We start from the raw sequence: 56,838 nt of genomic DNA on the forward strand, positions 1-56,838 counted from the left end.
GTCGGGGGCGCCGAGCTTCGGAGTGCCGGGTGATCTCTGAGGCCAAGGCGGCCGCCCGCGACCACCTGGACCGGGACTGGGAGACGGTGCGCGGCATCAGCACCAGGCTGCACGCCGATCCCGAGCCGGCCTGGCAGGAGTTCCGCGCCCACCGGATGCTCACCGAGCTGCTCGCCGAGCGCGGGTTCGCCGTCGACGACCGGGCCGGCGGGCTGGACACCGCGTTCCACGCCTGCACCGGCACCGGCCCGCTGCATGTCGCGTTCATCGCCGAATACGATGCGCTGCCCGGGCTCGGCCACGCCTGCGGACACAACCTGATCGCGGCATCCTCGGTCGGTGCGGCGCTGATGGTGCAGCAGGCCGACGTCCGGCAGGCGCTGACGGTGCACGTCATCGGCACCCCGGCCGAGGAGGGCGGCGGCGGCAAGATCCACCTGCTCGACGCCGGTGAGTTCGACGGTCTGGATGCCGCGCTGATGATGCATCCGGGTCCGGTGGACGCGCCGCGGGCCGAACCGCTGGCCGTCGCGCACTGGCGCGTCGCCTACCGCGGGGTGAGCGCGCACGCCGGCGCCTACCCGCATCTGGGGGTGAACGCCGCCGATGCCTTCACCGTCGCCCAGGTGGCCATCGGCCTGCTGCGCCAGCAGTTGCCGCCGACGACCCGGGTACACGGCGTGGTCACCGAGGCCGGATCGGCGCCCAACGCGATCCCGGATGCCGCCGCCGGCCGCTGGTACGTGCGGGCCCGCACGCTGGCCGAGCTGACCGGCATCGAAGGCCGGATCCGGAAGTGCTTCGAGGCCGGCGCCCTGGGCACCGGCTGCGAGTTGGAGATCGAACTGGAGTCTCCGCCGTACGCGGAGTTCCACACCGACGAGGAGATGCTGGATCTGTTCATCGCCAACGCCGCGGCGCTCGGCCGGGACATGAACGCCGAGCCGGCCGAGGGCGCCGCGGCGATGCGGCAGGCGTCGACCGACATGGGCAATGTGTCTCAGCGGGTGCGCGCCATCCACCCCTATCTGGGGATCGGGTCGCTGCCCGCGGTGAACCACCAGCGGGAGTTCGCCGATGCCGCGGTGGGTCCCGCAGCCGAGGCCGCGCTGCGCGACGGTGCCACCGCACTGGCGTGGACGGCGGTGGATCTGGCCGACCGGTAGAATGAGCTGCGCATCGCCCTTGCGCGGGAGAGTTTCGTGGCCGCCAGTCACGGACGCCGAAGGAGCAACACCTCTCCGTCAACCTCTCAGGCCCCCGGACCGCGCACGGCCACGATGCCTCTGGAAAGCGGTGCCCCGCGCACCCGCCCATGGGGAAAGGCCCGAGTCGGGCTGAATCTCTCAGGCACCCCGACAGAGGGAGAGGACGCGCTTCGCGGCGCCCACCCTCGAACTGGGGAGACATTGTGTCTGCTGATGTGTCGTCCACCTCGTCCGGTTTCGTCGCCCGCCATATCGGGCCCGATACCGTCGCGGTCGCCAAGATGCTCGATGTCATCGGTGTCGGTTCGCTCGACGAACTGGCCGCCAAGGCGCTGCCGACGGGCATCCTCGACGAGCTGACCGCCGACGGGTTGGCCCCCGGCCTGGAGAGCCTGCCCGCACCGGCCACCGAGGAGGAGGCGCTCGCCGAACTGCTGGCGCTGGCGGACTCCAACACCGTCGCGGTGTCGATGATCGGGCAGGGCTACTTCGACACGCTGACCCCGCCGGTGCTCAAGCGCAACATCCTGGAGAACCCGGCCTGGTACACCGCCTACACGCCGTACCAGCCCGAGATCAGCCAGGGCCGGCTCGAGGCGCTGCTCAATTTCCAGACCATGGTCAGCGACCTGACCGGTCTCGACGTCGCCAACGCCTCGATGCTCGACGAGGGCACCGCGGCCGCAGAGGCGATGACCCTGATGCACCGGGCCGTCAAGGGCCCGTCCAACCGGCTGGCCGTCGATGTCGACGTGTACGCGCAGACCGCCGCGGTGATCAACACCCGCGCAGAGCCGCTCAACATCGAGGTCGTCACCGCCGACCTGCGCCAAGGCCTGCCCGAGGGTGACTTCTTCGGTGTCATCGTGCAGTCCCCGGGTGCCAGCGGGCGTATCGACGACTGGTCGGCCCTGGTCACCGAGGCCCACGAGCGCGGCGCGCTGGTCGCCGTCGGCGCCGATCTGCTGGCCGCCACCCTGATCACGCCGCCCGGTGACTTCGGTGCCGACGTCGCCTTCGGCACCACCCAACGCTTCGGTGTGCCGATGGGATTCGGCGGACCGCACGCCGGATACCTGGCCGTGCACACCAAGCACGCCCGGCAGCTGCCGGGCCGGCTGGTCGGTGTCTCGTTGGATGCTGACGGCACCCCGGCCTACCGGCTGAGCCTGCAGACCCGTGAGCAGCACATCCGCCGCGACAAGGCGACCAGCAATATCTGTACCGCGCAGGTGCTGCTGGCGGTCATCGCCGCCATGTATGCCAGCTACCACGGCGCCGACGGGCTGGCGGCCATCGCCGGCCGGGTGCACGGGCACGCCCGCAAGATCGGAGCCGCCCTGGGTGATTCGCTGGTGCACGCCAACTACTTCGACACCGTGCTGGCGCGGGTGCCGGGTCGGGCCGACGAGGTCGTGGCCGCCGCCAAGGCCGCCGGGATCAACCTGTGGCGCGTCGATGCCGACCATGTTTCGGTGGCCTGCGACGAGGCCACCACCGATGCGCATGTCGCCGCCGTGCTGGATGCCTTCGGTGTCGGTGCCGTCGAGCCCGTCGGTGCCGATATCGCCACTCGCACATCGGAATTCCTGACCCACCCGGCATTCCACCTGTACCGCACCGAGACTTCGATGATGCGTTACCTGCGGTCGTTGGCGGACAAGGACATCGCACTCGACCGCAGCATGATCCCGCTCGGGTCGTGCACCATGAAACTCAACGCCGCCGCCGAGATGGAGCCGATCACCTGGTCCGAGTTCGCCAAGCAGCATCCGTTCGCGCCGGCCGGCGACACCCCGGGCCTGCGCCGGCTGATCGCCGACCTGCAGGACTGGCTGACCGGCATCACCGGTTATGACGAGATCTCGCTGCAGCCCAACGCCGGATCCCAGGGCGAGTACGCCGGACTGCTGGCCATCGAGGCCTATCACCGCGCGAACGGCCAGCCGGACCGCGATGTCTGCCTGATCCCGTCGAGCGCGCACGGCACCAATGCCGCCTCCGCGGCGCTGGTCGGGATGCGCGTGGTGGTGGTGAAGTGCCGGGCCAACGGTGACGTCGACCTGGATGACCTGCGCGCCAAGGTTTCCGAGCACGCCGAGCGGCTGGCCGCACTGATGATCACCTACCCGTCCACGCACGGGGTGTACGAGCACGACGTCGCCGACATCTGCGCCGCCGTGCACGACGCCGGTGGTCAGGTCTACGTCGACGGTGCCAACCTGAACGCCCTGGTCGGCTTGGCCCGGCCGGGCCGGTTCGGTGGCGACGTCAGCCATCTGAACCTGCACAAGACGTTCTGCATCCCGCACGGTGGCGGCGGCCCCGGTGTCGGACCGGTGGCGGTGCGCAGCCACCTGGCCCCGTACCTGCCCGGCCACCCAATGGCCGCCGAACTCGGCAACGACTACACGGTGTCCGCAGCGCCGTACGGATCGGCCTCGATCCTGCCGATCACCTGGATGTACATCCGGATGATGGGTGGCCGCGGACTGCGGGCGGCATCACTGACGGCCATTGCTTCGGCCAACTATGTGGCACGCCGGCTCGACGAGTACTTCCCGGTGCTCTACACCGGCGAGAACGGCATGGTGGCCCACGAGTGCATCCTGGATCTGCGCGGCATCACCAAGGCCACCGGCGTCACCGTCGACGATGTGGCGAAACGATTGGCGGACTTCGGTTTCCATGCTCCGACGATGAGCTTCCCGGTGGCGGGCACGCTGATGGTCGAGCCCACCGAGAGTGAGAGCCTGGCCGAGGTCGATGCGTTCTGCGACGCCATGATCGCGATCCGCGCGGAGATCGATCGGGTCGGGTCGGGGGAGTGGCCGGCGGACGACAACCCGCTGCGCGGCGCCCCGCACACCGCCGAGTCGCTGCTGGTGGCCGACTGGACGCACCCGTACACCCGCGAGCAGGCCGCCTACCCGCTGGGCAAGGGTTTCCGGCCCAAGGTGTGGCCGCCGGTGCGCCGGATCGACGCCGCCTACGGTGACCGGAACCTGGTGTGCTCCTGCCCGCCGGTCGAGGCGTTCGCCTAGTCAGCGGTCGGCGGCGTCGAATCGTGCTCGCGCCGCGGCGATATCGCCCTGGTGTCGCTCGGTCCAGTCCACCAGCGTCTGCACCGTCTGGTGCAGGGTGCGGCCCAGGTCGGTCAGCTCGTAGTCGACGCGCGGCGGTACTGTCGCGTGCACCGTGCGCCGGACCAGGCCGTCGCGCTCCAGTTGGCGCAGTGTCACGGTCAGCATGCGCTGGCTGACACCGTCGATCATCCGTTTGAGCTCGGTGAACCGCATCGACCCGTCGTCGAGCAGGGCGATGATGAGCAGCGACCATTTGTCGGCGATGCGGTCGAGGATCTGACGGACCTCGCAGTCCTCGCGTCGATCCCATTGGAACGCATCGGGGCAGCAGTCGGTTACCTGCGGGGTACCGACTGACTTCAAAGTGCCTTCTTCCGCCATCGCACCATGGTGCCTGATGATGTGGTCAGTTACCAATAGGAACCGAGGGTGGGCAGATGGACACGAGCACCACACGCATCATGACGCGAACCCGATCGGCACTGCTGCTGGCGGCGCTGTGCGGGGCCTCGTTCCTGGAGGGCATCGACATCGCGATGTTCAACATCGCCTTGCCGACCATCCGGGCGGCACTCGATCTGCCGACCCTCGAACTGCAGTGGATCGTCAGCGGTTACGTCATCGGCTACGGCGGATTCATGCTGCTCGGCGGGCGCACCGCCGACGTCTACGGCCGGCGGCGGGTGTTCCTGACCGCGCTGGTGATCTTCATCGGGGTGTCGGCGCTGGGCGGTATCGCCCCCAATGGCGCGACGATCATCGCCGTCCGGGTGATCACCGGCATCGCCGCCGCATTCCTGATGCCCGCCGGTCTGGCGATCATCACCACCAGCATTCCCGAAGGGTCGCAACGTGACCGGGCCGTGCTCATCTACGCCGGTATCGGCGCGGCCGGCTTCTCCCTCGGACTGGTCGCCGGGGGAGTACTCACCACGTTCGGCTGGCGTTGGGTGTTCTTCGCCCCCGTCGTGCTGGCGCTGGCGGTGCTGACGCTCGCGATACCCCTCATCCCGCGCGACCGCCCCACCGAGCGGCGTTCTCTGGACCTGCCCGGCGCGGTCCTGATCACGGGTGCGGTGATGCTGACCGTCACCGCCATCGAGCACGCCGTGCACGGCGCCGCGCTCGTCTCGGGCTCGCTCGGGGTCATCGCGGTGGTGCTGCTGGCCGGATTCGTCGCCCGGCAGCGCAGCGCCGCCGACCCGCTGGTGCCGCCGGACCTGCTGCGCCGCGGCGCACAGGTGAACGCCTATATCGGCGCGGGATGCCTGGCCGCCGGCTTCATGGGATTCCAGTTCATCGTCGTGCTCTACCTGCAGGAGCTGCGCGGTTGGTCGGCGCTGGCCACGGCGATGGCCCTGCTGGTCGTCGCGATCGACGCGATCCTGGCACCGACGCTCACCCCGATCCTGGTGCGCCGCTTCGGGTTATGGCGTGTCATCGCGGCCGGGATGACGTTCTCGGCACTGTCGTTCGTGCTGTTCCTCGGGGTCGAGCGGGATTGGGTGTACCTGTCCATGCTGCCCAGCTTCCTGGCCCTGGGCATCGCCTTCACCCTGGCATACGGGCCGCTGACGATCGCCGCGACCGACGGGGTCGAGGAGTCGGCGCAGGGGCTGACCAGCGGTCTGCTCTACACCACCTTCCAGTTCGGTGCCGCGATCGGGCTGGCGGCCACCACTGCGGTCCAGGTCGCCGCGGAGGCGGCCGGGGCCGAACAGCTCGACTCGTACCGCGCCGCGCTGTGGGCGCCGGTGGTCCTCGGCGTGCTCGGCATCGTGGTCACGCTGCCGCGCGCCCGGCGCGCCCCGGCCGAATGCGTTGCCGCGGCCGCGTAGCTTTGGCGGCATGCAATGGCTGGGTCTGGACGTGTTCCGTCGGCCGGCCACGGTGGCGGTCCGACGATTCAACGGCAGGCTCTGGACATCGCGCGGGGTAACCCGTGCCGACGTGCCTGCCGAGCGGATCAGCCTGGCCACCTACAACATCTGGTGTGACCCCTGGCATGCCGAGCAGCGCTACCGCACCATCGCCGACGAGTTGTCGCACCACGCTCCGGACATCATGGTGTTCCAGGAGGTCACCGAGACGGCCCGCCGGGTCCTGCTTGAGCAGCCGTGGATCCGGGAGCGCTACCTCAGTGCGGCGGTGACCGGCGGATACGTCGGCAACTACGGGATGCTGTTGCTGACCAGGCTGCCGGTTGGTGAGGTCACCTACGGCGGGTTACCGACCGAGCGGTCCCGCGGCTACCTCACGGCGTGCTACCGGATCGGCGGCCATCCGTTGACAGTGGTCGGCATCCACCTCGAAAGCGGCAAGGCGGCAGATCAATTGCGGGATCAGCAGCTGGGCGAGATCGTCGGGTCGGTGCGCGACGCCGATGCGGTGTTCCTGGGCGACTTCAACCTCCGCGACGCCGAGAACGGCATCATCCCGGCGGATTTCCGGGATGTCTGGCCGATCCTGAGGCCCGATGAACCGGGTTACACGGAGGACACCACGATCAATCTGATGCGCTACGACATGGACGACAAACACCGGCATGTGCGGTTCGACCGGGTCCTGCTCAAGGGCGAACGCTGGGCCCCGGAGTCCATCGAACTGCTTGGCCGCGAAGCCATCGCCCCCGAGCTCCCACGGGTGTTCCCGTCGGATCACTTCGGGGTGCGCGCCACACTGGTCCGGAGCTGACTCAGCCGAGGAATTCCGACACGGCATCGGCCAGCGCGGGATCGGTCGCACTCGGCACGCTGCGGTACGCACCGCCGCTGGCCTCGGCCACCTGCTCCCACGTCTGTCGGTCCGGGTCGTCACCGATGTTGATGACGTTGACGGCCACCGGGCGCTGCTGGTCCACCGCGCCCTGGATGTAAGAGATCAGTCCCGGTCCGTCCAGGCTGCGGTCGGTGTGCGGGCCCGCCGTGATGACGAGCACCGAATTCGGCTGATCGGCACGGAAGTTCGACACCGCGTCGCCGTACACCAGGCGCAGGGTGGTGAACGATACCGCGCCGCCGGCCGAACCGGACTGTGCCTGCAGGCTCGAGCCCAGCGCCGCCGAGCGGGGGCGGCCGCCGACGTCATCGCTCAGCGGACCGGTGGTGATCGCCGAGCTACCGGCCACCCCGTCGAAGGTCCACAACCCGACCGCCGCCGACGGCGGCAGCATCTGCACGCGTTCGGCGAGCGCGCCGGTCACATCGGACAACCCGGGGATCGACTCGCCCAGCATGAGGGTCACCGTGCCGTCCTGGACCGGTGCGGTCAGCCGGTCGGCCAGCGCAGCGCGCTCGGCGGGATCGCCGAGATTCAGCGGCTGTCCCAGCGCCGGGAAATCGGTCACCGGGCTCTCCGGGTTGGAAGCTCCCTCGGCACGGAAGCCGGCCTCGGCCAGCTTCGCCAGCTGTTCGGGTTTCCGCATGAAGCGGTCGAATTCGCTGGCAGCGGTGACCTGTTCCTTGGACAGCCAGTCACCGCTGAGCAGGACCGCCGGGAAATCGGCGATGGCGGCCGGACCGGGCGGCGTCCAGCTTGTCAGCTTGGTCGCGGCATCATCGATCCCCGCGGCGCGCTGTACCAGTCGCTGCTCGGTGGTGGCCACTGCGTGCACCGGCGCGGCGGCCGGGTCGGCGGCGTTGAGTAACGCATCCAGCGCCGTGGAGGCCTGGGCGTCGGAGAGTTCGGGTGCCGCGCCCATCAGTCGTTGCGCTGCGCCGGCACCCGCGGTGGCCGGCGACCCGGCCGGAGCCGATGCGGCGGCAACGGCCTCGGCGGCCAGCACCCCGGCGTCACTGTTTCCGGCCATCGGCAAGGCCAGCCGCAGTCCGCCCCAGCCCGGCAGATTCAGCCCGTCCAGCCCGGCCGGATTGCTCTGCAGGTTCGGTAATGCCGACCAGTTCTGCTGCGCCAGTGCGGATTTCAGCTCGGGACGAATGGCCAGCACGACGGGCGAGCTGACCAGCGATCGGCTGTCGATGACGGCCTCGCCGCCGGCCGTGGCTTCCAGTCGGGCCTCCGAGGAGGAACTCGCAGGCAGCCACATCGCCGGTTGTTCACCGAGGTCGCCCGGCCATGCGCCGGTGAACCCGTTGATCACGGCGTCGGCATCGGCGGACTGCACGGCGACCTTGACACACCGGTCACCGACGCGCGGGTTGGTCCCGACGTAGTCCTGCGCCTGGGTGCTGACCAGATCGGCGATCGCGGGATCGGCGACGACGGCCACGGTGACCTCGCCCTCCACGCAGCGGTCGGCCGAGGCCTGGCTGCGATCGGACAGTGCGTTACCGAAGAACTGCCAGGCGATGACCCCGCCGACGACGGCCACGACGGTCACCAGCGCGATGATCACCCCGCGGCTGACGGTGCGCCGTCCGGTCGTCACCGCGCGGTGTGAACCGGTCCACTCGCCGCTGTCGTAGGTGCGCTGCCGGCCGGTGACCGAGAACGCCTGGGTCGGGGAGTCCTCGTCGGCGACGGCGGGGAAACCGCGCGGCGCCGGGTCGGGCTCGTCATAATCGTCGCTCGGCCGGTACCCGTAATCGTCTGTCCCGTAGCCGAATTCGGGCTCCGGCTGTTCAGGGCGCCCATGGGACCCGGACGGCGGTGCGGTATCGGGTTCGTACGGCCGCGGTTCGTCGCGGCCGCCGAATACCCCGAATTCCTCTTCCGGCTGGTCATCGGGATCGGGAATGCTGTGCCTGCCCATCCCTACCCTCTCAAACAGTCGTGTCGAATGCCCCGCCGAAGTCTAGTCACTGGCTCGCGTGCACAGCCTTGAACTCGCGGCGGCGCCGGTGCAGGATCGGCTCGGTGTAGCCGCTGGGCTGTTGGGCCCCGGCCAGGATGAGTTCCTGGGCGGCCTGGAACGCGATGCTGGCCTCGGGGTCGGTGGCCATCGGCAGGTAGTCGGGGTCGGCGGCGTTCTGTTCGTCGACGACGGCGGCCATCCGGCGCAGGCTGGCCTTGATGTCACCTTCGGTGATGACGCCGTGGTGCAGCCAGTTGGCCAGCAGCTGGCTGGAGATCCGCAGGGTGGCACGATCTTCCATGAGCGCGACATTGTGGATGTCGGGCACCTTGGAACAGCCCACACCGGCGTCGACCCAGCGCACCACATAACCCAGGATCGACTGGCAGTTGTTGTCGACCTCTTCGTGGATCTCATCGGTCGACCAGGCCAGCTCACCGGCCAGCGGGATGGTCAGCAGCTCGTCGATGCTCCAGCGGGTCTTGCCTTCGAGTTCTTTCTGCACGGCGGCGACGTCGACCTGGTGGTAGTGCATGGCGTGCAGGGTGGCCGCGGTCGGGGAGGGCACCCAGGCGGTGGTGGCCCCGGCTTTGGGTTGGCCGATCTTCTGGGCGACCATGTCGGCCATCAGGTCGGTCATGGCCCACATGCCCTTGCCGATCTGCGCCTTGCCGGCCAGGCCGGTGGCCAGTCCGGTGTCGACGTTGGCGTTCTCGTAGGCGGTGATCCAGGGCTGGGTTTTCATCGCGCCCTTGCGGATCATCGGGCCGGCTTCCATGGAGGTGTGGATCTCGTCGCCGGTGCGGTCCAGGAAGCCGGTGTTGATGAACACCACCCGATCGGCGGCCGCCTTGATACACGCCTTCAGGTTCAGCGTCGTGCGCCGTTCTTCGTCCATGATGCCGACCTTCAACGTCGCCGCCGGGAGGCCGAGGACGTCTTCGACGCGGGAGAAGAGTTCGCAGGTGAACGCGACCTCGTCGGGGCCGTGCATCTTGGGTTTGACGATGTACACCGACCCGGTGCGCGAGTTCTTGTGCGGACCGTTGCCCTCGTCATCGGAAAGACCGTGCATGGCGATCAGGCCGGTGAACAGGGCGTCCTGAATGCCCTCGGGGATCTCGTTGCCGTCGGCGTCGGTGATCGCGTCGTTGGTCATCAGGTGCCCGACGTTGCGCACGAACAGCAGGCTGCGCCCGGGCAGGGTGAGCTCGCCCTCGCCGTCCGGGGCGCTGAAGACGCGGTCGGGGTTGAGCACGCGGGTGAAGGACTTGCCGCCCTTGGACACCTCTTCGGCGAGGTCGCCGCGGTTGAGTCCCAGCCAGTTGCGGTAGCCGAGCACCTTGTCCTCGGCGTCGACGGCCGCGACCGAGTCCTCGAAGTCCATGATCGTGGTGATCGCGGATTCCAGGACGACGTCTTTGATGCCGGCCGCATCGGTCGACCCGATCGGCGAGGACGGGTCGATCAGGATCTCGATGTGCAGGCCGTTGTGCTCCAGTAGCACCGACCAGGCGTCGGCGCCGAGCTCGCCGGTGTAGCCGACGAAGGCGCTCGGATCGGCCAGTGCGGGCACCAGGGCGCCGTCCTCGATCTTGATCTCGGTGATATCGGCCCAGGAACCCGACGCGAGCGGCACGGCCTCGTCCAGGAAGTTGCGGGCGTAGGCGATGACCTTGTCACCGCGGATCTTGTTGTAGGAGGAGCCGGCTTCGGCGCCGCCCTCGTCGGAGATGACGTCGGTGCCGTACAGCGCGTCATACAGCGAACCCCAGCGGGCGTTGGCGGCGTTGAGCGCGAAGCGGGCGTTGAGGATCGGGACCACCAGCTGCGGACCGGCGGTGGAGGTGATCTCGGCATCGACCCCGGAGGTGGTGACGGCGAAGTCGGCCGGTTCGGGGATCAGGTAGCCGATATCGGTGAGGAACTGCTTGTAGCCGGGGGCGTCGAACTCGCCGATGACCCGGGCGCGGTGCCACTTGTCGATCTGGGCCTGCAGGTCATCACGGCGGGCCAGCAGGTCCTGGTTTTGCGGGGTGAGGTCGGTGATGACCTTGTCCACGCCGGCCCAGAAGCTGTCGGGGTCCACACCGGTGCCCGGCAGCGCCTCATCGGTGATGAAGTCGTGCAGCACCTTGGCCACCCGCAGGTTTCCGACAGTCACGCGCTCGGTCATGATTCCTCCTCAGCAGTCGGTCAAGTTTACCCGTGGGTAACTACCGTCGATCCCGCGCCTGCCCTGGTCAGTCGGTCGCAGTGGCCCAGCAACGCTGCCCGTAGTGGCGCAGCACGCTCGGTGATGCCCTGCTGTGCCTTGACGTACTCGGCGCGGCCGGCCGCGGTTTCGATGGCAATCGCTGAAAAACCATAGTCGGTCAGGTCGTATGGGCTGGCACACATATCGAGGGCGCGGGCATCGGCGGCCAGATCCAGGCAGTCCATCAGCAGCTCCGAGGGCACCAGCGCCCCCAGCTTGTAGGCCCACTTGTACAAGTCCATCGCGGCGTGCACGCAGCCCGGCTGCTCGGTCGCGACCTGGCCTTCCCTGGTGAGGCGTTCGGCGTTGCGATCGGCGGCGGGCGGGGTGAAGAACCGGAACGCGTCGAAATGGCTGCACCGCAGCGGCATCGAATCGACCACCGCATCGGTGCCCGACGACCCGAGACGCAGCGGCACCCGACCGTGCCGGACTTCGTCGGACCGATACACCATGGCCCACTCGTGCAGCCCGAAACAGTTGAACCGGGCGGGCCGGCCGGCGGTGCGGCGCAGCAGTCCGGCGATGAACTCCACCGTGTCGCGGCGCGCGGCGAGCAGATCGGGGGAGACCGCGACATGACCGTCGGCGTCTGTTCCGTACCCGGCGCGGGTCAGGAACCGGTGCGCCGCACTGCCGGCGAGTGCCACCCCGAAGCCGGGATGCCAGCGGCGCAGCTGTCGCGGCCGCAGGCTGTAGTAGGTGAACAGGAAGTCCCACACCGGGTGCGGGGCTCCCCGGCGTGCCCGGTCCTGATGCGGCGCCAGGAACTCATCGGCCCGGCGTTGGTGGGCCGCCTCGCGGGCCGCCCAGTCGTGCTCGGCGAGTACCTCGGCCATCACACCCGGTGCGTTCCGTCGCGCACGGTTCCGACCAGGTCCTCGACCAGGTCCTCCAGGGTCACCATGGCGGTGACGTAGCCGCCGTTGGTGACCAGCGCCAGGTGGCTCTTGTTGCGGCGCAACCGGGTCAGCGCATCGGGCAGCGGCAGCGTGGACGGCACCTCGATCAGCGGCCGGATCATCGACGCATCGAGTACCGCGGTGTCCTCGGCCAGCAGCGCCAGCACATCCTTGATGTGCAGATAGCCGATGTAGAAGCCGCCTCCGTCGGTGATCGGGAAGCGGGAGTAGCCGGTCTCCGACAGCGCCTCCTCGACCGCGGCCACCGTCGGTCCCGAGCCCGCCGCGGTGACCGGCACGGCGCGGATCTGGTCCAATGGGATCGCCAGATCGGCGACGGTACGGTCGCGGATCTGCAGGGCGCGGGTCAGCCGGGTGTGCTCCTCGCGGTCCAGCAGCCCCTCGGACAGCGACTCGGCGATCATGTCCGACAGTTCGACGGTGGACACGGTGACGTCGAGTTCGTCCTTGGGCTCGACGCGCAGCGCACGCAGCGTGGTGTTGGCCGCCCAGTTGTAGAACGCGATGAACGGCTTGGCGGCCCGGATGTAGAGCAGATACGGCGGCACCAGCAGCATCGCCGTGCTCTCCGGGCCGGCGATGGCGATGTTCTTGGGCACCATCTCACCGAGCAGCACGTGCAGTGTCACCACGATCGCCAGCGCGATGACGAAGGACACGGTGTGCAACATCGCGTCGCCGATACCCAGCAGGGCGGCCGGTTTCTCCAGCAGATGCGCCACCGCGGGCTCACCGACCCGGCCGAGCAGAATCGAGCACACCGTGATGCCCAGCTGGGCACCGGCGAGCATCAGCGACAGGTTCTCGCCGGCCCGCATGACGGTGACGGCACGTTTTTTGCCCTGCTCGGCCAGCGCCTCCAACCGGTCGCGGCGGGCCGAGATGAGCGCGAACTCGGAGCCGACGAAAAAGGCGTTCAGGCCCAGCAACAGGACGGTCAGGCCGACCGCGAACAGATCACCGCCCACCGCTCGCCTCCTCATCAGCCTGGACCAGCTCCAGCTGGTCGATGCGGCGGCCGTCCATCTTCAGCACGCGGGCCTGCCAGCGCACCGCCGGATCGCCGGGTCGGTCGGGGTCGAACTCGTGCAGCTCCACCGTCTCGCCGACATCGGGGATATGCCCCAGCTTCTCCAGCACCAGGCCGCCGATGGTCTCGTAGTCACCCTCGGGGGCCCGGAACGGGGTCTCGGAATCCACCTCGTCGATGCGCAGCAGCCCCGACACCTGCCAGCCGGTGCGGCTCTGCACGACATCGGGGGTGGCGTCGTCGTGCTCGTCGCGGACGTCGCCGACGATCTCCTCGATCAGATCCTCGAACGTCACCATGCCCGCGGTGCCGCCGTATTCGTCGACGACCATCGCGGTCTGGATGCCGTTACCGCGGATCTGGGTCATCACCGCGTCACCGTCGAGAGTGGACGGCACGGTCGGCACCGGCACCGCCAGCCGGGACAGTTTGGTGCGTGCCCGCAGTTCGGCCGGGACCTCGAACACCTGCTTGACGTGCACCATCCCGACCGTCTGGTCCAGGTCGCCGTCGACGATCGGGAACCGCGAATGCCCGGTCCGGATGGCCGCGGTCATCAGATCCGCGACGGTGTCCTCGATCTCCAGGGACTCGATCTTCGACCGCGGTGTCATCAGCTCCTCGGCCGAGCGGTCACCGAACTGCAGCGAGCGGTCGACCAGCACGGCGGTGTCGGCGTCCAGCGATCCGCTGCGCGCCGAGGTGCGCACCAGCGATACCAGCTCCTGCGGGGACCGTGCCGAGCGCAGTTCCTCGGCGGGTTCGATGCCCATCCGGCGCAGGATCCAGTTGGCGGTTCCGTTGGTGGCCTTGATCACCGGGGTGAACAGCTTGGAGAAGTACCACTGCGGGGCGGCGGCGAACCGAGCCGTCGGCAGCGGTTTGGACACGGCGAGATTCTTGGGCACCAACTCGCCGAAGATCATCGACACGGAGGTGGCGATCAACAGGGCCAGCGCCAACGCCAGCGGGCCGACCCAGCTCTCGGGCACCCGGATCGCGGTCAGCGGCGCGTACAGCAGCCGGGCCACCACCGGTTCGGCCAGATAGCCGGTGGCCAGTGTGGTGATCGAGATGCCGAGTTGGGCACCGGAGAGCTGAAAGGACAGTGTGCGGTGCGCCTTGAGGACGAACTGATCGCGCTGCCCGCCGCTGCGGGCATTGGACTCGACGATGCTGCGTTCCAGCGCCGTCAGCGAGAACTCGGCGGCCACGAAGATCGCGGTGCCCGCGGTCAGCAGGACGAACGCGAGAAGGCTCAACAGCGTCATGGTGAGGTTCATCGCCACCTCACCGCAGTGTCGCCGGGCCGCCAGCCCGGCCGACTAGAGGAGGGTTCGGCGTCACTCGGTTCGGCGGTGGGGGTGGCCGCGATGCCAGCCGTAATCCCATGACCCGATGACGAACCGTGGGACTCCACGGGTGCCTGTGGCACGGGATTCCTTTCTGTCAGCAGCCGAATGGGCTACATGCTAGCGGCTCGCCATCGACGGGTGACGCCGTGCCGATATCACCAACCGGTCGGCAGCGGGTGGCCCTCGGCGAATCCGGCCGCCGACTGGACACCGAGCACCACCTTCTCGTGCAGTTCGGGCAGGGTCGTCGCGCCGACGTAGGTGCAGGTGCTGCGCACGCCGGAGGTGATGTGGTCCAGCAGGTCCTCGACCCCGCCGCGGGCCGGGTCCACCGCCATCCGGGAGCTGGAGATACCCTCCTCGAACAGCGCCTTGCGGGCCCGGTCGAACGCGCCGTCCCCGGCAGTGCGGGCCGCGACCGCACGTTTGGAGGCCATCCCGTAGCTCTCCTTGTACGGCCGGCCGTCCCGGTCGCGCAGCAGGTCGCCGGGGGATTCGTAGGTTCCGGCGAACCACGAGCCGATCATCACGTTCGAGGCACCGGCGGCCAGGGCCAGTGCCACGTCGCGCGGATGCCGCACACCTCCGTCGGCCCATACATGGCCACCGAGTTGTGATGCCGCCGAAGCACATTCGACAACCGCCGAGAACTGCGGGCGTCCGACGCCGGTCATCATCCGGGTGGTGCACATGGCGCCGGGGCCGACACCGACCTTGACGATGGACGCGCCGGCGTTGATCAGATCGCGGGTGCCACCGGCGGAGACGACGTTGCCCGCGGCCAGCGGCAGCCCCAGATCGAGTGCGGCGACCGCGGCGACGGCATCCAGCATCTTGGCCTGATGGCCGTGGGCGGTGTCGATGACGATCAGGTCCGCACCGGCTTCGGCCAGGCCGCGGGCCTTGGCGCCGACGTCACCGTTGATGCCTACCGCAGCGGCGATCCGCAACCGTCCCGCCGCGTCGACGGCGGGCGAGTAGATGCCGGCGCGCACCGAGCCGGTGCGGGTCAGCACCCCGGCCAGTTCACCGGCCGCGTCGGTCAGCACCGCCACCCCGACGGGGGCGTGTTCCAGCAGGTCGAACACCTTGCGCGGGTCGGTGCCCGCCGGTGCGGTGACAAAGTCGGTGATGGCGATATCGCGGACCCGGGCGAAACGGTCGACCCCGGCGCAGGCCGCCTCGGTGACCACTCCGATCGGGCGGCCCTCGAAGACGACGACGGCCGCACCGTGGGCGCGCTTGTGGATCAGCGCCAGCGCATCGGTCACCGAATCGTCGGGGGCCAGCTGGACGGGGGTGTCGGCGACCAGATCGCGGCTCTTGACGAAGTCGATGGTGTGCTGCACCGCCGACAGCGGCAGGTCCTGCGGCAGCACCACGAGGCCGCCGCGGCGGGCGATCGTCTCGGCCATCCGGCGTCCGGCCACCGCGGTCATGTTGGCGACCACCACCGGGATGGTGGTGCCCGAGCCGTCGACGGTCGACAGGTCGACATCGAACCGCGATGCCGCCTCGGACCGTCCCGGCACGATGAAGACGTCGTTGTAGGTCAGGTCATACGGCGGGGCGTGGCCATCGAGAAACTGCATACCCCGAGTCTAGTGCGCTCGGTTTCTCCCGCGAGCAGACACAAAACTGCTGAAAATCGGCCAAAAAGTGCAGTTTTGCGTTCCCCCGCAAGCGGGAGGTGCCCCAGCTCGCCGGGAAAAATCTAGGCCTCGACCTCGGAACGGTCCCCGCTCCACAGGGTGTGGAACTTCTTGCCCTCGGGTGCGTCGGTGCGGCCGTAGGTGTGCGCGCCGAAGAAGTCGCGCAGCCCCTGGGTCAGCGCGGCGGGCAGCCGCTCGGTGCGCAGCGCGTCGTAGTAGGACAGCGAGGAGGAGAATCCGGGCACCGGGATGCCCAGCTGGGTGGCGGTCACCACCACACGGCGCCAGCCGTCGACACCGGCCTCGACCGCATCGCGGAAGTACGGTGCGGCGAGCAAGGTCGGCAGCTCGGCGTTGTCGTCGAAGGCCTCGGTGATCCGATTGAGGAACTTGGCCCGGATGATGCAGCCGCCGCGCCAGATCCTTGCCATATCACCGGGGGTGATGTCCCAGCCGTGCTCGTCGGAGCCGGCCTGGATCTGGTTGAAGCCCTGGGCGTAGGCGATGATCTTCGACGCGTACAGCGCCTTGCGCACATCTTCGATGAAGGTGGCTGCATCGCTTGGCTTTTCACCCAGCTCGCCGGAGGCCAGGCCGGTGGTCGCCTTGCGCTGGGTGACCGACCCCGACAGTGCGCGGGCGAAGACGGCCTCGGCGATACCGGTCACCGGCACACCGAGATCCAGGGCCGACTTGACCGTCCAGCGGCCGGTGCCCTTCTGCTCGGCCTCGTCGACGATGACGTCGACCAGCGGCTTACCGGTCTTGGCGTCGGTCTGCTTGAGCACCTCGGCGGTGATCTCGATCAGGTAGCTGTCCAGGTCGCCGGAGTTCCACTCGGCGAAGATGTCGGCGATCGCCGGCGCGGACAGACCCAGCCCGTCGCGCAGCAGCTGGTAGGCCTCGCCGATGAGCTGCATATCGGAGTACTCGATGCCGTTGTGCACCATCTTGACGAAGTGGCCGGCGCCGTCGGGGCCGATGTGGGTGCAGCACGGTACGCCGTCGACGTGTGCGGAGATCTCCTCCAGCAGCGGGCCCAGCGACACATAGGACTCGGCGGGGCCGCCGGGCATGATCGACGGGCCGTTGAGCGCACCCTCTTCACCACCGGAGATGCCGGCGCCGACAAAGTGCAGGCCGCGCTCGCGGATCGCCTTCTCGCGGCGGATGGTGTCGGTGTAGAGGGCGTTGCCACCATCGATGATGATGTCGCCTTCCTCCATGGCGTCGGCGAGTTCGTTGATGACGGCGTCGGTGGGATCGCCGGCCTTGACCATGATCAGCACCCGGCGCGGCTTCTCCAGCGCGTCCAGGAACTCGGCGATGGTCTCGGAGCGCACGAAGTTGCCGTCGGAGCCGTGTTCGGCCAGCAGCGCATCGGTCTTGGCCACCGAACGGTTGTGCAACGCAACGGTGTAACCGTGCCGGGCGAAGTTCCGCGCGATATTGGATCCCATGACCGCGAGGCCCGTGACTCCGATCTGTGCCTTACCGGTATTGCCCGAGTTGGTCATGCAGAAGCCTTTCGCGTTGGGGTCACTTCGCAGGTCGGATCTATCGCTGACTAGATCGCCGCCGAGGCGGCGTGTTATCCGCTAACTGCCGAACAGTCGGCGCAGTTCGGTCAGCCACGGCAACGCCAGCGCGACGGTGGGGACGATCAGGATCGCGGCCGCGGCAATGTAGGCCGCCACGGCCAGAGCAAGACTATTGCCCTTGCCGCAGAGACGCTCGACGCGGACCACCGTGGTGGGTCCGCCGGCGGCCAGCGCACCGGACGGGGTACGCCCGCCGGCGCACGCGACAAGCGCGCGGGCCAGCGGTGTCGGCCCGGCCACCCGTACCGCGGCATCGTCGGCGAGCAGCTCGATCAGCAGTTTCACCGCGTCGAGTGCGTTGCCGCTGCGGACGAATCGCGGGAACGCCGCGTGCACGGCGGTGAACATCTCCAGCACCAGATCGTGGCGGGCGCGTAGGTGGGCCCGCTCGTGGGTCAGGATGGCCGAGATCTCGTTCTCCGACAGCGAGGTCAGGGTGCCTTCGCTGACCACCACACGGCTGCGGACACCGGGCAGGCAGTAGGCCATCGGTTGTGCGACATCGAGGATGCGCAGCCCGGCGGGGCGCCGGGCCGGGGTGCTGACCTGATCGCGGGACTTGCCGACCAGGTCGACCACCATGCGGTGGTGGGCACGTCGACGCCGGGTGGCGACACCGACCTGGACGACGGCGACGATCAGGCGGGCGCCGATCAGCAGCGTCAGGGCGAAGACCACGACGTAGAGCGTCCACAGCGGCCAACCGAGCACCGCGATCTCACTGGTCAGGGTGGCGGTCGGGCGGCCATCGGGTCCGGGTACGAACAGTCGGCTGGCGATCGCGATGCCTGCGGAGAAGGCGGACAGCACGGCCGCCAGGGCGATGGCCTGCCACAGCACGATCGCCGCGCGTGGTGCTCGTAACGGCCAGGAGGCGCGCGCGAGGAGCGCGGGTACCGGACCGACGAGCATCAGCGCGACGACGGAGAAGGCCAGCGCGGACACGCCGTTAGTGTCCCTCAGTCGGTACCGGAATTACCAGTCGGTGCGCCAGTTCCGTGCTTGGCTTCCAATTCCGCCAGCGCACGGCGCAGTGCGGCGGCCTCGCCGGCGCCCACGCGTTCGACAAAATGCACCAGGGCCGCTTCGCGGCTACCGGAGTCGGCGGCCTGGTCCAGCGCATCGACCATCAGTCCGGCCACCAGCTCGTCGCGGCCGTGTGTCGGGGCGTAGCGATGGGCGCGGTCGTCACGGTGCTGGACGACCAGATTCTTCTTCGCCAGGCGCTGGAGCACCGTCATGATCGTGGTGTAGGCGAGGTCGCGGCGTGCGGCCAGCGCCTCATGGACCTGGCGCACCGTTTGCGGTTCGCGCGAGGTCCAGAGGTGTTCCATCACTTCGCGCTCGAGTTCCCCGAGTCGCGTCAACTTGGCCATGTTCCGTTCACTCTCCTGAGCAATGACAACAAGGGTACTACGCGGTTACTACCGTGCGTCGTATCCGATCTCCGCGCCAGGTCGTGTGCCTGGCGGCGGTCCCTCCCGTGCCGGTCAATAGGCCATTCCCATGTTCCTGTGAACCCAGTCACAGGTACTGGCCCGATTGGCGGCCGTGACTATAGTAAGGCTAACCTAACCGAAGAAGGAGGTGCTGATGACGGTCGTGGTCGACGATCCACTGATCGCACGCATGTCGATTCGACGGGCGCTGCCGCTGCATGAGTCCAGCCGCCGACTGCGTGAGCTGTATCCGGAGTGCCCGCGGGTGTACGGCGTGGCCGTGATGGGCGATCTGTCCCGGCGGCGCTGGTGGCCGCTGATCGAGGTGCTCACCACGGACCGGCTGCGCATCATGTTCGACGCCGCGGTGGCCGAGACCGACAGTCGGGCCGCGGTGGCCCAGCAGTTGGCGGCCACCCTGTCGCATGTCGTGATCGGCCGGGTGGTCCCGTTGGTCGCCCTGGAGGGTCGCGCGTGGGACACCGGTCTGGAGAACCTCTGGGTGCACGTGGATTCCGAGGGCGCCATCGATTGGGTCGGCGTCGTCGATCCGACGTTGCGCGCGCTGCCCGATGATCCGCATCTGGCGCAGCGTTGCACGGTCGGCTCGGTCCGCACCACCCGCGACGGCATCGTCGCGCTGCCCAGTGAGGCGGCGTTGACGACCTGGGTGGCGCACCGCAGTCACCGCGCGCTGGCTCCGTTGTTCGCCAAACTCCACGAGGTCAGTGACGGCGCGATCTCGATCGGCGCGATGTGGAACATCGTCGGCGCCGCCGTGGTCGGTGCGTCCACTCAGGTGCCGCTGTTGGCCGGCTCCAGTGAGTTGACGAGCATGTGCCGCGGTCAGGCGATCCTGGACGCCCTGGTCGGTTTCGGCCTGCCGGTGCGCGGCGCGGCCAGATTTCCCGCCGCGAAGGCCTTGCTAAATTAGGCAAGCCTTGCCTATGCTGTTCTTGCGAGGCTAACGGACCGAGCCGGAGTCCTGAGGGCTGCAGAGACCCCCGGTCCACTCGAAGGAAGGGCCCCACGCTTTCGAGCGTGGGGCCCTTCCGCATTTCTGCAGAGATACAAGGTAGAGACTGATGGTCGTGACTTCTTCCGTGCCGCCCGGCCTCGGCGCCGGCTTCGACAGTGAACTGGGACTGCAATATCTGGAGGTGACCCCGGACGGCGGCCGCGCGCAGCTGACCATCACCGACAAGGTGAAGCAGCCGTGGGGAATCGTGCACGGCGGTGTGTACTGCGCCATCGTGGAGAGCCTGGCCAGTGTGTCCGGCCACGTGTGGCTCGCCGAGCACGGCGGCGGCACCGTCGTCGGCGTGAACAACAACACCGACTTCCTGCGTGCCATCAAATCCGGCACGGTGACGGCGGTTTCGACGCCGATTCACCGCGGCCGCCGCCAACAACTGTGGCTCATCACGATCAGCGACGAGGACGGAAAAACTGTCGCACGCGGTCAGGTTCGGTTGCAGAACATCGCCGAATGACGCGCAGCGCTGCTGATTTCCGCCGGGCGTGGCAGGATCGTTCGTTATGCGTTTGACGCCGCATGAACAAGAACGGCTGCTGATCTCCTATGCCGCCGACCTCGCACGCCGTCGGCAGGACCGCGGGCTGAAACTGAACCATCCCGAGGCCGTCGCGTTGATCACCGACCACATCCTCGAAGGCGCCCGCGACGGCCGCACCGTGGCGGAGTTGATGGTCAGCGGCCGTGCGGTACTGAGCCGCGAGCAGGTCATGGACGGGATCCCGGAGATGCTCTACGACGTCCAGGTCGAGGCGACCTTTCCGGACGGCACCAAACTCGTCACCGTCCACCACCCGATTCCGTGAGGCAGCGATGACGATCATTCCGGGTGAGTACCTGTTCGGTGACGGCGAGATCGAACTGAACTCCGGTGCCACACGTCTGACGTTGATGGTGGTCAACGCCGGTGACCGCCCGGTCCAGGTCGGCAGCCATGTGCATCTGCCGCAGGCGAACTCGGCGCTGGACTTCGACCGGGCCGCCGCGCACGGCCACCGGCTCGACATTCCGGCGGGCACCGCCGTGCGCTTCGAACCCGGTATCGCCCAGACGGTTTCGCTGGTCCCGCTGAGCGGCACCCGCGAGGTGTACGGGCTGTCCCTCAACCCGCCCGGACGGTTGGACTCGTGATGAGCGACTGCGCGAGGAAGCGGTTGGACTCGTGATGAGCGACTGCGCGAGGAAGCGGTTGGACTCGTGATGAGCGACTGCGCGAGGAAGCGGTTGGACTCGTGATGAGCGCTTGCGCGAAGAACAGATTGGATACGCCCTAGTGAGCTCGCTGTCCCGCGACCGTTACGCCGCCCTGTTCGGTCCCACCACCGGTGACCGGATCCGGTTGGCCGATACCGATCTGGTCGTCGAGATCACCGAGGACCGCAGCGGCGGACCCGGACTGGCCGGTGACGAGGCGGTCTTCGGTGGCGGCAAGGTGCTGCGCGAATCGATGGGCCAGGCCCGGGCGACCCGCGCCGACGGCGCACCGGACACCGTCATCACCGGTGCGGTGATCATCGATTACTGGGGAATCATCAAGGCCGACATCGGCATCCGGGACGGCCGTATCGTCGCCATCGGCAAGGCCGGCAATCCCGACATCATGTCCGGCGTGCACCCCGATCTGGTGGTCGGCCCGTCGACCGAGATCATCGCCGGTAACGGACGCATCGTCACCGCGGGCGCCATCGACTGTCACGTGCACCTGATCTGCCCGCAGATCATGGAAGAGGCGCTCGGCGGCGGCATCACCACGATCATCGCCGGCGGTACCGGCCCGGCCGAGGGCAGCAAGGCCACCACGGTCACCCCCGGAGCCTGGCACCTGGCCCGCATGCTGGAGGCCGTCGATCACTGGCCGCTGAACGTGCTGCTGCTGGGCAAAGGAAATACGGTCAATACCGACGCTTTGTGGGAGCAATTGCGGGGCGGTGCAGGTGGTTTCAAACTGCACGAGGACTGGGGCACCACCCCGGCGGCCATCGATGCCTGCCTCACCGTCTCCGATGCCGCCGGTGTCCAGGCCAATATCCACACCGACACGCTCAACGAGATGGCCTTCGTCGAGGACACCCTGGCCGCCATCAAGGGCCGCTCGATCCACGCGTATCACACCGAGGGCGCCGGGGGCGGCCACGCACCGGACATCATCACCGTCGCGTCATACCCGAATGTGTTGCCCAGCTCCACGAATCCGACCCGGCCGCACACCGTCAATACCCTCGACGAGCATCTCGACATGCTCATGGTGTGTCACCACCTCAACCCGAGCATCCCCGAAGATCTGGCGTTCGCGGAAAGCCGCATCCGGCCCTCGACCATCGCCGCCGAGGACCTGCTGCACGATATCGGCGCCATCTCGATGATCGGCAGTGATGCCCAGGCGATGGGCCGCATCGGCGAGGTGGTGATGCGGACCTGGCAGACCGCCCATGTGATGAAGCAGCGCCGGGGAGCACTGGACGGTGACGGTCGAGCCGACAACAATCGTGCCCGCCGCTACGTCGCCAAGTACACGATCTGCCCCGCCGTCGCGCATGGCCTCGATGACGAGATCGGTTCGGTCGAGGTCGGCAAGCTCGCCGACCTGGTGCTGTGGGAACCGGCCTTCTTCGGGGTACGCCCACACGCGGTGGTCAAGGGCGGCATGATCGCCTGGGCGGCGATGGGTGACGCCAACGCCTCCATCCCGACCCCGCAGCCGGTGTTGCCGCGCCCGATGTTCGGCGCAGCCCCGGCCGCCGCCGCGGCTACCTCGGTGCACTTCGTCGCGCCCGCGGCAATCGAGGACGGGCTGGCCGACCGGCTCGATATCCGGCGAAAGCTGTTGGCGGTCAAGAATGTTCGGCAGATCGGTAAGGCCGATATGCCGCTCAATGACGCCATGCCGCGCATCGAGGTCGACCCCGACACTTTCACCGTGCGTATCGACGGTGACGTGTGGGCCGAGCAGCCGGCCACCGAACTGCCGATGGCGCAGAGATATTTTCTGTTCTAGCCATTCATGTCCACGATGTCTTCTCTGGCAACACTTCTCACGCTCGCGGATTCACGTCTGCCGACCGGCGGGCACGTGCACTCCGGCGGCATCGAGGAGGCGATCACCAGCGGACGGGTGATCGATCTGGGGACGCTGCGCGCCTATCTGACCCGGAGGATCCGCACCCAGGGTCTGGTCAGTGCATCGCTGGCCGCCGCGGTGCACGCCGGCACGCTGACGGTCGAGGCGGCCGACGCGGAAACCGATGCCCGCACACCCTCACCCGCTGCCCGGGCGGCCTCGCGCGCGCAGGGCCGGGGCCTGGCGCGACTGGCCCGCCGGGTCTGGCCGGACTTCGGGGCGAGCGCAGCGACGGGGGAATCAACCGGCTGGGCGGGGCTCGGCACCAAACCGCATCTGGCGGTGGTGGCCGGCGTGGTGGGCATCGCAGGCGCGGTCACGCCCGAGCACACCGCGCTGTCGCTGGTCTACACCACCATGACCGGGACGGCGACGGCCGCCCAGCGGCTGCTGGCCCTGGACCCCGCCGATGTCGCGGTGCTGACCTTCGAACTGGCCGAACTGTGTGAACAGACGGCCGCCGCGGCGGTCACCGAGATCGCCGACCTGTCCGATCCGCTGCTCGACGTGCTGGCCGAAGATCACGCCGCCCGCGAGCGCCCACTCTTCTCCTCCTGACCACGAAAGGACGGCCATGCCACCACATCTGATCGACGGCGAACCGCACACCCACCACCACGACCGCCCCAAGCGGGTGCGGCAGCCTGGCGAGCCGCTGCGCATCGGGATCGGCGGGCCGGTCGGCTCGGGCAAGACCGCGTTGACCGCCGCGCTGTGCCGGCAACTGCGCGATGAACTCTCGTTGGCGGTGTTGACCAACGACATCTACACCACCGAGGATGCCGACTTCCTGCGCCGCCACGCCGTGCTGCCCGACGAACGCATCACCGCGGTGCAGACCGGTGGCTGCCCGCACACCGCGATCCGCGACGACATCACCGCCAACCTGGACGCCATCGACGATCTGATCGCGGCCAACCCGAAGTTGGATCTCATCCTGGTCGAGTCCGGCGGCGACAACCTGACCGCGACGTTTTCCTCGGGCCTGATCGACGTGCAGATTTTCGTCATCGACGTGGCCGGCGGGGACAAGGTGCCGCGTAAGGGCGGGCCCGGGGTCACGTTCTCGGATCTGTTGGTGATCAACAAGACCGACCTGGCACCGATGGTCGGTGCCGACCTCGACGTCATGCGCCGGGACTCGACCACGGTGCGCGGCGAGCGACCGTTCGTGCTGATCTCGCTCACCGAGGACCCGGCCGCGGGCCCGGTGTTGCAGTGGGTGCGCGAGCAACTCGCGGTGCCCGTTTCGGGCTAGGGAGATGCGAACGGAGGTTCTTCTGGTGGCGCGCGCGGACCGTTCACCACATGTTGAGTGCACCGGCGGCATCACGGCACGACGCACCGCGGCCGATACCGTGCATCTGCTGTCGGCGGTGGCGACCCCGCTGGGCGGGGATGACATCGTCGTACGGATCGTCGTGGAGCCCGGTGCCACGCTGCGGGTGCGCTCGGTGGCGGCCTCGGTGGCGTTGCCGAGCGCGACGACCATCGAATCATGCAGTCGCTGGGACCTGGAGGTGCACGGCGAGCTGGATGTCGATGCGCAACCCACCCTGATCGCCGCCAGCTCCCGTCATCTGGCCACCACCACACTGCGGCTCGGCGCCGACGCCCGCACCCGGGTGCGGGAGCGGGTCCAGATCGGTAGGGCCTGGGAGCGCGAGGGCTACTGGACGGGCCTGCTGCACGCCGATGTCGCGGGTACGCCGCTGTTGCGGCACCGCGTCGAGTTGGGCACCGGTTCGGTGGCCGACGACCGGATCGCCGCCCCGCGTGCCTGCATCAGCGAATTGCGGTATCCCGATACCGATTTCGACTGTGCAGGCACGCTACTGCCGCTCGCCGCCGGCGGAGCGTTGGCGACCTGGCAGGGGGAGCGGCTCTAGCTCGCGGCTTTCTCGCCGGACTTCGCCGAGGCTGCGATCTCCTGCAGTTCCTCGATTCTGGTGCGGGCGTAGGCCTGCTGCTCGGTGATGGTCAGCTGACCACGCTGACGGCTCAGGAAGGTCACCGCCCAGGACAGCAGGGTGGCGATCTTGGTCTTGAAGCCGACCAGATAGATCAGGTGCAGCCCCAGCCAGGCGAGCCAGGCGAAGAAACCGCTGAACTCGAACTTGTTCTTGTCGCCGAGCGGGATCTGGGCGACCGCGTTCCACTTCGAGACGGTGGCCATCGAGCCCTTGTCGAAGTACTTGAACGGCACCCGCGGCTTGGGCTTGGTGCCGTGTGCCCGCGCGGCGGTCTCGTTCTTGACGATCGCGGCGACGTACTTGCCGCCCTGGATCGCGCCCTGGGCCATGCCCGGCACGCCGGGCACAAACGCCATATCGCCGACCACAAAGACGTTCGGGTGCCCGGGGATCGACAGGTCGGGGTTCACGACAACGCGGCCCGCCCGGTCGATCTCGGTCTCGGACTGGGCGGCCAGATCCTTGCCCAGCGGGCTGGCCGCGACCCCGGCCGACCAGACCTTGCTCGCCGATTCGATACGCCGGATCGAACCGTCCTTCTCCTTGACGGTGAGACCGTTGCGGTCGACGTCGGTGACCATGGCGTTCAGCTGGATCTCGACACCCATCTTCTCCAGGCGCTCCTTGGCCCGCAGGCCGAGCTTCTCACCCATCGGCGGCAGCACGGCGGGTGCGGCGTCGAGCAGGATGACATGCGCCTCGGTGGGGTCGATGTGGCGGAAGCTGCCCTTGAGCGTCTGGTCGGACAGCTCCTGGATCTGGCCGGCCATCTCGACACCGGTGGGGCCTGCGCCGATGACCACGAACGTCAGCAGCTTCTTGCGGCGCTCGGGATCGCTGGAGCGCTCGGCCTGCTCGAAGGCGCCGAGGATCCGGCCGCGCAGCTCGAGGGCGTCGTCGATGGTCTTCATGCCAGGCGCCCACTCCGCGAAGTGGTCGTTGCCGAAGTACGACTGTCCGGCGCCGGCGGCCAGGATCAGCGTGTCGTACGGGGTGGCGTAGTCATGTCCGAGCAGTTCGGAGTGCACCACCTGGTTGGCCAGGTCGACATGGGTGACATCACCGAGCAGCACCTGGGCGTTGCGCTGCTTGCGCAGGATCAGCCGGGTGGGCGGGGCGATCTCGCCCTCGGAGATGATGCCGGTCGCCACCTGGTACAGCAGGGGCTGGAACAGGTGATGGGTGGTGCGCGCGATCAACTTGACGTCGACATCGGTGCGCTTGAGCGCCTGTGCGGCGTTCAGCCCACCGAAACCCGAGCCGATGATGACGACCTTGTGCCGATCCGACGCCGTAGCTCCGGGGTGGCTCATTTCTGCTCCTAGAGAAGTACTTTGTTAATACAACTCTAGGGTAGTCGGTGGCCATCCCACCAGCGCGGTGAGATGGCGCACCGAACCCAAATGTTCATCGCTGCGACGGATCAGCCCTGCAGAACCGGGGCGAGCGCCTCGCCGACCGCGGCCACCCCGCCCGGGGTGTAGCCCCCGACGGTGAACGCGCTGAGGATGACACCGTCGACGCCGGCGTCGTAGACCTTTTCCTTGAGCTGTTCGGCGACCTGCTCGGGGGTGCCGTAGGCAGCCCGCTGCTTGAAGTCGTCGGGCACCATATCGGCGGTGTACTGCTCGCCGATCAGGGCGACGACGAGCATGCTGGTCTCCAGCGTCGCGGGATCACGGTCGATCTTCTCGCACGCCTCCTTGACGACCGCGACCTTGCGCTCCAGCTCGTCGAAGCCGGCGATGATGTTGAGATGGTCGAAGTGCCGTGCGGCCAACGGGATGGTCTTCTTCTCGCCGCTGCCACCGATCATCAGCGGAATGTGTTCGCGGAAGCGGGGATTGGCGAACGCTTCCTGGGTTTTGTAGTAGGTGCCGTCGACCGTGACGCGGTCACCCTTGAGCATCGGCAGGATGATTTCCAGCGCCTCGTCGAGCTTTTTGAACCGATCGGTGAAGGTGCCGAACTCGTAGCCGAGGCTGTTGTGCTCCAGCTCGAACCAGCCGGTGCCGATGCCCAGGATCGCGCGGCCCTGGCTGATCACGTCCAGGGTGGTGATCTCCTTGGCCAGCAGGGTCGGGTTGCGGTAGGTGTTACCGGTCACCAGGGTGCCCAGTTGCACCTTCTCGGTGGCGGTGGCCAGCGCGCCGAGCGCGGTGTACGCCTCGAGCATCGGCTCCTCGGGCGCGCCGATACCGGGCAGCTGGTAGAGGTGATCCATCACGAAGACGGAGTCGAATCCGGCCTGCTCGGCCTCGCGGGCCTGCGCGATGACTGTCGGGAACAGTTCCGAGACGTCGGTGCCGTAGGAGAAGTTGGGGATCTGGAGTCCAAGTCGAATCGCCATGGGACTCACGTAACCACAACTAACCGGAGTCGTGACCCCGGTTTCGCGTCCGGCGAAGCCGGGAATAAATCCGGCTCAGCCGAAGCTGGCCAGCGCCCCCTGGCTCACGTGCAGTGTTTCCCCGGTGATGTGGCGCGCCGACGGGGTGGCGAGAAACAGCGCCAGTCGGGTGATCTCGTCGGCCGTCGAACTCGGGGCGGAGCCGGCGCCGTTGTAGCCGGGCTCGGCGCCGCGGCCGGCTGCGACGGTGTTGATGGTGATCCCGCGGATCCCGAAGTGCGCGGCCTGGCCGGCGGTCCAGTTGCTCAGTGTGGCCTTGATCGCGGCGTCGGCGCTGCCATCGGCGGGGTTTTCGGCGACGACATTGATGATGGACCCGCCCGAGCTCAGCTGGTCACCGAGCACCGAGACGGTCAGCACCGCCGAGAGCACCGTGGTGTCCAGGGCATGGCGCCAGGCGGCGGCCCGGTCGGACAGCGAGTGGGTGCGCGGATCGCCGGCGTCCCAGCGGGCGGCGGGCACGTTGACGATGCCGTCGAGATGCTGGGGGAGCAGGCTGCGGGCGGCCTCCAGGCCGGCCGGGTCGATGTTGTCGATGACGACATGGTCGACGTCGAGTTCCTTGGCGGCGACCTCCAGGTCGGCGCGGCGGGCGCCGGCGATGACCACGCTGTGGCCGGCATCGCGGAAACCGCCTGCGATATGGCGACCGAGGTCGGTGTCGCCACCGGTGAGCAGCACGTGCATCGAATCTCCTTGGCTCAGCGCTGAGACAGCGAACGTGTCGATGTTACTGGACAGTAGCTAGCCCGCGAAATCCGACGCGCCCATCGGGTGGGTGGGATGGCGGGATTCGGTAACGGATGGTGCGCCCGGGGCGAAAGGGGAGTGAGACCCGCCGCGGCCGCATCGCTCGCCGTCGGCGGGCCCCGTCGTGGGCTGAGATGGACAGCAATATCAGTTGTACTGCCCTGCATGGCAATTCGTCGAGTTCAGCAATCTCTCAGCGAAACACTATTAGAGCAACTCACACTTGCGTCACGGCCGTAACACGGTAGTTTCTTCACCATGGATCAGTCGGACGTGAATCCCTCACACCGCAAACGGCTCGCTGCGGGCCTGGCGACAGCCGCCGCGGCGGCGGCCCTGACGTTGCCCGTCGCGGTGTCGCATGCGGAGCCGGTTCCGCCGCCTCCGCCGCCCGCTCCGGCCGATCCCGCCGCCCCGCCGGCCCCGGCCCCGCCGGTTGATCCCGCTGCTCCGCCCGCGGTGCCGCCGCCGGTCGCGCCGCCCACGCCGCTGCCCCCTGGTGTCCCGCCGCCTCCCGTCGATCCGAACGCGCCGCCGGTGGATCCGAATGCACCGCCACCGCCGCCCGCGCCCGAGCCCGGGCGGGTCGACAACGCCGCCGGCGGCTTCAGCTACGTGGTGCCCGAAGGTTGGAAGGTCGCCGACGCCACCCAGCTGTCCTACGGCCAGGCACTGCTGACCAAGATCCCGCCGGCCGGTACCGAGCAACCGCCGAACGACACCAGCGTGCTGCTCGGCCGCCTCGACCTGAAGCTGTTCGCCGGGTCCGAGGCCGACAACGCCAAGGCCGCAACCCGACTGGCCTCGGATATGGGTGAGTTCTTCATGCCCTTCCCGGGGACCCGCCTCGGCCAGGAGTCCACTCCGCTGACCGCCGGTGATTTCACCGGTAGCGCGTCGTACTACGAGGTCAAGTTCACCGACGCCAACAAGCCGACCGGGCAGATCTGGTCGGGTGTCGTCGGCGAACCGGTCGCGGCCGGGACTCGCGGTCAGCGCCTGCCCGCCCGCTGGTTCGTGGTGTGGCTGGGCACGGCCAACAACCCGGTGGACAAGGCGGCCGCGGTCGATCTGGCCCAGTCCATCCGCCCGTGGACCCCGCCGCCTCCACCTCCGCCGCCTGACCCCAACGCACCTCCGCCGCCGCCGGACCCGAACGCCCCGCCGCCCGATCCGAACGCGCCGCCGCCGCGGCCTGCGGTCGGCGTGCCGGTGCCGGTCGACCCGGCCACCGCGCCCGGGATGCTGCCGCCCGCCTGACGGTCGTCGTCGCGCCGAGAGTGACGCATTGGCGGCTCTCGGCGTCCGGCGAGCAGCCCTACCGTCGCTCTCGTCGAGGCGGATCCGACGGATCGCGATCGTGCCCCTTTCGTGGGCACGATCGTGACCTGAAACGTGTAAGCCTGAAGTAGGGCTTGTCAGCCGTGTCAGGTCCGGGAAAGGTACCAGGGAGGAACTGTCATGGGTCAGATCATTGGAACCATAATCTTCGGCGCTGTCATCGGCGTGCTGGCACGTTTGGTCATCCCGGGTAAGCAGGCGATCGGTTGGGTCATCACTGTTGTGCTCGGTGTCGCTGGGGCGCTCATCGGCTACTGGGTATGGGGGATGATCGCCAGTGACGGCAACGCCAATACATCCGGTATCGACTGGATCCGATGGGCGATCAGCATCGCAGCGGCCGCCGTTCTCACGCTCGGCTACACCGCTGCTACCAAGAAGTAGTAGATGTTGGATCCCATAGCGGCGCAACAGTTTCTAGCCTTCTCGCCGCCTACCGCGGTGGGCTGGATAACCTACATCATCATCGGCGGTATTGCTGGCTGGCTGGCGGGCAAGTTCGTCAAGGGCGGTGGGCAAGGCATCTTGCTGAACATTGTCGTCGGTGTGATCGGCGGCTTTCTTGGCGGATTCCTGCTGGAGCGGCTCGGTGTCGATGTGATCGAGGGCCGCCGATGGTTCACCTTCTTCACCTCATTGCTGGGTGCGGCGTTGCTGCTGTGGGTCGTCGGTTTGGTTAAACGGAGGTCGTGAGCACCAGCGGCTCACCGTCGGTGACCGCGATGGTGTGCTCGCTGTGTGCGGTGCGCGAGCCGTCCGCCGAGCGGATGGTCCACCCGTCGGGGTCGTAGACGATCCGGTCGGTGCCCGCGGCGAACCAGGGTTCCAAGGCCAGCGTCAGCCCGGGCCGCAGCTTGAGCCCGCGCCCGGCGCGTCCGGTGTTGGGCACGTGCGGGTCCTCGTGCATGGTGCGGCCCAGGCCGTGTCCGCCGAACTCGGTGTTGACTGGATAGCCGTACTCGGCGGCGGCCGCGCCGATGGCCGCGGAGATGTCACCGAGACGGCGGCCCGGCAGCGCGGTCGCGATCGCGGCGGCCAATGCCCGTTCGGTCGCCTCGATGAGCCGCTGATCGGCTGCGCGCGGTGTGCCGACGATGATGCTGCGGGCCGAGTCGGCGACCCAGCCGTCGATCGACACCGCGATGTCCATGGTCAGCAGATCACCGTCACCGAGCACATAGTCGTGCGGCAGGCCGTGCAGCACCGCGTCGTTCACCGACAGGCAGATGACATTGCGGAACGGTCCCCGCCCGAACGACGGCGCGTAGTCCCAGTAGCAGGATTGCGCCCCGCGCGCGGCGATCAGGTCGCGGGCCCGGTGCTCCAGATCGAGCAGGTTCACCCCCGGGCGGGCCCGCCCGGCCAGGTCCTCGAGCAGTTCGGCGATGAAGGCGCCGGTCACACGCATCGCCTTGATCTCCTGTGCCGTCTTCAGTTCCACCATGCCGTCGTGCCTCGCTCTGTTGACGTTCTCGGTATGAAAATACCGGTGTGCAGAACTCACCCTAACCGAGGCGTCGGTATTTTCATACCGGAAGCGCTAGGCTGGCCGCATGGTGCGACTGCCGCTGACCGCTGAACAACTCGCCGCCGGGAAGCGACTCGGCGAAGTACTCCGGCACGCCCGCGGGGAGCGGACATTGGCGGCGGTGGCGCAGGCGGCCGGGATCTCACCGGAGACCCTGCGCAAGATCGAGACCGGCCGGCTGGCCACGCCGGCCTTCACCACAGTTGCGGCGCTGGCGCGGGTGTTGCCGCTATCGCTCGACGAGTTGGCCGATATCTGCCTGTTCCCGGTCGACCTCGAACACGCCGGCTGATCAGGTCGAGGCGTGCCACACCAGGGCGGCCGCCAGGGCGCCCATGCCGTTGAGTGACCAGTGCAGCGCGATCGGCGCGATCAGGCTGCCGCTACGTCGACGTAGCCAGGTGAAGACGAAACCGGCCGCGCCGGTGACGATCACGGCGCCCACGACACCGGCCACCATGCCGAACACGCCCCCGCCCAGGATGCGGGTGAACCCGACATTGCCACTGGTCAGGCCGAACGAACTGACAATGTGCCAGAGGCCGAACAGCAGCGACCCGGCCGCGGCGACACCCCGGAAACCCCAGGCGCGATCCATCGCCCCGTGCAGCACCCCGCGGAACACGATCTCCTCGGGGATGACGGTCTGCAGCGGGATGATCACCATCGAGGCGATGAGCGCGCCGGACAGCGTTGCGTAGTGGTTGTTCATGAACATCGGTCGGGTCCACGGCATCAGCGCACCGATGGCGATCACCGCCAGCACGATGCCGACCGCGGCCGCGGCGTATCCGGCGCCGGAGCGCCACTGCTCGCGACCCAGGCCCAGTTCCGACCAGCACAACCCGCGGGAGCGCACCAGGATCACCAATCCGACGGCGGCGGCCGGCACGATGGCCACGTTCGCCCACGGGGTGGTGAAATGTGCGATCAGATTGGTGGCGACCAGCACGACGACCACGATCGCGACATCGACGTAGACGCGGAAGTGATGCAACGCCGCCAGCTGCCCAACCAGCGGGTGGGCAGGCAATTCGATCGGTGTGGCCACCGCGCCGGCGTCAGACATCGTCTGCAAGTGTACGTGTCGCGGTTGTCTACCTAAGTTAGCGAACTGACAGGCTATGGTGTCGAGAGTGCGGAGGATGACACGGTGACCGACGAGCAGCAGTTACTGGCCGGCGTGCGAGTGCTCGACCTCGCGGGTGTCGATGGCGCCGCGGTCACCCGGCTGGTCGCCGACCTGGGTGCCGATGTACTCAAGATCTCGCTGCCCGGCGACGACGCCGAGAGTCGGTCGGCGCCCCTGGCCGGCGGCACCAGCGTGCCGTACGCCCTGAACAACGCCAACAAGCGGCATGCCACGTTGGATCCCGCGGTCGCCGCCGACCGGACCCGATTCGACGAGCTGGTTGCCGGTGCCGACATCCTGGTCGGCGGCGGACCGGTGACCGATGGCTTCGGCACATCGTGTGTGGAGCTGGCCGACCGGCATGCCGAGCTGGTGGCGATCTCGATCACCGACTTCGGCACCGACGGCCCGTACCGGTCCTGGCGGGGCACCGACGCCGTGTTCTACGCGATGTCCACCGCGCTGTCGCGGTCCGGCCCGGCCACCGGGACACCGGTGCTGCCACCGATCGGTATCGCCTCGGCGACCGCCGCTGCGCAGGCCGCCTGGGCGGTGCTGGCGGCCTACTACCACCGGCTGCGCCACGGTGGCGGCGACTACATCGACTTCTCCCGGTTCGAGGCGGTGGTGCAGGCGCTCGACCCGCCGTTCGGTTCGCAGGGGCAGGCCGCCTCCGGTCTCAAACGCTCCAGCAGCTGGCGGGGTCGCCCGCGCAATCAACAGATCTACCCGACGTTCCGATGCCGCGACGGATATGTGCGGATCTGTCTGCTCTCGGCGCGCCAGTGGCGGGGGATGCGGGCCTGGCTGGGCGAACCCGAAGAGTTCAGCTCACCGGAATTCGAATCAATCGGTGCACGATTCGCCGCCTCCAAGCAGCTCAACGCCGCCATCGCCGACCTGTTCGCGCCCGAGACGATGGCCGATCTGGTGGCCCAGGGCCAGCTCCGCGGGGTGCCGATCGCCGCGGTGCAGACACCGGCCGAGGCGCTGGCCTCCGATCATTTCCGCGCTGTCGGCGCCCTGGCTCCGCTACCGGTCGCCGAGGGTGGCACCGTCACCGTGCCGGTCGGCCCGTTCGTCGTCGACGGACAGCACCGCGGGCTGCGCACCACGGCGGTGGCCACGGAGACACCCGACTGGCTCGGCCCGCCCAACCAGGTGGGCCGGCCACGCAAGAACGGCCGCCGACCGTTCGACGGGTTACGCATCCTGGACCTGGGTGTGATCGTCGCCGGCGGCGAACTCGGCCGGCTGTTCGCCGACCTGGGTGCCCGGGTGGTCAAGGTGGAGAGCGCGGCCTACCCTGACGGGCTGCGTCAGACGGCGCCGGGTCAGGCGATGAGCTCGTCCTGGGCGCTGACGCACCGCAACGAGCTGAGCTTCGGGGTGGATCTGCGCTCCGGAGAGGGTGCCGAGATCTTCGGAAAACTGGTCGGCCGCACCGATGCGGTGTTCGCCAATTTCAAGCCGGGAACACTTGCCGCACTGGGCTATTCCTTCGAGAAGTTGCAGCAGCTCAACTCCACCGTGGTGCTGGCCGAGAGCAGTGCCTACGGCGACACCGGGCCGTGGAGCGACCGGATGGGCTATGGGCCGCTGGTGCGGGCCACCACCGGGGTGACCCGGCTGTGGCGCGGAGTCGGCCCGCAGGCCGACCAATTCTTCGATGCGACCACGATTTTTCCCGACCATGTCGCGGCCAGGATCACCGCGATCGCGACACTGGCCGCACTGATCCGGCGCGAAACCACTGCGGTCGGTGCACATGTGCACATCTCGCAGGCCGAGGTCGCGGTCAACCAACTCGCCACGGCCTATGTCGCCGAGGCCGCCGCCCAATCCGGCCTGCCGCTCACCCCCGACCCGGCCGTGCACGCGGTGTGCCCCTGCGCCGGTGAGGACGAATGGTGCGTCATCTCGGTACGCGATCACGCCGACCGAGCCGCGCTGGCGGCGCTCATCGGCACCGATCTGCCCGCCGGCGGCGCGGCGCTGTCCGCCATCCTCGGGGCGTACACCAGCGGTCGGGACAAGCATGTCGTCACCGAGGAGCTGCAGGCCGCCGGTATCCCGGCCGGCCCGATGAACCGGCCGGCCGATGTACTCGACGACGTCCAGCTGCAATTCCGCTCGCTCTACAGCGATCTGGAGCATCCGTTGTTCGAGGATCCGATGCCCAGCGAGACCAGGCCGGCGCCATATCGGCGGATCCCACGCGGCGAACTGCGGCCCGCGCCGCTGGCCGGTGAGCACACCCGCGACATCTGCCAGAAGGCCCTGGAGATGGATGTCACCGAGATCGACCGACTCATCGCCGACGGAGTGATCTTCGTCAGCCCCGACGCTGGGAGTGCACCGTGAGTACCGCATCCGTGTTCATCGACGGCGAGTTCCGGACCGCCGCCGCATCGACGCCCGTCATCGAGGCGGCCACCGAACAGCAACTCGGGCTCGGTTCTGCGGCAACCGAATCCGAGGTGGATGCGGCCGTCGCGGCCGCACGGTCGGCGCTGCCGGGCTGGCAGGGGACACCGGCGGCCGAACGTGCCGCCGCGCTGCGCCGGTTCGCCGACGCACTGGCCGAGCGCGGTACCGACACCCAGGTGCTGTGCTCGCGGGAGAACGGTATGCCGACGCGACTGTCCAAGGGCGCCAACGGCATCTACCCGGCACTGCTGCTGCGCTACTACGCCGACCTGATCGAGAGCGGTGCCGACGAGGAGATCCGCCCCGCGGCGATCGGACACACCATCGTGCGCCGGGAGGCCGTCGGAGTGGTTGCGGCGATCACCCCGTGGAACTATCCGCAGGCGCTGGCCGCCATGAAGATCGCCCCGGCGTTGGCCGCCGGGTGCACGATGGTGCTCAAGGCCGCGCCCGAAACCGCCTTGGACGCACTGGTGTTCGCCGAGGCCGCGCAGGCTGCGGGGCTGCCTGCGGGTGTCCTCAACGTGCTGGCCGGTGGGCCGGATGCCGGCGCGCATCTGGTATCGCACCCGGGTGTGGACAAGGTGGCCTTCACCGGGTCGACCACCGCCGGGCGGGCCATCGCGCAGGTGTGCGGCGGGCTGCTGCGCCCGGTCACCCTGGAACTCGGTGGCAAATCGGCGGCGATCATCCTCGACGACGCCGATCTGGACGCCACCGTCAAGGGACTGCGCTCGGCCTCTTTCGTCAACAACGGGCAGACCTGTCACCTGAGTTCGCGGATCCTGGCGCCCCGGTCACGGTATGCCGAGGTGGTCGACGCGCTGGCCGCCCTGGCCGACGGTCTGGTGGTGGGTGACCCGCTGCAGAAGTCCACCGATATCGGTCCGCTGGTCAGCCGGCGTCAGCAGCAGCGGGTGCTGGAATACATCGATATCGGTCGCGCCGAGGCCAAACTCGTTGCCGGCGGCTCGGTTCCGGCCGACCAGTCGCAGGGCTGGTTCGTCGCGCCGACCGTCTTCGCCGATGTCGACAACTCGGCACGCATCGCCCAGGAGGAGATCTTCGGCCCGGTTCTTGCGGTGATCTCCTACGACAGCGATCAGGAGGCGATCGATATCGCCAACGACAGCGAATACGGGCTGGGCGGCACTGTGTGGTCACCGGATGTCGAGCGGGCCACCGGCATTGCCCGCGCGGTGCGTACCGGCAGCATCGGCGTCAACCAGTATCAGTTGGATGTCAACGCGCCGTTCGGCGGGGTGAAGGCCAGCGGCCTGGGGCGTGAACTCGGCCCCGAGGGCCTGGCCGCCTATCAGGTGCTCAAGTCGATCTACCGGGTCGGCTCGCCCGCCTGACCCGGCCACCCCCCCCCATTTGGCGAGCGTGCGTGTCTGCGGCCGACACGCCCCGTCGATCCAGAAGTTTCCGCACGCTCGGTGGAGAGGAATGCAGTGACAATCGATCCCAGGACCCCGGTACTGGTCGGGTACGGCCAGGTCAGTCAGCGCGAAGAGAGCGCGACGACCGAGCCCGTCGACCTGATGGAGGCCGCGGCCAGGGCGGCCGCCGACCCGCGAGTGCTCGCCGCGGTCGACTCGGTACGGATCGTGAACCTGCTGTCCTGGCGGTATCGCGACCCGGGTCTGCTGCTGGCGAAACGGATCGGCGCGCCCGATTCGGCAACCCGCTACACCCCGATCGGTGGCAATGTGCCGCAGTCGCTGGTCAACCAGGCCTGCCTGGACATCCAGGCAGGCCGCAACGAGGTGGTGCTGATCAGCGGGGGCGAGACCTGGCGCAGCCGGACCCGTCTTCGTGCCCGGGGCGAGAAGCTGACCGGCACAAAACAGGACGAAACGGTGCCGCTGGCACCGGGTTCCGAGGACGAGTTCGCACTTGCGGGCCCAGGCGAGCTGCGCATCCACCTGGACCGGCCCGCGTTCGTGTACCCGATGTTCGAGCAGGCGCTGCGCATCACCGCGGGGGAGACGCCGGCCGAGCATCAGCAGCGCATCGGTGCGTTGTGGGCGCGGTTCAGCGAGGTTGCCGCGGGGAATCCGCACGCCTGGAACCAGCAGGCGTCCTCGGCCGAAGAGATCGCTCAGCCCGGGCCGGCGAACCGCATGATCAGTGCGCCCTACACCAAGCTGATGAACTCCAACAACATGGTCGACCAGGGCGCGGCACTGATCCTGATGTCGGCCGAGAAGGCTACGTACCTCCAGATTCCCACCGACCGTTGGGTTTTCCCGTACGCCGGTACCGACGCCCATGACACCTACGAGATCAGCCATCGTGCGCGTTTCGACGGTTCACCGGCCATCCGGATCGGCGGGCGGCGGGTCCTGGAGCTCGCCGGGGCCGGTCTCGACGACATCGCCATGGTTGACGTCTACTCCTGCTTCCCGTCCGCGGTACAGGTGGCGGCCAACGAACTCGGACTGGCCCTCGATGATCCGGCGCGCCCGTTGACGGTGACCGGCGGCCTGACATTTGCCGGCGGGCCGTGGAACAACTACGTGACCCATTCGATCGCCACCATGGCCGAACGACTGGCGGCGGCACCCGGTACCCGAGGGCTGATCACCGCCAACGGTGGTTACCTGACCAAGCACAGCTTCGGGGTGTACGGCACCGAACCGCCCATCGGCGAATTCCGCTGGGAGGACGTGCAAGCCGCAGTCGACGCCGAGCCGACCGTCGCCGCCGAGGTCGAGTGGGAAGGGGTCGGCACCGTCGAGACGTGGACCACCCCGTACGACCGCGAAGGTGTGCCGGAGAAGGCGTACCTCGCGGTGCGCACCCCCGGTGACACCCGGACGCTGGCGGTGCTCAACGACAAGTCCGAGGCGCTGGCCAGTGCCACCGAGGACATCGCCGGGGCGAAGGTCACCGTGCACGCCGACGGGACGGCGTCACTGGGCTGATATCGGTGTATTCGGCGCTCGGCCATATCTATAGTCCTCGATGTGGCCGAGGCATCACCTGCGGGGAGCATCGTGACCTGCGTATCGGTAGGGGCGTACGAAGGTGGGCTGAGTCGCGGCAGTGGGTACACCATCCTCGGCCATGACGTCGTCAAGCGGCAGGTGCGGGTGCGAGGTGACGGCGGTAGAACCCGGTGGTTTCCGATCTACTGCTTCGACGTGATTGCGCGGGCGCTGGCCCACCTGGAGAGTCAGGGCGTCCTGGTCGCATGTTCGCGGCGGTGCGGTAAGAGCTAAAGCAGACCCAAGGCCCTGACCGCGTCGCGCTCCTCGCGTAGTTCATAAACCGACGCGTCGATGCGAGCCCGCGAAAAGGCATTGATGTCAAGGCCTTCCACGATCTCCCAGCGGCCGTCGACTGACCGGCACGGGAACGAGCTGACCAATCCCTCGTCCACACCGTAGATTCCGGGCGAGGGCAGCGCGACCGACGTCCAGTCACCGTCGGGTGTGCCGTGCACCCAGCTGTCGACGTGATCGATGGCGCCATTGGCCGCCGATGCCGCCGAACTGGCACCGCGGGCCTCGATGATCGCGGTGCCGCGGCGCGCCACGGTGGGGATGAAATCGTCGGACAGCCAATGGGTGTCGGCGGCATAGTCGGCACCGGAGCGGCCGCCGACGACGGTGTGGAAGATATCGGGGTACTGCGTGGGGGAGTGATTGCCCCAGATGGTCATCCGGCTGATCTCGGTGACCGGAACGCGGGCATGCCGGGCCATCGCGGCGACCGCCCGGTTGTGATCCAATCGGGTCAGCGCGGTGAACCGCTCGGCCGGGATGTCCGGGGCGTGCGCCGAGGCCACCAGGGCGTTGGTGTTCGCCGGGTTGCCGACCACCAGCACCCGAACTCCCTCGGCGGCACCGGCGTTGAGTGCCTTGCCGGCGGCGGCGAAGATCTGCGCGTTGGCACCGAGCAGGTCCGCCCGCTCCATCCCCTTGGAACGGGGCCGCGCGCCGATCAGCAGTGCGACATCGACCCCATCGAAGGCACGCACCGGATCGACGTAGATCTCGGTACGCGCCAACAGCGGAAATGCCCCGTCGTCGAGTTCCATGACCACCCCCTCGGCCGCGCGCACGGCGTCGGGAAGTTCGAGAAGCCGCAGTGTGACCGAAGTCTCGTGGCCGAGCATGGCTCCGGCTGCGATGCGGAACAGTGCGGCATAACCGATGTGGCCTGCCGCGCCGGTGACGACGACGGTGACCGGCGACTTTGACGGTGACATGACGTCACCCTAACGGCTGTCAGTTAAAGAGTTCGGCCAGCGGTACTTTCGGGTCGGCGAGTTTCTCGGCATCGATCTTCTTGCCGGACCGGATGACCGCCTTGATGTCATCCAGACCTTCCCAGATGTTCACATTCATGCCGGCCAGCACCCGGTCCTTCTTGTCCAGCCAGAAGGAGGTGTATTCGCGTTTGTCGGTATCGCCGCGGAACACCACCGTGGCGTACTCGGGTGCGTGGCCGACGTACTCCATGCCCAGGTCGTACTGATCGGTGTAGAAGTACGGCAGTTCGTCGTAGACACCCGGGTTTCCCAACATGCCGGCCGCCGCGACGGCGGGCTGCTTCAGTGCGTTGGCCCAGTGCTCGGTCCGTATCCGCGAGCCGAACAGCGGATGCTGTGCCGCAACGATATCGCCGACGGCGTAGATATCGTCATCGCTGGTCTTCAACGCGGCGTCCACCGCGATACCACCGTCGGCGAGATCCAGGCCGGCCTGTTCGGCGAGCTTCAGGTTCGGTTCCGCGCCGACCGCGATCAACACCGCATCGCTGGGCACGCTGGTCTCGTCACCCAGGCGTAGACCCGCGGCCGGGCCGCCGGCGGTCGTGGTGATCCCGTCGACGGTGGCACCGAAGCGCAGATCCACCCCATGGTCGGCATGGAGCTGGGCGAAGATCTCGGCATTCTCGCGGCCGAGCGCCTTGAGCAGCGGTAGCTCGGCGCTCTCGACCACGGTCACCTCGATATCCCGAGATCGGGCGGCGGCGGCCACCTCCAGGCCGATCCAACCGGCACCAACGATCGCCAACCGTCTGCCGTGCTCCAAGGTGGACAACAGGGCGTCAGCGTCACGAACGGTGCGCAGCACGTGCACCCCGTCGGCGTCGGCGCCCGGTATCGAAAGGACGCGCGGCCGCGAACCGGTGGCCAGCAGCAACTTGTCGTAGTGCTCGTGGCGTCCGACCTCGTCGGCGGTGTTGAAACCGATATTGTGGGCGGCCGGGTCGAGCGAGGTCACCGTGGTCCCCAGCCGCAGGTCGACGTCGTGCTCGCGGTACCAATCCTCGTCGTGCACCGTGAAATCGGCCGGAGCGGCTTTGCCGAGCAGAAAGTCCTTGGACAGCGGAGGGCGCTCATAGGGGAGTTCGTCCTCGCTGCCGAACAGCACGATCGGTCCGTCGAAATCGTTGTCGCGCAACGCCTCCACAGCCTTCGCGCCTGCAAGTCCGGCGCCGACGATGACGAATGTGCGTGCGGTGCTCATAACGTGTGCTCCCTCATCTGGTGATCTGTTGGCGTAGGTCGCCGTGGAGCGACACCCGAACCGGGGATGTCTGCCACGGTGACCAATCCGAACAGCGGCACCGGGGCATGAGCCGTTCGGAGATGCCGTGCTGCCGTGCCATCAGGTTGAGGTACCCCGCGTCGGCGGTGACAAACGTCGCCGATTCAGCCCGATTTGGACGGTAGGGACTCCGCGTACTTGCGGCCGCGATCCACCCACGAGCGCAGGTTGCGCGTCACCTTCAATCCCGCGTCCTGCACCCGGATCCAGCCGCGGACGTCGCGCCCGCCCATCACCATCGGCTCGACATGGGCGCGGCTGAGCAGTTTCTCGGTGTCCTCAGCAGCCACGCGCACCATCAGCCCGCCCTGCCCGGACACGCAGACGGCCATGTTGCCGTTGATCAAGAAGGCCAGCCCGCCGAACATCCGTTTCTCGTCGGCGGTGCCGATCAGTTCGCGGACCCGCTCGGCAAGATGCTCGTCGTAGGCCATGGCGCTAGTCCAGGTCGACGCGGATGGTGAGCAGATCGCTTCCCATCACGCGGACCACCGCGCTGTTGAGCTGCGGCAGTTCGGCCAGCCGGGCGATCGGGTCATCCGAGGGCAGCAGGTGTGCCGTGCCGGTGCGCCACCGGCCGCGGATACGCACCCGCACGGCCGGGTCGGCCTTGATGTTGAGCACATAGTGCGAATGCTCACCGTGCTCGGAGACCATCCAGAAGGCGTTGTCGATGACCCGTCCGCCGACGGCGGTGCGACGGGGCTGCCCCGATTTGCGGCCGGTGGTCTCCAGCATGGTCACCGGCAGCCGTCGGCCCACCGGATTGACCACGAGGCGCTGAACGGTGTGCACGACCCTGCGCTTGAGCGTCATTCGCCGAGTCTAGGTCGCGACGGGCTCACAGCGGACGTCGAAATTCACCGAGTTGGCGATGAAACACAGGTGATGGGCGCGGTCGTGGATATCGGCCAGCGCATCGGCCTGTGCCGGATCGGCGAGCTGCAGCGCCGGACGCAATGTGACCTCGGTGAAGTAGCCGCCGCCGTTCTCGGTCTGAGCCATGGTGCCCGACGGGTGATCGGTATAACCGGTCACGACGATGCCGTTCTGTGCGCACAGCGCCAGGACCCACAGCATGTGGCATTGCGACAGACTGGCCACCAGCAGTTCCTCCGGGTTCCAGCGGCTCGGGTCGCCGCGGAACGACGGATCGGCACTGCCGGCGATCGTCGGCTTGCCCGGCGCGCTGACATCGTGGGCGCGCTCGTAATCGCGATACCCACTGGTTCCGGTGCCGGTGTCACCGGTCCAGGTGATGTCCAGCTCGTAGTGATGGGTCTTGCCTGCCATTCCTCACACGGTAGGCGTCCACCCCAGGGCCGGTCCGAGGTGGTCGGCCAGATCGGCGATGATCTGGGTGTAGTCCGCGGGCTCGAAGGTGAACGGCAGCGCAAAGGTGACCTCGTCGGCGCGCTGGAATCCGGCGTGCGCGAACAGCTGATCGGCGAGTTCGTCGGAAGGCCCGACATAGTCAGGGGAGAACATCATGCCGCGCGGACCCTGCGGCGACGTGGTGCGCTCGAACCGGGCGGCCGCGTACTCGCGGTAGCGGCGAATCTGGCCATCGGTGGCGCTGTCGGTGGGTATGACGACCAAACCCTGTGAGACCCTGGGAGTTCCGCGATGCGCGGCCCGGTAGGCGTCGATGTGCTCGGCCTGGATGGTGGCGAAATCCCGGGACTCGGTCCCCTCGACGGAGACGACCGAACTGGTCAGATAGTTCAGGCCCTGCTGCCCGGTCCAGATCGCCGACTCCCGGCCGCCGCCGTACCAGAGCCGGTCGGCCAACCCGGGCGCGTGCGGTTGCACGTAATTGGTGAACTGTTCGATACCGACGGTGCCCTCGAAATCGCTGACCGGTTCGCCGCGCAGCGCCCGCAGCAGCCGTAACACCCGTTCCTTGGAGAAGTCCTCGGCGTCATGGGTGTCCGGGTAGAGCGCCGCCTTGTAATGGTCGTAGAGCATCGGGGTGCCCACCGACACACCGGGATTGATGCGACCACCGGACAGCAGGTCGACCGTCGCCAGATCCTCGGCCAACCGCAGCGGGTTCTCCAACCCCAGCGGGATCACCGCGGTGCCGAGTTCGATGCGCGACGTGCGCTGGCTGGCGGCGGCCATGATCGCCACCGGCGACGAGATCCCCGGCTGCAGATGCCGGCAGCGCAGCCACACACTGTCGAAGCCGAGCCGTTCGGCCGCGACGATGGTGTCGAGTGTCTCCTCGATACCCGGCCGGGGATCGGCGGCGTCGAAGCGGCCGATGGTCAGGAAGCCGAGCTTCTGCAGTGGTTCACCGCGACCTGGCATGTGTGGTCACCTTTCTATGGCGAGCAGACGCAAACTTGCATCATTTCCTGGGGAAATGCGCGAGTTTGCGTCTGCTCGCGGGAAATTAGGCAGCCGCAGTGACCGACTCGGCGGCCGGCTCCAGTGCCAGCGCGACGATCTCGGCAACATCGGTCATCGGCCGCACCTCCAGCGCCGCCAACACCTCGGCCGGAACCTCGTCCAGATCCGGCTCGTTGCGGGCCGGGATGAACACCGTCTTCAGCCCCGCCCGTTGTGCGGCAAGCAGCTTCTGCTTCGCCCCGCCGATGGGCAGCACCCGTCCGTTCAGCGTCACCTCACCGGTCATGCCCACATCGCTGCGAACCTGACGTCCGGTGGCCATCGACACCAGGGCGGTCACCATGGTGACACCGGCCGACGGACCGTCCTTGGGCACCGCGCCCGCGGGCACGTGCACGTGGATCTGCCGGTCCAGCGCCTTCGGATCAACGCCCAACTGCTCGGCGTGCGACCGCACGTAGGACAGCGCGATCTGCGCCGACTCCTTCATCACGTCACCCAGCTGGCCGGTCAGCTTCAGCCCGGGGTCACCATCGGTCGAGCCGGCCTCGATGTAGAGCACATCGCCGCCCAGCCCCGTGACCGCCAGACCAGTCGCCACACCGGGCACCGCTGTGCGCTCGTCGGAATCCGGCGTGAACCGCGGACGGCCCAGGTACTCAACCAGATCCGGTTCGTCGATGGTCAACGCCTGTGGATCCGACGAGAGTTTCGTGGTCACCTTGCGTAACGCCTTGGCCAGCAGTCGCTCGAACTGCCGCACACCCGGTTCACGGGTGTAGTCGGCTGCGATCTTGCGCAGCGCGGCGTCGGTGACGGTGAACTCCTCGGCGGTCAGCGCTGCCCGCTCGGCCTGCCGTGGCAGCAGGTAATCCCGGGCGATGGCCACCTTGTCATCCTCGGTGTAACCGTCGATCTGGATCAGCTCCATGCGGTCCAGCAGGGCCGACGGGATGTTCTCGATGACGTTGGCGGTCGCCAGAAACACCACATCGGACAGGTCCAGATCCAGCTCCAGGTAGTGATCCCGGAACGTGTGGTTCTGCGCCGGGTCGAGCACCTCCAGCAGCGCGGCCGACGGGTCGCCCCGGTAGTCGGAGCCGACCTTGTCGATCTCGTCCAGCAGCACGACCGGATTCATCGAACCCGCCTCGCCGATGGCCCGCACGATGCGGCCCGGCAGCGCGCCGACATAGGTGCGCCGGTGACCACGGATCTCGGCCTCGTCACGCACGCCGCCCAGCGCGACGCGCACGAACTTACGGCCCAACGCCCGTGCCACGGACTCGCCCAGCGACGTCTTACCGACACCGGGAGGGCCTGCCAGCACCATGACGGCACCGGAACCGCGACCGCCGACGACGGCCATCCCACGCTGGGCGCGTCGTGCCCGCACGGCCAGGTACTCGACGATGCGATCTTTCACATCGTCCAGCCCGTGGTGATCGGCGTCCAGGACCTCCCGCGCCGACGTGAGGTCGGCAGAGTCCTCGGTCGTGACATTCCACGGCAGGTCCAGCACGGTGTCCAGCCAGGTGCGGATCCAGCCGCCCTCGGGGCTCTGGTCACTGGAGCGTTCCAGCTTGCCGACCTCGCGCAGCGCGGCCTCGCGCACCTGCTCGGGCAGATCGGCTGCCTCGACGCGGGCGCGATAGTCAGCTTCACCTTCTTGGCCGTCAGGTCCCAACTCACCGAGTTCCTTGCGGATGGCTGCCAGTTGCTGGCGCAGCAGGAATTCCTTCTGCTGCTTGTCCATCCCGGCCCGGACGTCCTCGGCGATCTTGTCGTTGACCTCGGTTTCGGCCAGGTGCTCGCCGGTCCAATCGATCAGGACGCGCAGTCGGGCGTTCACGTCCTGGGTCTCCAGCAGCTCACGCCGCTGGATATCAGTCAGATAGGACGCATAGCCGGCGGTGTCGGCCAGTGCGGACGGGTCGCTGATCTTGTTGACGACGTCGACGATCTGCCAGGCCTCGCGGCGCTGCAACATCGCCAGCAGCAGCTTCTTGTATTCGGCGGAAAGGGCTTTGGTCTCGTCGGTGGACGCCTGTTCGGCGACCTCCTCGACCTGCACCCACAGGGCCGCGCCCGGTCCGGTGGTGCCGGACCCGATGTGTGCGCGGTTCTCACCCTTGACCACGGCGGCCGCGCCGCCACCGGGAACTCGGCCGACCTGCACGATCGAGGCCAGCACACCATAGGTGGGGTAGCGGTCATCGAGGCGCGGGGCAATAAGCAGCTTCCCGTTCTCACTGGCCTGAGCTGCGTCGACGGCCGCGCGGGCGGCGTCGTCGAGCTCGATGGGCACCACCATGCCGGGCAACACGATGGGCTCACTGACGAACAGCACCGGGACTGCGATGGCTTGAGACATCAATCCTCCAAAGTTGAATCTGATGCACTCAACTTCAGCGTGGATGAGTTTGTTCCCCGGGTGCCGGCGCTGCGCTGTGGGCGAACGCACGCGGTCACTGCCCGTAGGTATATCGCAGATTCGCGTTGATCAACTCCCCGATGCGGTGCCGCATCATGCGCACCGCGTCATCCTCGGGGACGGGCGCGTCGAGAAAGAGAGTCCAGCGCAGGTCGGTGCCGCGGTCATCGCGCGCGGCCAGATCGAAGCGCAACCGTGCGTCCGGTCGCGCTGTCCACAACGATGACCACACCACCACCGTGGGTCGCACACACTCCAGAACGGTCGGTTCTATCTCGTCGTCGTGCAGTTCCAGCCAGGGGCGGGCCGGCTGGCGATGCGGATCGCACAGGTCCTCAAACACCGCCCAATCCGGTGCGGGTTGGCTGCGTTGGCGTGATGCGACCTCCATGTCGAGGGGCTTTTGGCTAACGAACCCGGTCCAGCCACCGCGCGATACGCGGTTCGAACACCGCCAACAACAAGGCGATTATCGGCCATAGCGCGCCGATCACCACCGTGGTGTGCCAGGCGTCCGGCGTCCAGCCGTCGTCGTACTCGATGTGGAAGTACGGGCGGATGATGCCGTACTGAATGGCCGGGGCGATCGCAATGCACAGCGCCAGACCCGTTGTGGCGCCGAACGCGCCCCGCAGCAACAGCGCGCGAGGGGTGCGCACCGTCGGCGCCGGGTGGTGATGGGCCAGGAGGATCAACAGCAGCATGGTGCCGATGACAATGGCGAGGATGTCCCAGTCGCCGTCACCGAAGATGAACGCCACGGCGCCGGCGACGGTGGCCAGGGCCAGCGCGCCCGGATCGACACGCTGCGGGTCGTGGGGTCTGAGCGCGGGTGTGTCCCCGTCGTCGGGCATGGCAGCACTTTATTGCCGCGACAACGATTATTCGTCGCGAATCGCCGCGCGGCGGCCTCATCGTTCCAAGGCGCTGACCTGCTCGATGCTCATGGCCTCGGCGAGATGCTGCAGCGAATCGTGGATTCGCGCACGACGGCGCCACAGCCCGATGTTCATGCCGGTCTGCTGCAGGAAGCGTCGCTCCAAGGTGCGCCGGCTCATCGTCAGTCGCACCGCCGCATCGGCGAGCGGGAGCGCAGGCTCGGCGCGCAGCAGCTCTGCCGCACAACGCATCTCTTCGTCATTCGGTACGGGAAGCTGCAGTCCTGCGCCGGGCAAGGTGCGTAGTTGGTCCAGCAGGACCGTCAGCCTCGCGTGGTCGGTATCGGCCTCGTCGTACAACGGGCAGATCTGCACGACGTGCAGCAGTAGCTCGCGTGGAAAGCCCTGAACCGCAATGACTTCGACACCTGCAGGCGACGCGTTGAGATCGGTGTCGAAGTACAGCATCCGCACCGCCGCGCGGTAGCGATTGGTCATGACGGCGGTGGTGCCGTCGGGAACCCACAACGCGCGCTGCGGTGGCACCGTCGATTGCACGCGCCCGGCCTGCACCGACACGCTGCCCGCCGCGGTGTAGATCTTCACGACACTTCGGGGCGGTGCGACCATTCACCACATGAACGCACATCTGACGCATTTCGCCATCAACGCCGACGACATCGACGAAGCCAGGCAGTTCTACGAGAGCGTCATGGGTTGGACGTTCAGCGCCTGGGGCCCACCGGGATTCTTCAAGATCGCGACCGGGACACCCGAATCACCGGGTGTCCAGGGTGCGCTGCAGTCCCGACGGGAACTGGTGCCCGGTAAGCCGACCATCGGGCTGGAGTGCACGTTCGCCGTCGAGGATGTTGATGCGACTGCGGCCGCCGTCCTGCGGGCCGGCGGAACGCTACTGATGGAGCGATTCACCATCGCCGGGGTCGGACATCTCATCTTCTTCTCCGATCCTGCCGGCAATGCCGTCGGTGCCATGCAATACGACGCACAGGCGGGTTGACGCCTTCACGAATAAAAGCAGGGAGCCTGCCGTTCGGGGGATACGGCAGGCTCCCTGGGTTTTGGGGCTCAGAGCTAGGCGACTGCCTGAGCTCCCAGCACGCGCTGGATGTCCGGCTTCATCATCTGCAACTGCTGGCCCCAGTAACCCCAGCTGTGGGTGCCCTGGGCCGGGAAGTTGAAGACGCCGTTGGTGCCACCGGCCGCGATGTACTTGTCGCGGAAGCTGACGTTGGTCCGCAGGGTGAAGCCCTCCAGGAACTGGGCGGCCATCAGGTTGCCGACGTTGCCCTGCACGTCCAGGTCCGACGGGGTGCCGGTGCCGCAGTAGATCCACACGCGAGTGTTGTTGGCCACCAGCTGCTGGATGTTGACCATCGGGTCATTGCGCTTCCACGCCGGGTCCGAGGACGGGCCCCACATGCTCTCGGCGTTGAAGCCGCCGGCATCGTTCATCGCCAGACCGATCAGCATCGGCCACCAACCCTCGGACGGGTTGAGGAAGCCGGAAAGCGAAGCGGCGTAGATGAACTGCTGCGGATGGTGGATCGCGTAGTTCAGCGAGGCGCTACCGGCCATCGACAGACCGACCACGGCGTTACCCGTGCGCGACACACCCTTGGTGGCCTCCAGGTAGGCGGGCAGTTCCTGGGTCAGGAACGTCTCCCACTTGTAGGTGTAGTTCTGCCCGTTGCCCTTGGACGGTGCATACCAGTCGGCGTAGAAGCTGGACTGGCCACCGACCGGCATGATGGTCGACAGGCCGGACTGGTAGTACCACTCGAAGGCCGGGGTGTTGATATCCCAGCCGTTGTAGTCGTCCTGGGCGCGCAGACCGTCGAGCAAGTAGACCGCGTTCGGCCCGCCGCCCTGGAACTGCACCCGGATGTTGCGGTTCATCGACTGGGAGAACACGTCGAGGTACTCGACGGGCAGCCCGGGCCGTGAGAACGCGCCGGCAGTCGCCGAACCCCCGGCGAAACCGATCAGACCGGGCAGCGCCAGCATCGACGCGGCGACTACCGCCAGTCTGCGGAGCCAACCGCCACGGATTTTCCTGATGGTCTTCATAACGGCAACCAACCCACCTTTCGTGTCCAAGCAATCGCCGTTGCTTTCTTCGATGGGTAGTTCAACATGCGCCCCACCAGTCACACACGTACCAGCGCGGCGTGGTGGATCGCGGTTGGGCAACGATTGCGACTCGGCGTCGAGACCGTGGCGGCGCGCTAGTGTCGCCCGTATGGGTGACGGTCGCACACGCGTGCTCATCATCGGCGGGGGATTCGGCGGGCTGTTCTGTGCGCGCCGGCTCGGCCACCCCGACATCGACGTCACGCTGCTGGACCGGGCCGCCGGGCATCTGTTCCAGCCGCTGCTCTACCAGTGCGCAACGGGGACCCTGAGTATCGGCCATATCAGTCGCTCACTGCGCGAAGAACTTTCGCGACACCACAATGTCACCACCCTGCTCGGCGAGGCGGTGCACCTTAACGCCGGAACCCGCACCGTGACGGCCATGCGCCCCGATGACACCACCTTCACCATCGACTACGACGTGCTGGTGCTCGCGGCCGGCATGCGGCAGTCCTACTTCGGCAACGACGAGTTCGCGCAGTGGGCGCCGGGTATGAAGACCCTCGACGACGCGCTGTGCATCCGGCAACGCTTGTTCACCGCGTTCGAGATCGCCGAGACCCTGCCGGTCGGCCCGGAACGCGACGCCTGGCTGACCTTCGTCGTCGCCGGCGGCGGCCCGACCGGTGTCGAGATCGCCGGGCAGATCCGGGAACTGGCGACCCGCACCCTGGCGCACGAATTCCACAGCATCGACCCCGAGGATGCCCGGGTACTGCTCTTCGACGGCGGCGACCAGGTGCTCAAGAGCTTCGCCCCCAAACTGGCCGACAAGGCCGCCGGCATCCTCACCGATCTGGGCGTCGAACTGCACATGGGTGTGCATGTCACCGATGTCGGTCGCGACGGGGTCACCGTCACCCCGAAGAGCGGTGGGGAGGCGCAGTCCTACACGGCGCGGACGGTGTTGTGGACCGCCGGTGTCGAGGCCGTACCGTTCGCCCGGCACGCCGCGCGGGCGCTCGATGCGTCCGCCGATCGGGCTGGGCGCGTCGCGGTCGGTCCCGACCTGTCGGTACCGGGGCACCCCGAGGTGTTCGTCATCGGCGACCTCGCCGGCCGCGACGGGCTGCCCGGGGTGGCGGAGAACGCCATGCAGGGCGGCCTGCATGTGGCCGCGTGCATCCGCCGTGACCTCGACGGTAAGCCGCGCAAGGACTTCCGCTACCGCGATCTCGGGTCGGCGGCCTACATCAGCCGCGGCAACGCGGTCCTGCAGGTCGGCCCGGTCCGGCTGTCCGGATTCCCGGGTTGGGTGGCGTGGGGATTCATCCACATCGCGTTCCTCACCGGCCTGCGCAACCGGGTCAGCACCGTGGCCACCTGGATGGCGGCCATCGCCCGCGCGGGCCGCTCGCACCGGGCCTTCATGTTGGGTGGCAGCAGCGGCGACGAACGCCGCTACACCTGGTCGGAGATCGACAGACCAGAGGGCCCCGCTTAGGACGGTTCGACGATCACCCACCCGTGCGGCGGCACCACGAGTTCGCTGACCTGTTCGGCCGGTGGCGCACCCGAACCGGCGATCACCCGTCCGGGCCCGGGCAGCGGCACCGTCAGCGGATCGCCGTCGACGTTGAGCGCCACCAGCAGCGCCTGATCATCCGCCGACACCCGGTATGCGTACCCGGTGTTGGTCAGCAGCACGGACTCGGCGCGGGCGGTGTGCAGCCACGGGTTGCGTCGGCGCAGCCCGATCAGAAACTGATGCAGCGCCAGCGTGTCGTCGGCCGCCGGGCGCCGACTGAACTCGGGGCGCACCGCGTCATCGCCGCCGGCCCGGTCCTCCTTGATGCCGCGCCAGGCCCATTCGTCACCGGCGTAGACGCTCGGCGTCCCACCGGTGGTCAGCAGCAGGACCAGCGCATGTTCGAGGTGCCGCACATCGTCGAGCTTGCTGGCGATCCGGGTGACATCGTGATTACCGATGAACGTGAGCGGGACGAAGGTCTGCAGGAAGTCGTCATGCCGCTGCAGAGCCCAGTCCAGTTCGTGAAAGTTCTTGTCGTTCAACCCGCTCCAGACGGCCTTCCACAGCTCGTACTGGGTGACCGAGTCGAATCCCGCGGCGCTCACCTGGGCAGGGTAGTCGCCGTGGATGACCTCGCCGACGAACCACGCGTCGGGGTGGCTGGCGCGCACCTGCGGCAGCACCTCGCGCCAGAAGGCCGGGTTGACGGCGTAGGCGGCGTCCAATCGCCAACCGTCGGCGCCGCGGCGCAGCCAGTGCTCCATCACCTCCACGGTGTAGGCGATGACCTCGGGGTTGCGGTGGTTCAGCGCGATCAGCTCGCCGTGGCCCTCGAAGGTGCCAAAACCGTTGCGGCCATGGCGAAACCATTCCGTAGATCCGCCCTCGACGGCCGCCCGGTAGCGGGCGAAGTCGGTACCGACGTGGTTGAACACACCGTCGAGCAGCACCCGCAGCCCCCGCGCCCGGCACTCCTCGATAAGCCGGTCGAAATCGGCGTCGGTGCCCAACCGGGGATCGATCTGAAAGTGATCGGTGGTGTCGTACCCGTGTGTGCGCGAGGCGAACACCGGACCCAGCGCCAGGCCCGAGGCGCCCAACTCGACCGCATGGTCCAGCCAGTCCACGATGCGCAGCAGCCGATGCTCCTCGGCGGCCGGCGGTACCTCGGCCGGGAACGCCCCGACGAATCCGAGCGGATAGATCTGCCACCAGATGGCGTGGCTAACCCAGTCGGGGTCGGTCACGGTCGGAAGGTCCGCTCGTAGAGCTCGCGCATCTCGTCCTCGAGTTCGGGGGCCGGTCCGTCGACGGGAATCGCGGGGGCGACCGTGCCGATGGGCAGCGCGGCGACGGGTGCCGTCGGGGTGCCCCACTCGGCGCACCACCGGCCGAGCTGTGCCGAGGACGTGGCGTACACGATCCGCCCGAGCCCCACCCACGCGTGCGCGGCCGAACACATGGGGCAGTGCTCTCCGGACGTGTACACCGTGGCCGTGGCGCGCTGCGCCGGCGTCAGGTGCTCGACGGCCCAGCGGGCGATCGCGAACTCCGGATGCTGGGTCGCGTCACCACCGGCGACGTGGTTGTGGTCTTCGAACACGGTCTGGCCGGTCTCGTCGACCAGGATGGATCCGAACGGCTCATCGCCGAGGTCCAGCGCGGTGCGGGCCAGCTCTACACAGCGACGCAGATACCGGAGGTCTTCATCGCTGATCGCCACACGGGGGAGTTTACGCGGGCAGCTGTGTCAGGCCCGCAGACTCGTCGACCGCCGACGGTGCCGAGCCCCAGCACCAGGCCGCATAGGCCGCCGCGACCGCGATCGCTTCGACATCGGCTTTGCTGCCGCCGGCCGAGCGCACCGGGTCGGCCACCGCGTGACGGATCATTCCGACGAGGGCGAACAGTGGTTCGTCCGTGGGGCGTCGGGTCGACATGTGCCGTTCGTTGGACATCGTTGTCCTCTCCGAGAGGGAGACTGTGCGCCACCCGTATAGCGCAGGCCCCCCTGCAATTTCTCCTGGCCTACAGAATAGGTGGTCGGCGGCAGATTCGAGGCATGACACGTTGACTGCCAAGTAAATTCACCTATTCGCAACACTGTCCAGCCCGTGGCGTGACCTCCAGGCGGCACGCGCAGGACGCCAGCACCGGCACATCGGCGCGGGCGCGTGCCAGTTCCAGTTGCTGGGCGATGATTGCAGCTTCTCCGTGGCGGCTCAGTCGTTGCAGGCACTCGTGGTAACCGTGCAGGCTCCAGACATTGCCGGGATGCTGACACGACCGGCGCAATGTGCTGTCCAGCCCCAGGTCGGCAGCGTAGACGGCGGCGGCCTCCTCGATGCGACCCTGTTCCAGCAGCAGTGCGCCGTAGGCGTGCCGAGTGGGCTGCATCCAGCCCCATGGCTCGTCATAGGGCAGCGCGTCGTCGAGTGCGATCGCCTGCCGCAGGTGCGCGAAGGCTTCGTCGAATCGTTGTTCTCGGTAGGCGATTTCACCGTCGAGCATGGCGATCGCGATGGCGAGGATGTCCAGGCTGGTGTTGTTGAACAGGTAGCGGGTGTCCGGGATACGCGCGTAAGCGCTCGCCAGCGCGTCCCGCTCGGCGTGGGCCGCAGGTAGCTGGCCGGTGGCCGCATAGGCGATGCCGCGGCCGTAATGCACCGTGGCGGTGGTGGTGCAGTACAGGTCGGTGTCCTCGGGCAGCGGTAGCGCCACCAGCTCGGTCCACCGACCGAACCGCACCAGCACGTGGACGTTCAGCGGTACAAAGGCCTCCAACCAGTCCGCCATCGGCGGGGACTCGATGGCCAGCAGCTCGGGGGTCAGCTGATCGGCCAGCTCGCGGGCCGCGTCGGTGGCGGTCCGGAACTGGCCTTCGAACATCGCCGAATAGACCACGAAGTGCAGATCGTGCGCGCGGTAGAGCGAATAGAAGTTCAGCGGTCCCTGATGCGCGACGAACTTGCGGTCGGCGTGCACGGCGGCCTGGTTGGCCACCACCGACGCACGGTAGTCACCGCAGAGCACATCGATATGGCTCGGCATGTGCTGCAGGTGGCCGGCATCGGGCACCAGCCCGCGCAGCCGATCGGCGGCCGGCAGCGCCGCCTCCGGGTGCGGTGACATCTCCATCGCGTGGATGTAGAGGTGCAGGATACCGGGGTGGGTAGGGCCGTCCGGTGCTGCCAGTGCGGCGTCCATGATCGCGACGGCCTCGACCACCCGCGAGTCGAGCGCCGGGTCCCCGGTCACGCTGTCCCACAACGCCCAAGCGGTGACATTGAGCAGCGCGTCGGCGGTCAGCGCCTGCACATCCAGATCGTCGGGATATGCCTGGACCACCGCCGCCATGGCGTCCGCGTAGTCGGCGTGGCCGCGCAGCAGCGCTGCGGAGTCCGACGGATCGTCGGTGGGGAACCGGACGGCCAGTGCGTCGATCAGCGCGCGCTCGGGGGCCGAGGCCCGGCCGGTGGCGGCCAGTTTCAGCTCGGCGCGCGCCCGGGCCAGCGCCTCGGCGAGCTCGACGGGATCGAAGGCCTCCCAGGCCTTGTTGTAGTTCGGTCCGACGGCGTAGGCGATACCCCACCGGGCGATCGCCAGATCAGGATCGTGTTCCAGCGCGCGCTCGAAACAGTGCACGGCCTCTTCGTGATTGAAGGCGTAGGCCCACACCAGCCCCCGGTCGAACCACAGCTGAGCCTGCGGCGCCGCGGTGTCGACCGGTCGGTGATAGGACCCCAGATCGTAGTAGGGCTCGGTCATAACGAAACGATAGTGCGCCTCAGGCGGACACACCGCGGCGTTGCCACAACTGACCGACCGCCGGAATCCGCACGACGGTGGCCGCGGTCGCCAAGACCGCTCCGGCGGCGGCCCAGATCAGCAGTGTGGCAAGTGGTGTCGCCGCACCGTGGCCGCCGAAGTACTCGATGCTGCGCAGCAGCGACACCCCCGAACCCTGCGGGACGATCTGATTGAACAACGTGTAGAACCCGGTGAGCAGTGGGCGCCCCACCGGGCCGGCCGCTGCGGCGTTGCCCACCACGACCAGGAACGCGGTCACCGCCATGGCGGCCACCGTGCCGAACGCGGCGGCGACTCCGGTCACCGCGCCGCCGACGGCCATCGCATACAGCCACAGCGCGCCGAACACCTGCCAGGGGTGGCCGGTGAGCGCACCGAGGCCGCTGTCCACATACACGGTGACCACACCGGCCAGCAGTGCCGAGTACCCGGCCAGCGTCGCGGTGCGCAGCGCCAGGGTCGCAGGCCGCTGGACGGCGCCGACCAGTCGGCCGAACGCGGCCGCGCCGACCGACGCGCCGATGGAGACGAAGATGACGGCGTAGAACTCGACGGTTCCGGACGGGTCGCCGGCCGAGGTCGGTGCGATATCGGTGACCGCGGGATGCAGTCCGGCGTCTGTGGCGGTCGCCCGGCCGACGGTTTCGGCGACGGTCGCCACACTGCGTCCGCCGCCACCGGCGACATAGATGTCCAGCGTCCGGTCGGGGCCGACGACGAAGGCGGCGTCGGCCCGGCGCTCCAGCACCTGGGTGCGGGCGGCGGCGTCATCGCCGACCGCGGTGATCGTCAGTTCGGGCCGCGACTGCAGCCCGTCGACGAGTTGTTGCGGCGCGGCGACGGCGACGTCGAGGTGCCGCAGCGTCGGTTTGGCGAACGCGCCTGCGTAGCTGGCGATCATCGCCAGCACCAGGGCGGTGAACACACCCATGGCCAACAGCACATTGCGGACCTGGGTGCGGGTGACCGCCGGCGGGGTGGGGATATCCGGCGGGGTGGGGATATCACGAAGCTTGGCCATCAGATCCGTCCCGGCAGGGTCAGCAGGGCATCGACGGTGTCGAAGGCCGCGGCCACCCGGTCGCGCAGATCGCGCGCGCCTTGGGCATCCGGTGCCTCCATCCAGGAGCGCAGCACCTCCATGAAACCGCCGACCAGGAAGCGGGTGACACCCTCGACGGTCAGCCCGGAGATCGGGGGGAGGACGGCCATGCCGTGGGCGGCGATCTCGGCGCAGGCCGGGGCGAGTGCGATGCGGAAGGCGTCGACGACCCGCTGCGTCACGGCACTGGGCACGACATTGCGGTACATGTCGCGGTGCTCGCCGGCGAATTCGAACAGCGCCGTGATGCGGACCCGCGGATCGTCACCGATATCGGCGGTCGCCCGGCCGAACGCGACCGCGAACGACGCGGCCACCGCGTCATCGCGGTCGCGGAAGTGTTGGTAGAACACCTGCCTGCTGACTCCGGCGCGGCCGACGATGGTCGCGACGGTCAGTTCGTCGACGGGGTGTTCGTGGGCCAGCGCAAAGGCGGCCTCGTGCAGGAGGGTGCGGACCCGCTCGGCTCGCGGGTCGACGCTGTGGGTGCGTGCTGCCATGGCCTCAGCGTAGAGGGTTTCATAGACAGTTGACCACGAAAACTTAGGTTATCTATACCACCTGCTCGACGGTTGTGTGACCGCCGCCGCAAGCTGGGCGAAACTCGCGCACCCGGGGTTCGCGCGGCGGCCGTCGGAGCCCCGGGTACGCGAGTTTCGCCAGGCAAGGTCAGTGGCCGGCGACGATGTCGCTCTCGTCGACCACCACTGGATCCTTGGCACCCGGCAGGAAGGAGAAACACACGCACACCAGGCCGAAGAACAGATAGCCCAGTGCCACCGCGGGACTGGCCGCCCAGGTGACCTCCGGCGCATGGATCAACCCGATGAAGGACAGCGCCGCCGCGACGGCCGCCGCGATCGCGGAGTACAGGAACTTCTTCTCCAGGATGAAGACCACCATGGTGCCCAGCAGCATGCCGGACAGCACCGCGCCCTCGCCGAGGGTCTTCAGCCCCTCATAGACCACCCCGGATCCGTTGAGCGCCTCCATGCCCACCTCGGCGGCGGTGGTGCCTGCGGCGTTGAGCGCATTGTCGATCTGCGTCTTGCCCCATTCCGCCAGGTTCGGCAGCAGCGCGGCGACGACGGCGATGGCGTGCAGACGTGGCACCGCCTGGAACGCCTGCGCGCCGATCAGCAGACCGATATAGAGCAGGATCGGCACGATCGCGGGCACCGGCAGCAGGGCCGCCAGCACGCCGAAAAGCCCGATGAAGCAGAAGATCCCGATCACCGCACCGCTGGCCAGCGAGTAGCTCGCCCGGCCGCCGGCGTCCTTCCAGCCCGGGTGGCCGATGTACACCGCGGGCGGGAACGGCGAACCGAAGGCTGAGCCGACGACCGCCCCGGCACCGTCGGCCAGCAGCACACTGCGCAGGTTGTAGTTGTCCCCGGCGGCCGCCGCACTCTCGACATTGCTCATCGCCTCGGTGAAGTTGTACACACCGAGCGGGATGGCGGTGCCGAGCAGCGGTGCCAGATCGGCGAGTCCGCTGAACAACATGTCCAGGCGCAGATCGGGGATGCCGATCGCGATGTCGCTGAAGGCCTGCCCGACATCCGGTGCCGACATGTAACCGCCGGCCCAGCCGATCGCGGTACCGACCAGCAGCGCCACCAGGCCGATCGGAATACCGCCCGGCAGTTTCACATTCGTGAAGAACCCGATCAGGATGATGGCCAACACCGGCAGGCCGATCCAGGCCGCCTCCCACATCTGCGCGGCGGGCCGCATCGAGATGAAGGTGATCGAGATACCGGCCAGCGTCCCGAGCATGGCGGCGCGCGGGGTCAGCATCCGGATGTAGGGCCCGACGAACGCCCCGATCATCACGATGATGCCGATCAGGAACGCCCACGCCAGGCCGGCCTGCCAGGCCTGGATCGGATCGTCGGTGGCCAGGTACACCGGCAGCATGACGACGAACACCACGATGAACATGTGCGGTACCGACGGCCCGTAGGGCAGCGCGGTTACGTCGGTTCGGTTCTCCCGCTTGGCCAGTCGCCGCGCCAGGAAGGTGTAGTACAGGTTGCCCA

At 68.1% G+C, this 56,838-nt stretch carries 56 protein-coding genes and 2 riboswitches (2 of these 58 running past the window's edge); of the genes, 23 read left to right on the forward strand and 33 right to left on the reverse strand.

Annotated features, from left to right (window positions below):
• The 3 genes from ACLBYA_RS22030 to gcvP form a co-directional block, all read left to right on the forward strand.
• Nucleotides 1-40, forward strand: the end of a protein-coding gene (locus tag ACLBYA_RS22030) for a DUF1028 domain-containing protein (RefSeq protein WP_447711578.1). 635 nt of this gene lie to the left of the window's left edge; only the last 40 of its 675 coding nucleotides appear in the window; its start codon lies beyond the left edge, outside the window; it ends in the stop codon at nt 38-40.
• Complete coding sequence (locus ACLBYA_RS22035; protein ID WP_447711709.1) at nt 33-1,166, forward strand: M20 family metallopeptidase; 1,134 nt, start codon at nt 33-35, stop codon at nt 1,164-1,166. Before ACLBYA_RS22030 ends, ACLBYA_RS22035 begins: the two co-directional genes overlap by 8 nt.
• A 14-nt stretch (nt 1,167-1,180) precedes the next feature.
• Nucleotides 1,181-1,278: riboswitch (glycine riboswitch) on the forward strand.
• Nucleotides 1,279-1,372, forward strand: a riboswitch (glycine riboswitch).
• Between the two features lie 51 nt (nt 1,373-1,423).
• Nucleotides 1,424-4,252, forward strand: a complete 2,829-nt coding sequence (gcvP, locus tag ACLBYA_RS22040) for an aminomethyl-transferring glycine dehydrogenase (protein WP_447711710.1) — start codon at nt 1,424-1,426, stop codon at nt 4,250-4,252.
• On the opposite strand, the gene ACLBYA_RS22045 is transcribed toward gcvP, so the two are convergent.
• Nucleotides 4,253-4,657 (reverse strand): winged helix-turn-helix transcriptional regulator, encoded by a 405-nt coding sequence (locus ACLBYA_RS22045; protein WP_447711579.1) that lies wholly within the window; start codon nt 4,655-4,657, stop codon nt 4,253-4,255.
• 98 nt (nt 4,658-4,755) lie between these two features.
• Between ACLBYA_RS22045 and ACLBYA_RS22050 the strand changes: the two genes are divergently transcribed.
• Both ACLBYA_RS22050 and ACLBYA_RS22055 read left to right on the forward strand, forming a co-directional pair.
• Nucleotides 4,756-6,132, forward strand: a complete 1,377-nt coding sequence (locus tag ACLBYA_RS22050; protein ID WP_447711580.1) for an MFS transporter — start codon at nt 4,756-4,758, stop codon at nt 6,130-6,132.
• A gap of 10 nt (nt 6,133-6,142) precedes the next feature.
• Nucleotides 6,143-6,988: an endonuclease/exonuclease/phosphatase family protein gene (locus ACLBYA_RS22055; RefSeq protein WP_447711581.1), complete on the forward strand. Its 846-nt coding sequence runs from the start codon at nt 6,143-6,145 to the stop codon at nt 6,986-6,988.
• Nucleotide 6,989: 1 nt separating this feature from the next.
• Here ACLBYA_RS22055 and ACLBYA_RS22060 read toward each other — a convergent pair whose 3' ends face one another.
• From ACLBYA_RS22060 to ACLBYA_RS22100, 9 genes are all read right to left on the reverse strand, one after another.
• Nucleotides 6,990-9,005: a hypothetical protein gene (locus tag ACLBYA_RS22060; protein ID WP_447711582.1), complete on the reverse strand. Its 2,016-nt coding sequence runs from the start codon at nt 9,003-9,005 to the stop codon at nt 6,990-6,992.
• Between the two features lie 46 nt (nt 9,006-9,051).
• Nucleotides 9,052-11,223, reverse strand: a complete 2,172-nt coding sequence (locus tag ACLBYA_RS22065; RefSeq protein ID WP_447711583.1) for a malate synthase G — start codon at nt 11,221-11,223, stop codon at nt 9,052-9,054.
• 26 nt (nt 11,224-11,249) lie between these two features.
• Nucleotides 11,250-12,143: a 3-methyladenine DNA glycosylase gene (locus ACLBYA_RS22070; protein WP_447711584.1), complete on the reverse strand. Its 894-nt coding sequence runs from the start codon at nt 12,141-12,143 to the stop codon at nt 11,250-11,252.
• Nucleotides 12,143-13,195 (reverse strand): hemolysin family protein, encoded by a 1,053-nt coding sequence (locus ACLBYA_RS22075; RefSeq protein WP_447711585.1) that lies wholly within the window; start codon nt 13,193-13,195, stop codon nt 12,143-12,145. The genes ACLBYA_RS22070 and ACLBYA_RS22075 overlap by 1 nt, the downstream gene beginning before the upstream one ends.
• Nucleotides 13,185-14,540 (reverse strand): hemolysin family protein, encoded by a 1,356-nt coding sequence (locus ACLBYA_RS22080; protein WP_447711586.1) that lies wholly within the window; start codon nt 14,538-14,540, stop codon nt 13,185-13,187. The genes ACLBYA_RS22075 and ACLBYA_RS22080 overlap by 11 nt, the downstream gene beginning before the upstream one ends.
• A 227-nt stretch (nt 14,541-14,767) precedes the next feature.
• Complete coding sequence (locus tag ACLBYA_RS22085) at nt 14,768-16,204, reverse strand: GuaB1 family IMP dehydrogenase-related protein (protein WP_447711587.1); 1,437 nt, start codon at nt 16,202-16,204, stop codon at nt 14,768-14,770.
• A gap of 122 nt (nt 16,205-16,326) precedes the next feature.
• Complete coding sequence (gene gndA, locus ACLBYA_RS22090) at nt 16,327-17,781, reverse strand: NADP-dependent phosphogluconate dehydrogenase (RefSeq protein ID WP_447711588.1); 1,455 nt, start codon at nt 17,779-17,781, stop codon at nt 16,327-16,329.
• Between the two features lie 81 nt (nt 17,782-17,862).
• Nucleotides 17,863-18,810, reverse strand: coding sequence for a M56 family metallopeptidase (locus ACLBYA_RS22095; RefSeq protein ID WP_447711589.1), 948 nt, complete (start codon nt 18,808-18,810; stop codon nt 17,863-17,865).
• A 14-nt stretch (nt 18,811-18,824) separates the two neighbouring features.
• Nucleotides 18,825-19,241 carry a BlaI/MecI/CopY family transcriptional regulator gene (locus tag ACLBYA_RS22100; RefSeq protein WP_447711590.1) on the reverse strand — a complete coding sequence of 139 codons (417 nt, stop codon included), beginning with the start codon at nt 19,239-19,241 and terminating at the stop codon, nt 18,825-18,827.
• A gap of 217 nt (nt 19,242-19,458) precedes the next feature.
• Here ACLBYA_RS22100 and ACLBYA_RS22105 point away from each other — a divergent pair, with 217 nt between their 5' ends.
• From ACLBYA_RS22105 to ACLBYA_RS22140, 8 genes are all read left to right on the forward strand, one after another.
• A complete protein-coding gene (locus ACLBYA_RS22105) occupies nt 19,459-20,238 on the forward strand; it encodes an iron reductase (protein ID WP_447711591.1) in 780 nt (259 codons plus the stop codon).
• 157 nt (nt 20,239-20,395) lie between these two features.
• Nucleotides 20,396-20,797 carry a PaaI family thioesterase gene (locus tag ACLBYA_RS22110; protein ID WP_447711592.1) on the forward strand — a complete coding sequence of 134 codons (402 nt, stop codon included), beginning with the start codon at nt 20,396-20,398 and terminating at the stop codon, nt 20,795-20,797.
• Nucleotides 20,798-20,843: 46 nt separating this feature from the next.
• Nucleotides 20,844-21,146: an urease subunit gamma gene (locus ACLBYA_RS22115; protein WP_447711593.1), complete on the forward strand. Its 303-nt coding sequence runs from the start codon at nt 20,844-20,846 to the stop codon at nt 21,144-21,146.
• A 13-nt stretch (nt 21,147-21,159) separates the two neighbouring features.
• A complete protein-coding gene (locus ACLBYA_RS22120; RefSeq protein ID WP_447711711.1) occupies nt 21,160-21,471 on the forward strand; it encodes an urease subunit beta in 312 nt (103 codons plus the stop codon).
• Between the two features lie 142 nt (nt 21,472-21,613).
• Nucleotides 21,614-23,335, forward strand: a complete 1,722-nt coding sequence (locus ACLBYA_RS22125; RefSeq protein WP_447711594.1) for an urease subunit alpha — start codon at nt 21,614-21,616, stop codon at nt 23,333-23,335.
• A gap of 15 nt (nt 23,336-23,350) precedes the next feature.
• The gene (locus ACLBYA_RS22130; protein ID WP_447711595.1) at nt 23,351-24,016 is read left to right on the forward strand and encodes an urease accessory protein UreF; all 666 of its coding nucleotides are present in this window, start codon (nt 23,351-23,353) and stop codon (nt 24,014-24,016) included.
• A gap of 16 nt (nt 24,017-24,032) precedes the next feature.
• Nucleotides 24,033-24,716, forward strand: a complete 684-nt coding sequence (gene ureG / locus ACLBYA_RS22135; protein ID WP_447711596.1) for an urease accessory protein UreG — start codon at nt 24,033-24,035, stop codon at nt 24,714-24,716.
• 4 nt (nt 24,717-24,720) lie between these two features.
• On the forward strand, nt 24,721-25,347 hold the full coding sequence (locus tag ACLBYA_RS22140) for an urease accessory protein UreD (protein WP_447711597.1): 627 nt from the start codon (nt 24,721-24,723) through the stop codon (nt 25,345-25,347).
• Here ACLBYA_RS22140 and ACLBYA_RS22145 read toward each other — a convergent pair.
• The 3 genes from ACLBYA_RS22145 to ACLBYA_RS22155 all read right to left on the reverse strand — a co-directional run bounded on the left by ACLBYA_RS22145 (nt 25,344) and on the right by ACLBYA_RS22155 (nt 28,528).
• Nucleotides 25,344-26,744: an NAD(P)/FAD-dependent oxidoreductase gene (locus tag ACLBYA_RS22145; protein ID WP_447711598.1), complete on the reverse strand. Its 1,401-nt coding sequence runs from the start codon at nt 26,742-26,744 to the stop codon at nt 25,344-25,346. The genes ACLBYA_RS22140 and ACLBYA_RS22145 overlap by 4 nt on opposite strands.
• A 110-nt stretch (nt 26,745-26,854) precedes the next feature.
• Nucleotides 26,855-27,781 (reverse strand): LLM class F420-dependent oxidoreductase, encoded by a 927-nt coding sequence (locus tag ACLBYA_RS22150; protein ID WP_447711599.1) that lies wholly within the window; start codon nt 27,779-27,781, stop codon nt 26,855-26,857.
• 75 nt (nt 27,782-27,856) lie between these two features.
• Nucleotides 27,857-28,528 (reverse strand): SDR family oxidoreductase, encoded by a 672-nt coding sequence (locus tag ACLBYA_RS22155; RefSeq protein WP_447711600.1) that lies wholly within the window; start codon nt 28,526-28,528, stop codon nt 27,857-27,859.
• Nucleotides 28,529-28,849: 321 nt separating this feature from the next.
• Here ACLBYA_RS22155 and ACLBYA_RS22160 point away from each other — a divergent pair, with 321 nt between their 5' ends.
• The 3 genes from ACLBYA_RS22160 (at nt 28,850) to ACLBYA_RS22170 (ending at nt 30,625) form a co-directional block, all read left to right on the forward strand.
• Complete coding sequence (locus tag ACLBYA_RS22160) at nt 28,850-29,851, forward strand: APA family fibronectin-binding glycoprotein (RefSeq protein WP_447711601.1); 1,002 nt, start codon at nt 28,850-28,852, stop codon at nt 29,849-29,851.
• Nucleotides 29,852-30,052: 201 nt separating this feature from the next.
• Nucleotides 30,053-30,316 carry a GlsB/YeaQ/YmgE family stress response membrane protein gene (locus tag ACLBYA_RS22165; protein WP_447711602.1) on the forward strand — a complete coding sequence of 88 codons (264 nt, stop codon included), beginning with the start codon at nt 30,053-30,055 and terminating at the stop codon, nt 30,314-30,316.
• 6 nt (nt 30,317-30,322) lie between these two features.
• Nucleotides 30,323-30,625 carry a GlsB/YeaQ/YmgE family stress response membrane protein gene (locus ACLBYA_RS22170; RefSeq protein ID WP_447711712.1) on the forward strand — a complete coding sequence of 101 codons (303 nt, stop codon included), beginning with the start codon at nt 30,323-30,325 and terminating at the stop codon, nt 30,623-30,625.
• Here the strand turns inward: ACLBYA_RS22170 and map are convergent.
• Complete coding sequence (gene map, locus ACLBYA_RS22175) at nt 30,609-31,376, reverse strand: type I methionyl aminopeptidase (RefSeq protein WP_447711603.1); 768 nt, start codon at nt 31,374-31,376, stop codon at nt 30,609-30,611. The two genes, ACLBYA_RS22170 and map, sit on opposite strands and share 17 nt — an antisense overlap.
• A 109-nt stretch (nt 31,377-31,485) precedes the next feature.
• On the opposite strand from map, the gene ACLBYA_RS22180 reads away from it, so the two are divergent.
• The gene (locus tag ACLBYA_RS22180) at nt 31,486-31,752 is read left to right on the forward strand and encodes a helix-turn-helix domain-containing protein (protein ID WP_447711604.1); all 267 of its coding nucleotides are present in this window, start codon (nt 31,486-31,488) and stop codon (nt 31,750-31,752) included.
• On the opposite strand, the gene ACLBYA_RS22185 is transcribed toward ACLBYA_RS22180, so the two are convergent.
• A complete protein-coding gene (locus ACLBYA_RS22185; protein WP_447711605.1) occupies nt 31,753-32,529 on the reverse strand; it encodes a CPBP family intramembrane glutamic endopeptidase in 777 nt (258 codons plus the stop codon).
• An 84-nt stretch (nt 32,530-32,613) separates the two neighbouring features.
• Between ACLBYA_RS22185 and ACLBYA_RS22190 the strand changes: the two genes are divergently transcribed.
• From ACLBYA_RS22190 to ACLBYA_RS22205, 4 genes are all read left to right on the forward strand, one after another.
• Nucleotides 32,614-34,956 (forward strand): CoA transferase, encoded by a 2,343-nt coding sequence (locus tag ACLBYA_RS22190; protein ID WP_447711606.1) that lies wholly within the window; start codon nt 32,614-32,616, stop codon nt 34,954-34,956.
• Entirely contained in the window at nt 34,953-36,380 is a 1,428-nt protein-coding gene (locus ACLBYA_RS22195; protein ID WP_447711607.1) for an aldehyde dehydrogenase, read from the forward strand. Before ACLBYA_RS22190 ends, ACLBYA_RS22195 begins: the two co-directional genes overlap by 4 nt.
• A gap of 96 nt (nt 36,381-36,476) precedes the next feature.
• Nucleotides 36,477-37,952, forward strand: coding sequence for an acetyl-CoA acetyltransferase (locus ACLBYA_RS22200; protein WP_447711608.1), 1,476 nt, complete (start codon nt 36,477-36,479; stop codon nt 37,950-37,952).
• Nucleotides 37,953-37,994: 42 nt separating this feature from the next.
• Complete coding sequence (locus ACLBYA_RS22205) at nt 37,995-38,249, forward strand: hypothetical protein (RefSeq protein WP_447711609.1); 255 nt, start codon at nt 37,995-37,997, stop codon at nt 38,247-38,249.
• Here the strand turns inward: ACLBYA_RS22205 and ACLBYA_RS22210 are convergent.
• From ACLBYA_RS22210 to ACLBYA_RS22255, 10 genes are all read right to left on the reverse strand, one after another.
• Nucleotides 38,246-39,241 (reverse strand): malate dehydrogenase, encoded by a 996-nt coding sequence (locus tag ACLBYA_RS22210; protein WP_447711610.1) that lies wholly within the window; start codon nt 39,239-39,241, stop codon nt 38,246-38,248. The two genes, ACLBYA_RS22205 and ACLBYA_RS22210, sit on opposite strands and share 4 nt — an antisense overlap.
• Before the next feature lie 19 nt (nt 39,242-39,260).
• Complete coding sequence (locus tag ACLBYA_RS22215) at nt 39,261-40,508, reverse strand: NAD(P)/FAD-dependent oxidoreductase (protein WP_447711611.1); 1,248 nt, start codon at nt 40,506-40,508, stop codon at nt 39,261-39,263.
• Between the two features lie 185 nt (nt 40,509-40,693).
• Nucleotides 40,694-41,023 carry a TfoX/Sxy family protein gene (locus ACLBYA_RS22220; protein WP_447711612.1) on the reverse strand — a complete coding sequence of 110 codons (330 nt, stop codon included), beginning with the start codon at nt 41,021-41,023 and terminating at the stop codon, nt 40,694-40,696.
• Nucleotides 41,024-41,027: 4 nt separating this feature from the next.
• Nucleotides 41,028-41,405: a nitroreductase family deazaflavin-dependent oxidoreductase gene (locus ACLBYA_RS22225; RefSeq protein ID WP_447711613.1), complete on the reverse strand. Its 378-nt coding sequence runs from the start codon at nt 41,403-41,405 to the stop codon at nt 41,028-41,030.
• 9 nt (nt 41,406-41,414) lie between these two features.
• A complete protein-coding gene (locus ACLBYA_RS22230; protein ID WP_447711614.1) occupies nt 41,415-41,882 on the reverse strand; it encodes an OsmC family protein in 468 nt (155 codons plus the stop codon).
• A 3-nt stretch (nt 41,883-41,885) separates the two neighbouring features.
• Entirely contained in the window at nt 41,886-42,902 is a 1,017-nt protein-coding gene (locus ACLBYA_RS22235) for an LLM class flavin-dependent oxidoreductase (protein WP_447711615.1), read from the reverse strand.
• Between the two features lie 85 nt (nt 42,903-42,987).
• Entirely contained in the window at nt 42,988-45,318 is a 2,331-nt protein-coding gene (gene lon, locus ACLBYA_RS22240) for an endopeptidase La (protein ID WP_447711616.1), read from the reverse strand.
• Nucleotides 45,319-45,412: 94 nt separating this feature from the next.
• Complete coding sequence (locus tag ACLBYA_RS22245; RefSeq protein WP_447711617.1) at nt 45,413-45,769, reverse strand: hypothetical protein; 357 nt, start codon at nt 45,767-45,769, stop codon at nt 45,413-45,415.
• Nucleotides 45,770-45,785: 16 nt separating this feature from the next.
• Nucleotides 45,786-46,232 carry a hypothetical protein gene (locus tag ACLBYA_RS22250; protein ID WP_447711618.1) on the reverse strand — a complete coding sequence of 149 codons (447 nt, stop codon included), beginning with the start codon at nt 46,230-46,232 and terminating at the stop codon, nt 45,786-45,788.
• A gap of 57 nt (nt 46,233-46,289) precedes the next feature.
• The gene (locus ACLBYA_RS22255) at nt 46,290-46,862 is read right to left on the reverse strand and encodes a hypothetical protein (RefSeq protein WP_447711619.1); all 573 of its coding nucleotides are present in this window, start codon (nt 46,860-46,862) and stop codon (nt 46,290-46,292) included.
• Nucleotides 46,863-46,893: 31 nt separating this feature from the next.
• Here ACLBYA_RS22255 and ACLBYA_RS22260 point away from each other — a divergent pair, with 31 nt between their 5' ends.
• Complete coding sequence (locus ACLBYA_RS22260; protein WP_447711620.1) at nt 46,894-47,277, forward strand: VOC family protein; 384 nt, start codon at nt 46,894-46,896, stop codon at nt 47,275-47,277.
• Between the two features lie 74 nt (nt 47,278-47,351).
• On the opposite strand, the gene ACLBYA_RS22265 is transcribed toward ACLBYA_RS22260, so the two are convergent.
• Nucleotides 47,352-48,347: an esterase family protein gene (locus ACLBYA_RS22265; protein ID WP_447711621.1), complete on the reverse strand. Its 996-nt coding sequence runs from the start codon at nt 48,345-48,347 to the stop codon at nt 47,352-47,354.
• A gap of 172 nt (nt 48,348-48,519) precedes the next feature.
• On the opposite strand from ACLBYA_RS22265, the gene ACLBYA_RS22270 reads away from it, so the two are divergent.
• Nucleotides 48,520-49,857, forward strand: coding sequence for an NAD(P)/FAD-dependent oxidoreductase (locus tag ACLBYA_RS22270; protein ID WP_447711622.1), 1,338 nt, complete (start codon nt 48,520-48,522; stop codon nt 49,855-49,857).
• Here ACLBYA_RS22270 and ACLBYA_RS22275 read toward each other — a convergent pair.
• From ACLBYA_RS22275 to ACLBYA_RS22305, 7 genes are all read right to left on the reverse strand, one after another.
• A complete protein-coding gene (locus ACLBYA_RS22275; protein ID WP_447711623.1) occupies nt 49,854-51,131 on the reverse strand; it encodes an alpha-amylase family glycosyl hydrolase in 1,278 nt (425 codons plus the stop codon). The genes ACLBYA_RS22270 and ACLBYA_RS22275 overlap by 4 nt on opposite strands.
• Nucleotides 51,128-51,607, reverse strand: coding sequence for a nucleoside deaminase (locus ACLBYA_RS22280; protein ID WP_447711624.1), 480 nt, complete (start codon nt 51,605-51,607; stop codon nt 51,128-51,130). Before ACLBYA_RS22280 ends, ACLBYA_RS22275 begins: the two co-directional genes overlap by 4 nt.
• A 10-nt stretch (nt 51,608-51,617) precedes the next feature.
• Nucleotides 51,618-51,842, reverse strand: coding sequence for a hypothetical protein (locus tag ACLBYA_RS22285; protein ID WP_447711625.1), 225 nt, complete (start codon nt 51,840-51,842; stop codon nt 51,618-51,620).
• 133 nt (nt 51,843-51,975) lie between these two features.
• Nucleotides 51,976-53,652 carry a tetratricopeptide repeat protein gene (locus ACLBYA_RS22290; RefSeq protein WP_447711626.1) on the reverse strand — a complete coding sequence of 559 codons (1,677 nt, stop codon included), beginning with the start codon at nt 53,650-53,652 and terminating at the stop codon, nt 51,976-51,978.
• Nucleotides 53,653-53,671: 19 nt separating this feature from the next.
• On the reverse strand, nt 53,672-54,625 hold the full coding sequence (locus ACLBYA_RS22295; RefSeq protein ID WP_447711713.1) for a hypothetical protein: 954 nt from the start codon (nt 54,623-54,625) through the stop codon (nt 53,672-53,674).
• Between the two features lie 89 nt (nt 54,626-54,714).
• Nucleotides 54,715-55,296 carry a TetR/AcrR family transcriptional regulator gene (locus ACLBYA_RS22300; RefSeq protein ID WP_447711627.1) on the reverse strand — a complete coding sequence of 194 codons (582 nt, stop codon included), beginning with the start codon at nt 55,294-55,296 and terminating at the stop codon, nt 54,715-54,717.
• 169 nt (nt 55,297-55,465) lie between these two features.
• Nucleotides 55,466-56,838, reverse strand: partial view of a regulator gene (locus ACLBYA_RS22305; protein WP_447711628.1) — the 3' portion only. 223 nt of this gene lie beyond the right edge of the window; the window shows 1,373 of its 1,596 coding nt (coding positions 224-1,596); its start codon lies beyond the right edge, outside the window; the stop codon is at nt 55,466-55,468.

The organism is Mycobacterium sp. C31M (assembly GCF_053345865.1).

Bases quoted from the DNA above. Each gene is read 5' to 3' on its own strand.
- ACLBYA_RS22130 (WP_447711595.1), top strand. From the start codon at position 23,351: ATGTCTTCTCTGGCAACACTTCTCACGCTCGCGGATTCACGTCTGCCG.
- ACLBYA_RS22140 (WP_447711597.1), top strand. From the start codon at position 24,721: ATGCGAACGGAGGTTCTTCTGGTGGCGCGCGCGGACCGTTCACCACAT.
- ACLBYA_RS22265 (WP_447711621.1), bottom strand. From the start codon at position 48,347: ATGAAGACCATCAGGAAAATCCGTGGCGGTTGGCTCCGCAGACTGGCG.
- ACLBYA_RS22065 (WP_447711583.1), bottom strand. From the start codon at position 11,223: ATGACCGAGCGCGTGACTGTCGGAAACCTGCGGGTGGCCAAGGTGCTG.
- ACLBYA_RS22080 (WP_447711586.1), bottom strand. From the start codon at position 14,540: ATGAACCTCACCATGACGCTGTTGAGCCTTCTCGCGTTCGTCCTGCTG.
- ACLBYA_RS22165 (WP_447711602.1), top strand. From the start codon at position 30,053: ATGGGTCAGATCATTGGAACCATAATCTTCGGCGCTGTCATCGGCGTG.
- ACLBYA_RS22060 (WP_447711582.1), bottom strand. From the start codon at position 9,005: ATGGGCAGGCACAGCATTCCCGATCCCGATGACCAGCCGGAAGAGGAA.
- ACLBYA_RS22055 (WP_447711581.1), top strand. From the start codon at position 6,143: ATGCAATGGCTGGGTCTGGACGTGTTCCGTCGGCCGGCCACGGTGGCG.
- ACLBYA_RS22285 (WP_447711625.1), bottom strand. From the start codon at position 51,842: ATGTCCAACGAACGGCACATGTCGACCCGACGCCCCACGGACGAACCA.
- ACLBYA_RS22180 (WP_447711604.1), top strand. From the start codon at position 31,486: ATGGTGCGACTGCCGCTGACCGCTGAACAACTCGCCGCCGGGAAGCGA.
- ACLBYA_RS22295 (WP_447711713.1), bottom strand. From the start codon at position 54,625: ATGGGTGTGTTCACCGCCCTGGTGCTGGCGATGATCGCCAGCTACGCA.
- ACLBYA_RS22155 (WP_447711600.1), bottom strand. From the start codon at position 28,528: ATGCACGTGCTGCTCACCGGTGGCGACACCGACCTCGGTCGCCATATC.
- ACLBYA_RS22290 (WP_447711626.1), bottom strand. From the start codon at position 53,652: ATGACCGAGCCCTACTACGATCTGGGGTCCTATCACCGACCGGTCGAC.
- ACLBYA_RS22085 (WP_447711587.1), bottom strand. From the start codon at position 16,204: ATGCAGTTTCTCGATGGCCACGCCCCGCCGTATGACCTGACCTACAAC.
- ACLBYA_RS22050 (WP_447711580.1), top strand. From the start codon at position 4,756: ATGACGCGAACCCGATCGGCACTGCTGCTGGCGGCGCTGTGCGGGGCC.
- ureG (WP_447711596.1), top strand. From the start codon at position 24,033: ATGCCACCACATCTGATCGACGGCGAACCGCACACCCACCACCACGAC.
- ACLBYA_RS22225 (WP_447711613.1), bottom strand. From the start codon at position 41,405: ATGACGCTCAAGCGCAGGGTCGTGCACACCGTTCAGCGCCTCGTGGTC.
- ACLBYA_RS22270 (WP_447711622.1), top strand. From the start codon at position 48,520: ATGGGTGACGGTCGCACACGCGTGCTCATCATCGGCGGGGGATTCGGC.
- ACLBYA_RS22220 (WP_447711612.1), bottom strand. From the start codon at position 41,023: ATGGCCTACGACGAGCATCTTGCCGAGCGGGTCCGCGAACTGATCGGC.
- ACLBYA_RS22100 (WP_447711590.1), bottom strand. From the start codon at position 19,241: ATGGCCAAGTTGACGCGACTCGGGGAACTCGAGCGCGAAGTGATGGAA.
- ACLBYA_RS22235 (WP_447711615.1), bottom strand. From the start codon at position 42,902: ATGCCAGGTCGCGGTGAACCACTGCAGAAGCTCGGCTTCCTGACCATC.
- ACLBYA_RS22105 (WP_447711591.1), top strand. From the start codon at position 19,459: ATGACGGTCGTGGTCGACGATCCACTGATCGCACGCATGTCGATTCGA.
- ACLBYA_RS22215 (WP_447711611.1), bottom strand. From the start codon at position 40,508: ATGAGCACCGCACGCACATTCGTCATCGTCGGCGCCGGACTTGCAGGC.
- lon (WP_447711616.1), bottom strand. From the start codon at position 45,318: ATGTCTCAAGCCATCGCAGTCCCGGTGCTGTTCGTCAGTGAGCCCATC.
- ACLBYA_RS22250 (WP_447711618.1), bottom strand. From the start codon at position 46,232: ATGCCCGACGACGGGGACACACCCGCGCTCAGACCCCACGACCCGCAG.
- ACLBYA_RS22115 (WP_447711593.1), top strand. From the start codon at position 20,844: ATGCGTTTGACGCCGCATGAACAAGAACGGCTGCTGATCTCCTATGCC.
- ACLBYA_RS22210 (WP_447711610.1), bottom strand. From the start codon at position 39,241: ATGTCACCGTCAAAGTCGCCGGTCACCGTCGTCGTCACCGGCGCGGCA.
- ACLBYA_RS22150 (WP_447711599.1), bottom strand. From the start codon at position 27,781: ATGGCGATTCGACTTGGACTCCAGATCCCCAACTTCTCCTACGGCACC.
- ACLBYA_RS22145 (WP_447711598.1), bottom strand. From the start codon at position 26,744: ATGAGCCACCCCGGAGCTACGGCGTCGGATCGGCACAAGGTCGTCATC.
- ACLBYA_RS22070 (WP_447711584.1), bottom strand. From the start codon at position 12,143: ATGGCCGAGGTACTCGCCGAGCACGACTGGGCGGCCCGCGAGGCGGCC.
- ACLBYA_RS22245 (WP_447711617.1), bottom strand. From the start codon at position 45,769: ATGGAGGTCGCATCACGCCAACGCAGCCAACCCGCACCGGATTGGGCG.
- map (WP_447711603.1), bottom strand. From the start codon at position 31,376: ATGGTGGAACTGAAGACGGCACAGGAGATCAAGGCGATGCGTGTGACC.
- ACLBYA_RS22300 (WP_447711627.1), bottom strand. From the start codon at position 55,296: ATGGCAGCACGCACCCACAGCGTCGACCCGCGAGCCGAGCGGGTCCGC.
- ACLBYA_RS22185 (WP_447711605.1), bottom strand. From the start codon at position 32,529: ATGTCTGACGCCGGCGCGGTGGCCACACCGATCGAATTGCCTGCCCAC.
- ACLBYA_RS22260 (WP_447711620.1), top strand. From the start codon at position 46,894: ATGAACGCACATCTGACGCATTTCGCCATCAACGCCGACGACATCGAC.
- ACLBYA_RS22230 (WP_447711614.1), bottom strand. From the start codon at position 41,882: ATGGCAGGCAAGACCCATCACTACGAGCTGGACATCACCTGGACCGGT.
- gndA (WP_447711588.1), bottom strand. From the start codon at position 17,781: ATGACCAACTCGGGCAATACCGGTAAGGCACAGATCGGAGTCACGGGC.
- ACLBYA_RS22160 (WP_447711601.1), top strand. From the start codon at position 28,850: ATGGATCAGTCGGACGTGAATCCCTCACACCGCAAACGGCTCGCTGCG.